The sequence below is a fragment of the Rhizorhapis sp. genome (genome assembly GCF_035276005.1).
Lineage (GTDB): Bacteria > Pseudomonadota > Alphaproteobacteria > Sphingomonadales > Sphingomonadaceae > Rhizorhapis.
This window is the reverse complement of sequence record NZ_DATEMB010000005.1, coordinates 56,304-105,553: the sequence shown is the minus strand read 5'-3', so window position 1 is coordinate 105,553 and position 49,250 is coordinate 56,304. Positions and strand designations below refer to the sequence as shown.

Genomic DNA, 49,250 nt, shown 5'->3' with positions numbered 1-49,250 from the left:
TCTCGTCCACTTAAAGCTATAGCGCTGTTCGGCGCATCAAATGAGATCAGCAGGTCGGCGGCGCGTTTCATTTCCAGCCACAGTCCGGACGTCGCCCTGAGACTGTTGGTACGAAGAAGTGAAGCACGCGCCGAGCTCCAGGAATTATTTCCGGATGCCGACATAAGAATGGCAGATTATTTCGATCGGGACTCCCTTGTAGCCGGTCTTGACGGGACAGATGCCGCCTTCGTCATCACGCCCGACTTCTTTGATGAAACTACGGCCATGACCAATGTCGTCCACGCGGCCAGGGCCACTGATATCCAGCACATGGTCCGCATAACGGGTGACCCGCCGGGCATGACCCTCAATCGTGTGCCCGACTTTATCAAACGCGCAGGAAACGTTCCGTCGATCCAGCATCTACATGCTCGCGCCGTGCTTGAAGCGAGCGGACTGCCGGTCACCTTTCTCAACAGCGCAGCCTATTATATGCAGACCATGGCGACGCCACTATTTGCTGACCCCGTAAAAAAAGATCGGGTTCTGGTGATGCCGTGCGACAAGAATATGACCTTCATCGACAAGACCGACATCGGAGAATGCGCTGCAACGCTGTTATTGTCTGACGATCGTCGCCATGTTGGCGCCTCCTACCATCTCAACAATGGCCATGATCTGTTGTGCTTCAAGCAGTTTGCCGCCTTGTTGGGCGACGTCCTGGGGCGCCATATCGACTTTGACGACAGCGAGGAGCGCTTTCTCGCATATCACGCGGAACCGCTAAAGGAACTGCTGAACATCCCGGATGCGGGAAAGCTGATCCTGGAAATGTTCAAGTTTGAAACGGCCAATGAACATGCCTGGAGGCGCTCGGACATTGTCGAGCATCTCCTGGGACGGCCCGCTAGGACATTGCGGGACTGGCTTGAGAACAATAAGCAACGGTTCGAAGCGCTCTAATGCCTCATCCCATCAGCGGAGGGTGCATGAAGGCCATTGTGAGCCGTTCAGCCGGGGGACCCCACGACCTCGTCTTTGCCGACATGCCCGCGCCGTCGGCTGGTCCGGGGCAGGTCGTGATCAAGGTCCATGCCTGTGGCGTCAACTATCCCGACGCCTTGATCATCGCCGACCAATATCAATACAGGCCGGAACGCCCCTTCTCGCCCGGTGCCGAGGTGGCGGGCGAAATCGTTGCCCTTGGGCCGGATGTCCAGCAACTGGCTGTTGGCGACCGCGTAATCGCGATGCTCAAATGGGGCGGCATGGCTGAGCAGGCAGTGGCCGAAGCGACGTATTGCATCAAGATGCCCCCCGCCATGCCTTATGAAGATGGTGCGGCATTCATCATCGGTTTCGGCACCTCCTATCATGCGCTGAAGCAGCGCGGCATGTTGAATCCGGGCGAAACGCTGCTGGTCCTCGGGGCGTCGGGGGGGGTGGGATTGGCGGCCGTGGAACTCGGAAAGGCCATGGGGGCAAGAGTCATCGCCGCAGTGTCCAGCGAGGAGAAGCTGCAGATCGCCCTCAACCATGGAGCGGATCGAGGCGTCGTCTATCCACGGAAGCTTGCCGATCCAAAGGGACTTTCTACGATGCTGAAAGAAGCCTGCGGTCCCGGCGGGGCTGACATCATCTATGACGCAGTCGGCGGCCAATATTCAGAAGCTGCATTGCGTGCCATGGCTTGGAAAGGCCGTTTTCTCGTAATCGGCTTCCCGGCCGGCGTTCCCCGGATAGCATTGAACTTGCCGTTGCTGAAGGGCTGCTCTGTCATAGGCGTGTTCTACGGAGCCTTTGCGGAGCGCGAACCTGAGGCAAGCGGACAGAACAATGAAGAGCTCATGGACATGTATCGTGCCGGACTTATCCGGCCGCAGATCCATGCCCGTTTCTCTCTCGATCAAGCTGGCGACGCGATCGCCATGATCATGTCGCGCACGGCGAGCGGCAAGATCGTGGTCGTCGTTTCGGAGATGTAGAGCCCGACCTGTCTTCGTGCGCTTGGCTGCGCGAGCGCATTATCGGCTGCACCAGTTGGCTAGCCGCAGCAAGCCTTCCTTTCCTATCGCTTCACGGAAACCCCACAATGTCGGGGAATGCGGTGCAGGAGGAGGTGTGGTGCAGCAACTGGCTTATTGCGGTCTAGGCGTCAGCGATGTCGAAGCGTGGTCGCGGTTCGGGGTGGAGGCATTGGGCCTCGGTCTCAGCGATGAGACAGGTGTCCGCCACTTGCGCATGGACGACCGGTCCTGGCGCTTTGCCTTGCATGAGGCGCCCGAGAACGACATCCTCTACGCAGGCTTCGAACTTGGCGGTGCCGGGCAGATATCGGCGCTTCGGGGGCGGCTCGACGCGGCAGGCATCCCCTGGACCCAAATGGAAGAGGCCGAATGCACGGATCGCCGGGTTGAGGAAGGCCTGTGGCTGCGCGATCCAGACGGCTTGCGCATCGAATTCGTTCGGGATCACGCCCGTGCGCCGAAACCTTTTCAGCCAGAACTCACCAATGGCTTTGTCACCGGCCTGCAGGGCTTTGGTCACATCGTTCTTTCGATCCGCAACCTTGAGCGAGGCCTTCGCTTCTACGAGACTTTGGGATTGGCGCTGAGCGACTTCATCACGGTCGCAGCCGGTCCCGGCGGCATGCTCAGGATCGCCTTCCTGCACTGCAATGAGCGGCACCATTCGCTCGCGATCGCTCCTCTGCCGGGCGGGAAACGGCTTAATCATCTCATGATTGAACTTCTTGAGGTCGACGACGTGCTTCGCGGCTATCAGCGGTGTTGCAGTATGGGATATCGCACTGGAGGCATCGGTCGGCACCCTAATGACCTCATGCTGTCCTTCTATGTCACCACCCCCGCCGGCTTCGACGTTGAATATGGCTGGGGCGGCAGGAGCATCACCGAAGACTGGTCTGTCGCCGAATATGACAAGATCAGTCTTTGGGGGCATGAGAGCGCCGGCTAAGCTGGCTTGTCCGCTCTGTGCACTCAGAAGCTTGCACTCTTCATTCATCTCTTTCCGTCGGGCGATAGGCGGTCGCCGCTGGCCCGCCTAATCCAAAGCCGGAAGCAATTCATCGGAATGGATTTCATGGCCACACAGACAAAAGCTTGCGCCACCCCGCAATTACAGTGGCCGAGCGCGGACGGCGTGAATGTACCCTATCGGCTATTCACCGATCAGCAGGTGTTTGAACGGGAACAGGAGCGCATCTATCGCGGGCGCACTTGGTCGTTTCTTGCGCTGGAAGCTGAAATTCCAGAGCCCGGCGACTATAAATCCACCTATATCGGGGACACCCCCATAGTCGTAGTGCGGGGCAAGGACGGAGAGGCATCCGCGTGGGTAAACCGGTGCATTCACCGGGGCGCCAAAGTTTGCAGGCACGCACGGGGCAATGTCCGTAACTTCACCTGCGTCTATCACCAGTGGCAATATGGCCTTGATGGCAAGCTGCTGGGCATACCGTTCCGCAAGGGCTTGAAGGGAATGGCGGGCATGCCGCCCAATTTCGACATGGGCGAGCACCGGCTGCAGCCAATACGTGTCGAAACCTATCGCGGACTGATGTTCGGCACGTTCCACCCGGACACCCGACCCCTGTTCGACTATCTGGGGGCGGAGATGCGGCCCTGGATCGACCGTGTCTTTTACAAGCCCATCGTGTTTCTGGGAACGCTTCGGCAGCGCATGAAGTCCAACTGGAAACTCTATTTCGAGAATGTGAAGGACCCCTATCACGGTCACTTGCTGCACCTGTTCCATAACAGCTTCAACATTGGGCGACCCAACATGGATGTGGCGAGCGCGCTGGACGCGAGTCATGGCCTCCACTCAGCGATCATTGCCGTCAAGAACGAGGGGAGCAAGGACACCTCCATCTACGAGGACAATGTCGTTTCCACCTTCAAGGATGACGCAAAACTACAGGACCCGGAAATCGTTCGCATGCGCGAAGAATATGCATTGCCGGTGACCAACCATATCCAGTCGATATTTCCTTCGCTGGTGATCCAACAAATCCACAATACCCTTGCCGCCCGCCAGATCATTCCCAAAGGCCCTGGCGAGTTTGAGTTGGTCTTTCACCTGTTCGGTTATGAAGACGATGATCTGGAGCTGCGCGACATGCGCCTCTTGCAGGCGAATTTGATCGGTCCAGCCGGTTATATTTCGATGGAGGACGGGGAAGCGACAGAATTGGTGCAAGCAGCGGTTTCGCCAGCAGGCGGCACCGACTCTTCAATGATGCTGATGGGCTACGGTGCACCGGAAGGTCATGCATCGCTGATCACCGAGGAACTTTTGCGGGCGTTCTGGCGAGGCTATCGCGCGATCATGGAGGATTGAAACGGTGACGGTGCTTTCCGAAAACTTCCTTGACCGGCTGCGTCTGGAAGAATTTTTTGCTGAATATGTTGCCTGTCTTGACGAGGTTCGCCTGGAGGATTGGCCGGAATTTTTCACCGACGACGGCCTATATGGACTGTGGGCCCGCGAAAATTCCGACGCGGGCCTTCCAGCACCTATGTTTCTTTGCCGCAACAAGCGCCAAATGAAGGATCGGGTTACCTCCTACCGCGAGGCAAATATCTATCCCGATCACTGGAACCGGCACCTACTGAGCGCGACGCGTATCACACAGTCCGACTCCAGCGAAATCGTCGCGCATAGCAACTACGCCGTCCTGCAAACGCGCCAGGACGGGGAGACCTTTATTTATCAGACGGGGCGATGCGCGGATCGCTTCGTAAGGAATAGAAGCGGCCTTCTCCTGAAGGAGCGCAAGATATTTTACGACACACTGGCCGTGCGAACCTTGTTCGTGCTGCCGGTCTGACGGGGTCGATACGAACGGTTATCAGTCAGCGTCCGGCACTGTTCAGATCAGAACCGCAATGGAGAATGGCATATGGGTCAAATTACCGAAGCTTCGAGCGAAAAATTTCTGCAATTGCCAAAATGGCGCATCCGATATCATGAGGCGGGAGAAGGCGATCCGGTCATCTTGCTGCATGGATCTGGCCCCGGCGCCAGCGCGTGGAGCAATTTCAGCCAGAATATTGAGGTGCTCGCCAGGAAATACCGCGTCATTGCTCTCGATTTTCCTGGTTGGGGCCGGTCGGACGAATTCGATCCGCAAACCGCTCACCGTTTTGCCGTAAATGCCGAAGTGGTTGTCGGTCTCATGAACGCGCTCGACATCAGCCGGGCGGCTCTGGTTGGAAATTCCATGGGCGGCATTGCCTCGCAAATGGTGACAGCGCTGCATCCCGGCCGGGTCACCCACTGCGTTACCATGGGTGCGCCCGCCCCGGGCGGCCCCCAACCCTTTTATCAGCCGAGCGGACTGACTGAAGGCCTTCGTATTCTCTTCGAAGCCTACCGGACTCCCAGCGAGGAAAATGTCAGACGGCTGGTGGAAATCATGGTGTTCGACAGTGCCTTCGCGAGCGACGCGCTGATCAGGCAGCGGACAGAAAATGCCCTCGCCAATCCCAATCATTTGAGCAATTTCCTTAAAGGGCTCGCGACCATGCATATCGATGCCGTGGGTCAGGATGAGATTGTTCACGCGCTGGAAAAATCTCCGGTGCCCGCGCTTATCATGCACGGCCGTGACGATCGCGTCGTTCCCGTCGAGCACAGCCTGCGCACCGCTGCCTTGATGCCCAATGCCTCTCTGCTGGTTTTCAACCGGTGCGGTCACTGGGCTCAGCTCGAGCACGCGGGGCGGTTCAATGCGCTGCTTGACGGATTTCTGTCGGACGCATCTGCTTGAGGGAAGCAGCCGGTTGCAGCATTGTCCGACTGGAACAGTGTGCAACTGAAGGAACAGGCCGTAGCGAACGGTGGAGATGAAGCATGATCTCTCGCAGCCGCCAATGGTTGCTCCGCAGCCGTCCACTGGGATTGCTCCGAATGGAGGATGTTGAACTGGCTAGCGGCGATCAGGATGTGCGTGCGTTGCGGCCAGGGGAGATCCGCGTCCGGAACCTTCTGTTCCTCTATTCTCCGACAATGCGGAACTGGATGGCGGGCCCCAGCAATAGCCTCTATCCATCCATATCCCTGGGAGCGCCCGTGCAGGCGCTCGCCGCCAGCCGGGTGATCGAATCCTCAGATCCCCGTTATCCGGTGGGCTCAAGACTGGTCCTCATGAGCAGTTGGAGCGAATATGACATTATTGACGTGGCACATGCGCGCCTCCCGCAACTGATAGCGGACGATATCACGGCAATTGAAGCCTTGGGTGTGTTCGGCCTCAACAGTTTGACCGCCTATTTCGGGCTCATGCATGTGGGGCAGCCCCGCCCCGGCGAGACGCTGGTGGTATCGGCGGCGGCGGGCTCGACTGGATCGGTTGCCGCGCAGATCGGCCGGATCAAAGGATGCAGGGTGATCGGCATCGCCCGCGGCAAGCAGAAATGCTCATGGCTGCTCGAAGAATGCGGCCTCGACGGGGCAATCGACTACCGGTCTGAAGATATAACGGCCGCTCTCAAGACCTATTGCCCTGATGGCATCGATATTTACTATGACAATGTCGGCGGTGCGATCCTGCAGGCGGCCGTCGACCAAATGGCGCGGTTCGGACGCATCGTGCTGTGCGGACAGATCGGGGGCTATAACGAAGACGGCCCAGTGCCGGGCTTCACCAATATGATGAGGTTGATCTACGGCAGCATTCGAATGCAGGGTTTTCTGTTCAGCGATTATCTGGCCGAGATACCGGCAGCCCTGCAGGACCTCATTCCATGGGTGCGTTCGGGGGAGATCATCACCCGGCAAGACATACGATCCGGTTTCGAGAATCTTCCGCTGAATTTCAACGCGCTGTTCGACGGGAGCAATCAAGGAACGCTGCTCGGCGTAATCCATGACGACGCCTATAGCTCAGCTTGAGCGAGTTCGGAGGATATTGGTTTGCTTGGAAGACCGGAGGCATTTGGCATGACTGAGTTGGTAATTTGCGATGTGAAAGAAAAGGTCTGCACCTTCACGCTGAACCGTCCCGACAAGCTGAATGCACTGAACGCCGAGAGTTTCCGGCAAATCGCTGCACAGCTCGACCATATCGACATGAGCGACATCAGGTGCGTCCTGCTCAAGGGCGCGGGCCGCAGTTTCTGCGCGGGGCACGATCTTGACGACCTTGCAAGCGGCGCTGAGGCGGGCCTGATCGAACGATTGGAAGCCGGCGTGATCGAAAGGCTGGCCACCCTCCCCGTCCCCTTTGTGGCGGCCGTGCAGGGTCATTGCTATACTGGCGGGCTTGAACTTGTTCTTGCAGCCGACATCATCATCGCGTCGGCCGATGCCAAGTTCGCCGACACTCATGCAAAGTGGGACCTCGTGCCGGTCTGGGGCCTGACGCAGCGGCTGCAACGGCGGGTTGGCCGCGCCAAGGCGATGGAGATGATGTTCACCTCGCGCACCTATAGCGGCGAAGAGGCGCTGGCGATGGGCCTTGCAAACATTTGCGTGCCCGCAGATGAGCTCGAGTCCGAAACGAAACGGCTCTGCCGCGATATTCTCGCAAATAGCCGCCGTTCGAACTGCGCGATGAAAAAGCTGATGGCTGACACCGACAATCTTCCACTCGCAGCGGGGCTTGCCTGGGAACTTTATCACAGCGAAGGCCACGGGCCTGAGATGCAAGCCCATATTGAAGCCGCCCGGGGCCAAAGCAGGCGCCGGTGATCGGAGGAAGCGATGCAGGGATATCATTTCGATCTTTCAGGGCGCACGGCGCTTGTGACAGGCGCTTCGTCAGGAATCGGCGAGAGCATGGCGAGGACTCTGGCCGCCGCGGGTGCGCGAGTGGTGCTGGCGGCACGCCGGATTGAACGGCTGGAAAGGCTGCAAGCGGCAATTATGGCTGAAGGCGGTCAGGCACTCGCCGTAGCCATGGACGTGTCGGACGAGGCATCAATCACAGAGGCGTTCGACGTTGCCGAGCAGGCCTTTGGCTCAGTCGACAGCGTAGTGGCGAATGCAGGCATTGCCCATCCCGGCTATGCTCTTGATCTGCCGGTGGAGGACTTTGATGCCACGATCGCGACCAATTTGCGCGGCGTGTTCCTGACGGCGCGGGAGGGGGCTCGGCGAATGATTGCAAAAAATGCCCGGATGCGCGGTCATGGCCGCATCCTGCTGATCTCGTCGATTACTGCCTATCATGTCACACAAGGCCAATCGGCCTATTCCGCGAGCAAGGCGGCCATTACCCAGATGGGCCGCGTAATGGCCAAGGAATGGGCGGTTGAGGGGGTAACCGTCAACGTCATTGCCCCAGGATATATGGTTACCGAGATGACCGGACCCATTTGGAGCCAGGAAGCAGGCAAGCAATTGCTGGCGAGTTTCCCACGCAAACGGATCATGAAGATCGACGCCCTTCACCCCCTGCTCCTCTATCTCTGTTCGGATGCAAGTGCTGAGGTGACCGGCTCCGTCTTTCCGATCGAGGACGGTCAAACGCTATGACTTGAGGGGAGCCTGCACGCTCAGGCGCAGCCCGCGCTTTCGCAAGCCAGCCGTGCCAGGGCGGGAAAGGCCTTGGCCCGCTCCTTGGCATGGGCCGAAGCGGCGGTGCCCCGGATCACCCTTCCCTTGATCCCGTGGAAGATCGCGGCCAGGCGGAAGAAGTTGAAGGCGATGTAGAACTCATAGTTCGGGATAGATGCCCGGCCAGTACGGCGGCAATAGGCGGCGATATAATCGGCCTCCGACGGAATTGCGAGCGCCGCGAGGTCCGCCTTGGCCAAACCTGCAACAATATCCGGCGGCATACGATACATGATGGCGTGATTGGCAAAATCAGCCAAGCGATGCCCTAGCGTGGATAATTCCCAGTCTAGGACCGCGACTACCTTGGGCTCGGTTGGATGGAAGATCATGTTGTCGCAACGAAAGTCGCCATGGACGATTGAGGTCTCGTCGTCTTCAGGCATATTGACAGGCAACCATTCGACCAGCCGGTCCATGTCCGGATCGCGGCCCGCATCGGTATCCTCCAGATACTGTTTCGACCAGCGGGCGATCTGGCGGGCAAAATAATTGCCGGGCTTTCCGAAGTCCCCAAGATTTATGGCTTCATAATCCACCTGATGAAGCCGTGCGATCGTTCCATTCATGGCGTCGAAATAGGCCGGCCGGTCCTCGCGCCGCACGTCCGGGAATGTGGCATCCCAGAAGTTGCGCCCCTCGACCATGTCCATGACATAGAACCACGTACCGATGACGGTCTCGTCGACGCAGAGGGCATGAACATGGGGAACCGGGAAACCGGTCCGCTCAAGGGCGGACAGCACCCTCGCCTCTCGCTCCACCGCATGTGCGCCCTTTAATATGCGTCCGGGCGGTTTGCGGCGCAGCACATAGCTGCGGCCCGGGGTCATCAGCTTGTAGGTCGGATTTGACTGGCCACCCTTGAACTGCTCGACCGTGAGCGGGCCTGAGTAGCCGGGGACATTCGCCTCCATCCAACGGTGGAGCGCCACTTCATCGAAAATAAGCGCTTCCCGCACCGGGGCGGTACCGGCATTGGTCATTGGCGGCACGGCTGTCATGAATTGGCTTCCCTCCAATCCCGCTTGATCTTCTTGGCGAGCGACCATTTGTGCACCTCCGTCGGGCCATCATAGATGCGGAACGCGCGGATCTCGCGAAAGACCTGCTCGACGATGGTGTCATCCGTGACACCAGTGCCCCCCATCACCTGCACGCAGCGGTCGGCCACCCGCATCAGCGCTTCCGAAACGGCGACTTTCGCCATCGAACTTTCGCTCGTTCCAAGAGAACCCGCGTCAAGCACATCGGCGCACCAATTAATGATCAATTCCGTTTGCTTCAGGTCGATCAGGTTATCGGCGAGCATGAAGCCGACGCCCTCATGATCGATCAGCGCCTTGCCGAAGGCCTGGCGGCGATTGGCATAATCCGTCGCAATCTCGTCGGCCCGGATACATGCGCCGAGCCAGCGCATGCAGTGCGAGAGCCGCGCGGGGCTGAGGCGGACCTGCGCATATTTGAAGCCCTCGCCGCTCTGTCCAAGCATCTGATCAGCGGGTACGCGCAGATTTTCGATGGTAATTACCGCGTGACCTCCGGGCATTGAGTTATCGATGGTATTTGGGACCCGATCGATATGGATTGCCGGATCGGGCAGGTCAACGAGGAACATGCACGCGCCGTCCTCCGACTTTGCCATCACGATCCCGATTTCCGCGCCTTGCGCACCGGTGATGAATGCCTTGCGCCCGTTGATCACCCAATGATTTCCGTCCGGAACAGCGGTTGTCTGCATCATCGAGGGATCTGATCCTGCACCATTCTCTGAGGCAGGTTCGGTCATGAAGAAGGCGGAACGAGCCCGACCCTCGACGAGTGGCTTCAGAAACCGCTCCTTGATCTCCGGGCTGCCCACCCGGCCCAGCAGGTACATGTTGCCCTCGTCGGGCGCATTGGTGTTGCAGGCCAGCGGGCCAAGGGACGACAGACCCGTCTTCTGCAGGACTAGCGCGGTTTCCCGCTGCGAAAGGTGACGGCCATCAGGCAGGATATGCGGGGTCAGCACACCTGCCGAACGAGCCTTTTCCTTCAGTTCCAAAACCAGTTCGTCGGTCGGCGCATGATGATGATCCCGCCTAGGATCCTTCTCATATGGCACGACAATGTCGCGAACGAATCTCTCCACCCGAGCGGCAATATCGGCCGTCAACTCAGCGCCAATTCCTGTCATCGCACTCCCAAACGCCCTTTCAAGACAGCCGTCGCCGCCGCGGACAAAATGCGCCGGTGGAGCCTGCTGCTGGTTGCCTTCAGTACCATCCGTGATATCCGGTACCTTGAACGTCCATAATCGGGCTCATCGCTCACCTGCCAGCGCCACAGCGCAAGGGTTGGAGCGTTCCTGCAATGTTGAAGGATTTCGAGCGACGCATCGCCCCCTTTCACTCCGGCAGCGGCAGCAGCGCCTAGCTCGCATGAAGCATAGTTGTGGACGGGCTTTGCCCAAACCGTTGCTTATAATCCTTCGAAAAGCGGCTGAGATGATCGTAGCCGACACCCAAGGCAATTCGCGTGACGTTGTTGCCGTCATCCCGCGCTTTTTTCAGCTCGTCATGCGCCGCGCTCAGCCGCACCTGACGCAGATAGTTCATGGGGGTCGTGCCGCGCCAACGCCGAAACCCGTAATAGAGTGATCTCGAGCTAACCCCGGCAATGGCGACGAGATCCTCGATTTCTATCCTGTTGCGGAGATTTGCGCGGATGAAGTCCTCCGCACGCTTTACATAATAAGGCGCGGCCGGGGTCGCTGGCAGATTAAGTTCATCGCTGTAATTATGGCGCAGGGCTCCGAGGAAAGCCACCAGCAGATTGCGTTCAAAGGCACGCACAATACGCCATTGGCCAAGCGCCGCATTCTGGATGAAATCACGCCAGACGGACTGTGTGACCGCACTCAGCGCCTGCGCTACCCCTCTGTCGTGAACAGCGAGATCGAAAACCAACGGCTCCCCGCATTCATGGCCAAGTTCTGCAGCAAGCACCCGCTCAAGCGTGCCACGGTCCACTTGCACCATGAGTTGAGAGCAATGACCGCGCCAACGCTTAAGGGCGCGTTGCCGGGGATTGAGGACGAGGAGTTCACCGGGAGAGGCGATGGCCTCCATGCCTTCGCTTTCCATCGCGCACACTCCGCTGAGCGGAAATTGAAACATGAAGTGATTGGTTTCGCTTGTCCTGTCGATCCAGAACTCACTCCCGCAAGTCAATCTGATCACGTCGAGGTGCGTCTGCTGAAGCGAGCATCGCCATACCGCCAGATCAACTTCAGGATTGGCCTTGAGCGGCCGGAGCGTGTGCAGGCTCCCTATCGAGACATAATGGGCGCTTTCTTCTAAGTCGCATGTCGCGAAGGTCGCCTCCCGCTGCGGGAGCGAGAAGCTCGCCGAATCCAGGGCCAATTCGCTCATTTGGATCCTCCTCACTGCTGCAAGATAGAGGCGCTTTATCGCCTTTCCCGCAGCGCCGTTTTTCGGCATCATGACTCCGGTTGCGCAGAAGGAGTAACTTAATTTTGCAAGGATTGCACCATTACTGCAATCTTCGCGAACCCATCCACTGCGGGCAGAAACAAGCGATAGGTGGACGACCTGGCCGGCAATACCGCTGGCGATGGCGCGGCAGGCCGCGACATTCCGAGCCGGCTTGAGCATTCTTTCAGGTCTTAACTTCCTTCCCGGCATCCCCCGCGTGGGCCCAAGCTTTATTGCGCTGTCGTGCGACAGGCTGCGCCGATGGTGTAGAGCTTGTCCTTGGAACATGTTTTTCATGCTCGACAATATTTGCCGAAAAAGATGAACCCAATTGGCAACAAAGGGGAGGATGAACAACGATGTTTTTCAAAAGAAAAATGGCGTGTGCGTTGCTTGCCGGATCGGCCCTAGGCTTCTTCAGCACACAGGCCGCTGCGCAGAACAGGGCAGCCGAGGAGGCATCGGCAAACACCAATATCGCCGACGACATCATCGTCACCGCCCAGAAGCGGACGGAGCGGCTGATGGATGTTCCGCTCTCGATCACGGCCGCTTCCGGCGAGCAGCTTGTGAAGCAGGGTGTGACCCAGACCGCTCAGTTGACGAAACTTGTGCCCGGCTTCACCTATCAGGAGTCGAACTACGGCACTCCCGTCTTCACGATCCGCGGCATCGGCTTCCAGGACGGTTCGTTCGGGGCTGGGCCCACGGTAACGACTTACATTGATCAGGTCCCGCTGCCATATCCAATCCTCACACGTGGCGCCGCGCTCGATCTCGAGCGGGTTGAGGTGCTCAAGGGGCCACAGGGAACACTGTTCGGGCAGAACTCGACTGGCGGCGCGATCAACTATATCGCTGCCAAACCGACGTCTGATCTCTCTGCCGGCATGACGCTGAGCTATGGACGGTTCAACGACGTGTCCGCCGAAGCCTTCGTCAGCGGACCGCTCAGCAGCACCTTGCGGGCGCGCGTCGCCGTTCGCAGCGAATTCGCCGACGGCTGGCAACGCAGCCTCACACGGCCGGGCGACCGTTTCGGAAAGAAGGAATTCTACAATGGCCGCCTGCTGCTCGACTGGACGCCCAACGATCGGTTGAGCTTCGTCCTGAACGTCAGCGGCTGGCAGGACAATTCCGAAGTGGCGGCGGGCCAGTTCCAGCAATTCGCGCCGCTCGTGCCCGCAAACCCGCTCACCCAGTTCATCTATGATGCCCTGTCCACGGCCCCGGTCGCGAACCGCAATGCGCGCGATGCTGACTGGACACCGGGCACAGGGCATCAGAATAACACATTCTACCTGGTATCGTTGCGCGGCGACTGGAATATCTCCGATCAGCTCACGCTGACGTCGGTCACGGCTTATTCGAAACTTGTGGCGCATTCGCCGTTCGACCCGGACGGGGTGGCCTTCAGCAACTTCGAAAACGTGGTGCGCGACGCCTTGCTCACCTCTTTCTCCCAGGAACTTCGTCTGGCGGGCACGACAGGGCCGTTGAAATGGATGCTGGGCGGCAACTATCAGCGCGACATAGCAAACCAATTCCCGACGGTCTTGGTCAATGACGCCACAAACGGCGTGCTGCCAACGCCGACGGGACCGGTCTTTCAGGATGCTTCGGCCTACATCTTCAATCAGCAGCCGACCTTCAAGTCCGTGTTCGGAAGCCTCGATTATGCTCTGACGAACCAGCTGACGGTTCAAGGGTCGATCCGCTACACCCACCAGGACCGCCATTTCGTGGGCTGTATCATGGACGCGCCGGCCGGGCCCAACGGCACGGGCACCGTGGGGCAGGGCTTCCTGGGTTTTTCGGAGCTGCTGTCAGGCAGCCCTTCGACGATCGGTCCGGATGGATGCCTGACTATGAATGACGTGACCTTCAAGCCAGAGAAGGTATTCAGGCGGTTGAAAGAGGACAATGTCGCCTGGCGTGGCAGCTTGAACTGGAAGCCCGACGATGCCAGCATGATCTACGCCAGCGTGACGAAGGGGTATAAAGCGGGCAACTTCGCGACAGTCCCTGGCGTCCTTTCTTCCGAATTCGAACCGATCAAGCAGGAATCGGTCTTGTCCTATGAGGTGGGTGCAAAGCATTCATTCAACCGCCGGGTAGATGTGTCTGCCGCCGCATATTATTACGATTACAGGGACAAGCAGCTCCTGGGCGTGGCCAATTACCCGGTCTTCGAGAACCTTCCGAAGCTGGTCAACATTCCGAAGTCCCGCATATGGGGCGCTGAACTGGAAGTGACGGCGCGACCGATCGACCGCCTGCGCATCCAGGGCGGGGTAAGCTATGTGAATTCACGGGTAAAGGAAGACCCTGCGATCCCGCTAGATCCTTATGGCAACCCGACGACATTTGTCGGGGAACCTTTCCCCAATACGCCCAAATGGCAGATCGTCGGAGACGCCGAATATGGCATCCCGCTTTCAGCGACGGCTCAAGCCTTCGTCGGTGGATCGGTAAGCTACCGCGGCAAGAGCAATGCGGCCTTTGGCGAGCGTTCGGAATTTGCCTTGCCGAGCTACACATTGATCGATTTGCGCGCGGGCGTGGAATGGGAAAAATGGCGGCTCCAAGTCTGGGGACGCAATATCACCAACAAATATTATTGGATAAACGTTTCTCATATCCTCGATACGGTCGCCAGAACTGCGGGCATGCCGGTCATCTACGGCGTCACCCTGGGATACCGCTTTTAAGGGGGGAGCCGGTGACATGACCATACGGATGGAAGGTTTTTCCGATAAGGTGGCCATCGTCACCGGCTCGAGCGAGGGAATAGGCTTTACCATCGCAAAAGCGCTCGTAGAAAATGGCGCCAAGGTATTGTTGGTCGCTCGCAGAGAGGAACCGCTCCGGCAGGCGGCGGAAATTCTGGGACCGGGAGCAAGTTGGCTTTCGGCGGACATTACCGGCAAAGACGCGCCATCGAAGATCGTCGACAAGGCGGTGTCGGTATATGGAGGCATCGATTTCCTGGTGAACAATAGCGGGATCAATCGGCTTGGCACCCTGGAAAGCACGACGCTTGCCGAGATGCGGCAAATGGCGGAATTGAACCTCTTCGCCCCCTGGCTGATGGCTCAGGCCGCCCTGCCCTACCTGGAGGCGCGGCCTGGTACGGCGATATTGAACGTGTCAACGGCAGGAAGCCGCAAGGCCACATTGGGAGAGGGCTTCTATGCTGCCACGAAGGCCGGGTTGAATTATTTGACGAGCCTTTGGGCAATGGAACTCGCGGATCGGGGCATTCGGGTGAATGCCATTGCGCCCGGAGGCACCGATACCCCTCAATTCAATAAGGCGGCCGAAGCAATCGAAGGCGCGCGCGAGATGGTGGCGAATGCACATCTCATCAAGCGGATTGCAGCGCCGCAAGAATTGATTGGGGCCGCCTTGCTGTTGCTGTCACCTGTCGCCGGAAGCTTCATGACCGGATCTATCATCGATGTCGATGGGGGATATCACGTCACATGACCAGACACCGGCGGGAGGACCGCGGTTCGCAAGCGCCGCGATAAAAAACTGAAATCCAATTCAAATTACCGGAGCCCAAAGATGCAAGCAGTACAGGCAGCAAACACACGGAGTCGGGCTGAGGGCGGGACTGACTGGGGCAGAAATCCATTGCTGGAGGGCCTGGACGACAGAGCCCTTGAGCTGGTCGCCGCCGCCGAAACGCTCGTGCCGCTGCTGGAGTCACGGGCTGAAGAAGTGGATCGTACCGGTCACGTGTCGCCGGATATGTTCAGGCGGCTCGCCGATGCAGGATTCATCCGGCTATTTGTTCCCAAACGTTATGGAGGTGAAGAGCAATCACTTCAGGCGCAGATGGCGGTTGGCGCTACGCTTGGGCGCGGATGCGGATCGACCGCGTGGATGACCCAGATCGTCTCGGGATCGTCCCTGATGCTCAGTTTATTCAGCGAACAGGCGCAAAAGGAAGCTTGGGGCAATAATCCAGATGCCGGCGCCTGTGCTTCGCAAAGCCGGGCCAGCAGGGTAGAGCGCCTCAACGGAGGATATCGGATCACTGGCAGTTGGAGTTACCTTTCGGGGGTGGAACATGCCGGTTGGGCGATGCTGCACTTCATGACGCCGCCACCGGCGCCGGTGGTGATGCTGGCCCTGGTCCCCGTAGCGGACGGCAGGCTTCAGCAGACATGGAACGTCGTCGGCATGCGGGGGACCGCGAGCAACACCTTGCATCTGGAAGACTATTTCGTTCCCGACCACCGTATTCTATCGATTGAAGAGGCACTAGCAGGAAATCCCGCAACGCCCTTCCGAAATGACCGGCTATCCAAGGTTACCTACGGCCCAGCGGTTGAAGTAGGCCTTCTTGCGTCTTCATTGGGGGTGACTCAGGCGGCGCTCGACTATGTGCTAAGCAAGGCACCTAAGCGGTCGATACAATATAGTATTTATAACACCCAGACCGAATCGCCGGGTTTTCAAGTCCAGGTGGCTGAAGCCGCCATCAAATTCACAACGGCGCGCCTCATCGCCGCGGAGACGGTCCGGGAAGTGGACTATGCGGCGGCCCGGGGTTACCAGGTCGACTATACCAACCGGACACGCATCAGGGCGGCGATCGGCCTCGCAAGCCGGCTGCTGCGGGACGCCGTTCACATTCTTACCCAGGCGCACGGGACATCGACTTTTGCCGAGGTCAATCCGCTGCAGCGGTTGTGGCGCGACGTGAACGTCGCCACCAGCCACGGCATGACCACCGAGATGTTCGGCTATGAACTCTATGGCAAAGCACTCGTGGGCAGCAGCGAACGTCTCGCGCCTTTGGTGTAGGCCACGGCCTTGCCTCGCATCAGGCAGGTGATCGCTCTGATGGCCCATACCGCTGGCTGTTGAGCGGCGTTGCGGCGAGCGTTCAGTTGTAGCGCTCAGATGTTAGCGGCTTTGCCAGCGGTCGTTTCTGATAGGATAAGGAGAACCGGCATGATTCCAGATCGCATTGAGGGTAAGTGGATCGACACCTTCGTCAAACTGTTTCAGGCAAGTGAAGTGCGTGCAGGCGAGTCAGTCGCGATCCTCTCTGAGACTTTGTCACGCCAGCAAAATGTGAAGCTCGCTGAGCTGGCACTGCAGCAACTCGGCGCCAATCCCTTCCATGTCGTCATCCCGACGCCGCGCCAGTCGGTTGATGTGGTGGTTCGCTCGACCGGTGCGACGGATGTGCTGCACGGGCAGAAGGCTGCGCTGCAGGCGCTCTCCAGCGCCGACTTCGTCGTCGATATGACGGTTGAGCTGCTGCTTCACGCGCCGGAACTTCCGCAAATCCTGGCGGGTGGCGCCCGCCTTCTATGCGTCAGCAATGAACATCCCGAGATATTTGAACGCATCCGATACGATCCCCGCTGGCAGGAGCGCGTCATTCTTGGCGTGCAGATGCTCGCGCAGGCATCGACCATGCGGGTCACGTCGGACGCCGGAACGGATCTCACGGTACGGATCGGCGACGCCCGCCCCATCGGCAGTTGGGGCAATGCAGCCCCGCCCCACAATGCCGGCTCTGCACCCGGAGCCCTGATCGCCTTCTATCCCAATGCAGGTACGGTGAACGGACGCGTCGTCCTCAACAGGGGAGACGTGAACCTAACCTTCAAACGGTACATCGAAAGCCCTATCGGGCTCACGATCAAGGATGATTACATCACTGACATCGAAGGAGATTCACTCGATGCCGAATTGATGCGTTCCTATTTCGCCGCCTGGGGTGACCGGGAAGCCTATGCGATCTCCCACCTTGGCTGGGGCATGACTCCGGGCGCTCGGTGGGACTCCTTGATCATGTACGACAAGGGCGATGTGAACGGGGCGGAACTGCGAGCTTTTGCAGGAAATTTCCTGCTGTCGACCGGTGCTAATGAAGCAGCAGGCCGTCACACGTTGGGCCATTTCGATATCCCAATGCGTGGATGCACCATCCGCCTCGATGACAAGCTGGTGGTAGATCGCGGCGACCTGCAAGCGCCCCTTGCGTACTGATCCAGTTGGGAGGAGCGGAGGATGACCATGGAAACTGGGACCAGCGACGTTGGTGTAGTCGAAGGCTATATGGGGTACAAGGTGTCCGAAATCTGGGACGCCCTGGATCCAAAGGTCACCATTCCCAATTGGAAAGATCTGGTCTCCGATTACGCGAAATATAATGAGGCGGCGCGAACAGCGAATCCGCCAAAGACATTTCGATACGCCGGTCATGACCGGGGTGAGCTGGACCTGTACAATCAGAATGTACCATCTGGCGCCCCAACCCTCATCTTCTTTCATGGCGGCGGCTTCAGCCTTCTCAGCAAGGAAGACATGGCCTTTCCGGCACCGGCCTTCAATGCGGAGGGAATTGCCTATATTTCGCCGGGCTATCCACTTGCTCCCGGCGCTTCCCTCGCCGAGCTTTTGTCTTCTACCCAACAGGCAGGCAAATGGATCTATGAGCATGCGCAGGAACTCGGCATAGACCGGGAACGGATCTATGTCGGTGGAGGGTCTGCAGGCGCTTATATCAGCGCCTATTTACTGACAACCGATTGGAGGCAGTTCGGCCTTCCGCGTTCCATTTTCAGGGGAGGAATACTCCTCAACGGCGTCTTCGATGCCAAACCCTTATATCTTTCCGAGGGCTGGAGCTATCTTGGCATCAAGGCAGATCAGGTTGAGGCGCTGGCTCCCTTGTCCCGCATCGGCAATCTCGTCGATCCAGTGCTGCTTGCCCGGGCCGAAGACGAGCCGCCACTGACGCATATCGGCAATGACCAATTTGCCAAGGCCGCGCGTTCCCGCGGTCTTCTGGTGGACAATCATGTCGGCCCCGGCAGCAATCACTTCACCCTGGTTCTGGACCTGGCCAATCCCCGATCGGACCTGTTCAGGATGATGACAGACATGATCCTCGAAAGGGCGAAGGGGCGATGAGGAGGGCTATGCCGAATCCCGCACCCCCGCTTCAATGGGCTGACATTTTGCAGCAGCCGGCGCGCATGTCCGTGGCTCGGCGGCCGCCGCATGGCCAAGAAAGATTTCAAGATGGACGAGAAAGCTAGCGATCGCAACGCTGCGGCGTCGAAGCCCGATCAGATAGTGACGCGCGCGCGCCTGCAGTCGCTATCATCTGTCCTGCGCCGTTCCGCGCGGCGCCATGGCAGCAAGACGGCCATAGTCTGCGGTGATGTCGAATGGAGCTACCAGCAGTTCGATCAGCTTGTAGACCGTCTCGCCTGTGGCCTGCGTGCGAAGGGCATTGCGGCTGGGGACCGCATCGCGATTCTGGCGCGAAACAGCCATGCATTCATCGCGCTGCGCTTCGCGATTGCGCGAGCGGACGCTGTTCTTGTGCCGATCAACTTCATGCTGAACCCGCCCGACGTCCGCTACATCCTCGAGCATTCCGGGGCGCGCTTCCTGTTCGTCGATAGCACGACTCTGGCCGTTGCGCAGGAAGCCGCGCCACCATCACTGGAGCGGATGCTGGGCATTCCCGGCGAGACCGACTCACCTCCAGAAGGGCTGCTTTCCTGGGAGATCCTGATGGGAGAGAAAGTGCCGGTTGCCGAGACGCGGGGCGGCGACGACCTGCTCCAAATCATTTACACCAGCGGCACCGAATCCCGGCCCAAGGGCGCCATGCTCTCGCACAATTCGGTGCTCTGGCAATATCAGAGTGTCATCATCGATTGCGAATGGACCGTGGACACGGTTGCCCTGCATTCAATGCCATTGTTCCATTGCGCCCAGCTCGACAATATGATTGGCCCAGCGCTTCAAGTCGGGGCGACGAACATCATCACAGGAACACCGGCGGCGGAGAATATCCATAGACTGCTTGCCCAGCATCAGGTCTCTTCCTTCTTCGCGCCGCCAACCATCTGGATCGCCCTGCTGCGAGCGCCGGGCCGTACTGCGGGCGTTCTGCCAAGCCTGGTGAAGGGCTATTATGGCGCGTCCATCATGCCGGTCGAAATCCTGCGCGAAATTCATGCCTGGTTGCCGGACCTGCGCCTCTGGAACCTCTATGGGCAGACGGAAATAGCACCATTGGCCACGGTCCTTTTCCCGGAGGAGCATGCGGATCACCTAGGATCGGCGGGGCGGCCGACCTTGAATGTCGAGACCCGCATAGTCGATGACGAGATGAATGACGTTGCCATCGGCGAGGTGGGCGAGATCGTGCATCGTTCACCGCAATTGCTGACCGGCTATTGGAATGCCCCTGAGCGGACCGCGGAAGCATTCGCAGGCGGATGGTTTCATAGCGGCGATCTCGCCCGAATGGACGCCGAGGGCTATATCACAGTCGTCGACCGCAAAAAGGACATGATCAAATCGGGGGGCGAAAATGTTTCTTCGCGTGAGGTCGAGGAGGCGCTTTACCTTCACCCGGCTGTTTCAGAGGTTGCCGTCATCGGGGTCCCCGATCCAAAATGGATTGAGGCCGTGACAGCAGTGGTGGTGCTGCGCGACGGGTTTGAGGTGACCGAAGCGGATATCCTGGAACACTGCGCATGCCGTCTATCGGCTTTCAAGGCGCCAAAGGCTGTGCACTTCAGGAATAGCCTGCCAAGAAATGCTAGCGGCAAGATTCTCAAACGCGAGTTGCGCGAAGCAATTATCTCTCAACCTAGCGAATGATCCGTGATTTTTTAAATGGATGCTTCGCATCTGCGGCGACAGCCCACCGCCGCGACAGCCATTATGCCCTTGCCGAATGCGCAACCTTTCATTCCCAGCAATCGCTTAGCGGCGCTCAGCCCTTGTCTTTCCTTCGCGGGGCGCTCGCCTGAGCAGCCCGAGCGGCTCGGAACCAATGATCAAGGGCGGCGGTTTCCCCTAAAGGCTTGGGGGCAAGTGACAGAAAGGAGCTGTCATGACCGTTCTTTCAGGCGCCGGATCCTATTGGATCGCCACTTCGCCCACAAGTTCTTATCCACAACTTACAGGCGAGATCAAAGCGGATGTGGCGATTGTCGGAGGCGGCATCGTCGGCGTTACCGCGGCCAGGCTGCTGAAGGATGCAGGATTGACCGTAGCTGTCCTGGAGGCCCGCAAGATCGGACAAGGCGTCACCGGTAAATCTACGGCGAAGGTAACGTCACAGCACGGCACCAAATATCAGCTTCTGGAGAAGAAATTCGGCGAAGCTGGCGCACGCATCTATGCGGAAGCGAATGAGGCGGGGATCAGGAAGATCAAGGCTCTTGCCGTCCAGCACGCCATCGACAGCGATCTGGAGGCAAAGCCAGCCTATATCTACACGACGCAGCGGGAGCATGTCGCCGAGATTGAAAAGGAAGCGGACGTCGCCCGCCGCCTTGGCCTGCCCGCCGCCCTCACCCACGATACCGGGCTGCCCTTTCCGACCCTCGCGGCGATGCGCTTTGACGATCAATCGCAATTCCACCCCTGCAAATATGTCGTGGGCCTTGCCGCCACATTGGCGGGCGAGGGCTGCTACGTCTTCGAAAACAGCCGCGTCATGGATTGGAGCCCGGATGCGGTCGCAACCAATGAAGGCCGTGTGAAAGCCAGGACGGTTATCATGGCAACGCACATGCCGCTTGGGCAGGTCGGCACCTTTTACGCCGAAGCCTATCCGCACATGCACCCGGTCATCGTCGGAAGGGTCGATCCGGGCCGCGCTCCCGACGGCATGTTCCTGAGCCTCGGCCAGCCTCACCATTCGATCCGCACCCACCGCCGGAATGGCGAACTCAATCTGATCCTTGGCGGCAACACATTCAAACCCGGCGATGTGGAGCAGGAGCGCTCCAGCTTCGAAGACCTGCAAAATTTCGCCGCCGAACAGTTCGGTGTTCGGGACATCGCCTATCGCTGGACCAATGAGGATTATACGCCAATGGACGGCGCACCGTTCATCGGCTGGTCCTCGAAGCGCAAACATTCCTATCTGGTCGCCACCGGCTTCGACGCCTGGGGGATCAGCACCGGGACAGCAGCGGCGATGATCCTCGCCGACATCATTGCCGGTCGCGAAAATCAGTGGCTGCAGCTTTTCGACGCCTCCCGCGTGAAACCGCTCGCCAGTGCGGCGCGGTTCACCAAAGGCAATCTCGGCGTCGCCAAGCATCTCGTCAGCGGCTATCTCTCCCGCAAGCTCAAATCCTTCGATGAGCTTGCCCCTGGCGAGGCGGCGATCATGGACATTGGCGGCGAAACCATCGCCGCCTATCGCGACGAAGGGAAAAGCCTGCACAGCGTTTCTGCCGCCTGCACCCATATGGGATGCATTTTGGGGTGGAACGAAGCTGATCGGACCTGGGACTGCCCCTGTCATGGTTCCCGCTTCAGCATGGATGGAGAAGTGCTCCACGGGCCAGCAGTCAAGTCGCTGGAGCGCAAGCAGGCCCATGAAGCGAAGGATATGCCGATCAGCCAGTCGGCCTCCTGAACACGCAGACCATCGCCCGTAGGGAACCGATCACCGCTCAAACGGTTTGGAATTGCAGCCAGGGACTTGAGGGAGGCGATGATGAGCCTTCGTGCATTCGCATATATTTTTGGTGTGGTCTTCCTGCTCGTAGGGATTGCCGGGTTCATACCCGCGCTGACACCCGCACATTCCCATCCGGATGTGAGCATGGAGGCTTTTCTGGGATTGGAACTGGGGTTGTTCCCGGTCAATCTGCTGCACAATCTCGTGCATCTGCTGTTTGGATTGTGGGCGCTGATAGCTGCATCCAGCATTTCCGCCTCGCGCGTCTATTTCCGGTCTGTTGCTGTCATCTATGCGGTGCTGGCCGTTTTGGGTCTGATCGGCGAAGCCAATTTGCACACCTTGTTCGGGCTTGTCCCCCTTTACGGCAATGATGTGTGGCTGCACGCCATCATAGCGGTCGCGGCCGGTATTCTGGGTTTCCTGTACCGGGGACATGCAGCCCCGACGATTCAAGCGGGCCAATTTGAAATCTGAGCTCAGCCGAGCTCAAGAAGGTCGAACAGAACGCCGCGCGCACGGCGGCAAGCGGCCCATGTTTCAGCCATTCCCAGATCATCGGGCTTGATGCGGGCGGGCCAATATCGCTCGACCAGTCTTTCGAGCGCATCGCATTTCCGTTCGTCGACCATATAGCGCTGATCGATCACGGGCAGCACCGCCTTATCGACCGCAATCCGCAGCCGCAGGCAGGCGGGCCCGCCGCCGTTGCGCATCGATTCCCGCACATCAAGCACATGGATTTGCCGGATGGACGAGTTTCCCGGCAGGCTGTCGAGCCAGCCGGACACCGCCTTGTTCTCCCGGCATTCCGCAGGAACAATCAGCGCCATTCCTCCCTCCGGCAGGGAAAGGAGCTGAGAGTTGAACAGATAGGAACCGATGGCATCCGCCAATGAAACCCGATCGGCGGGCACCTCAATGATGCTCGCATCGGGCAGTTTTGCCAGAATGAAATCATAAAGAGCCGCCGGATCGGCGAAAGCCTCAGCATGAGCGAAAAGCACCCTTTCATTGGCGACGGCAACAACGTCATTATGGAAGGCGCCTGCCTGAATGGCGGCATCGCTCTGCCGGGCGAAATATGTCCTATCAGGATCAAGCCCATGCCTACGCGCCACGGCCTCTGATGCGCGGCGATGCTGGCGTGCGGGAAAGCCGCCTGGCCGCTGTTCGCCATAGACGAAGATTTCCACGCCCGGCTCCCCGTGCTGCGCGGCCATGCGCATGAAATTGGCGGCTCCCTCGTCGCCGAAGCAGCCCGGCACTGGTGCATGAACAGCGAAATAGCGCTCGTCGGCAAAGATCTGGCGCAACTGCCGCTCTGTTTCGGGCCACTCGATGCTGCGATGAACCATCGTCGAAAGATTGGCGGCTGACAAATGGCAACGTCCGTCGGCAGTGTCGGGCGCCGGGGATACCGTCGCCGCATTGGCCGTCCACATCGCAGAAGCCGACATGGCATTTCGCAACAGCGCAGGGTCCTCCCGCCAGGCGGCGGCGCAAAGCGCGTCGTCATCGCCGGTAAAGCCAAGCGAGCGGAGCCACCCCACTTCGGGGCGGTCGTGCGGGAGCAAGATTCCCTGATGCAGCCCCAGGCCGATCAGGTGCCGCATCTTGGCAATCCCTTGCAGCGCCGCCGCCCGTGGCGCGGACTCGGTGCCCGCATTGGTGGCCGACGCAACGTTGCCCAGCGAAAGCCCGGCATAGTTGTGGGAGGGTCCGATCAGCCCATCGAAGTTGATCTCTACGAACATGCAAGCATCTCCGCCAATGGGCTCCATCATAGGCACTTGCGCGGCAGTTGCCACCATTGCCTCGCAGGCCTTGGCGCGCCCGCGCTGCCCTTATACAGTCGGCGGCATGACAGCGGCACAAGCATTGATTGAGGAATGGCGGCTCCACCTCGCCCAGGACCGGCGGCGTTCGGGACATACTGTTCGCGCCTATGTGGCAACCGCTGAACGGCTGATGGACTTCCTTCAGGGCTATCGCGGCGGCGCAGTGACGCGAAAGCTGCTGGCATCGCTTGGCCCGGCTGACCTGCGCGCCTTTCTCGCGGAACGGCGGACGGAGGGGCTCGGCAATGTGTCGGCGGCGCGGGAATTGTCAGCAGTTCGTACCTTCCTGCGCTTTGCGGGTGGCTCAGAGGCGCATGTTCCAGCCGTCAAGGGACCGCGCGTCAAGCGTGGTGTCCCAAGGCCGGTCTCGCCGGACGAAGCCGTCGCCCTCGCCGAAGATGTCTCAGAGCAACGCAGTGAAGGCTGGATCGGCGCCCGCGACTGGGCAGTGCTGCTCCTGCTTTACGGGGCGGGGCTTCGCATCAGCGAGGCGCTGGGCCTCACCGGTGAAATATTGCCCCTGGGCGAGACAATTCGCGTGACGGGCAAGCGCGGCAAGACCCGGATCGTCCCGCTTCTGCCCCAAGTGCGAGAGGCGATGGAAGGCTATCTGTCGGTCTGCCCCTGGAAGCCGATCAAGAACGAGCCCGTTTTCCGCGGAGCTCGCGGGGGTCCGCTGTCACCCGCCCTTATCCGCCGGGCGGTGCAGGGCGCCCGGTGCCGGCTCGGCCTGTCAGAGCGAACCACACCGCATGCCTTGCGACACAGCTTCGCCACCCATCTGCTCGGACGGGGGGCGGATCTCCGATCGCTGCAGGAATTGCTCGGCCATGCGAGCCTCAGTTCAACACAAATCTATACACAGGTCGATGCAGCACATCTGCTCGACGTGTACAGGAACGCCCATCCGAGGGCCTGAGGGGCTAATATTGCACGAGTAGCCGTCGTCCCTGCGCAGGCAGGGATCCCGCTTTTTTACAAGGCTGAAGAAGAAAAGATGGTCCCTGGCTGCGCAGGGACGACGAAACTAATCTACCGGAAACCCTTAGCGGAAAACCGTGCCCCATCAGCCTCGGCGCTCCTCCAGCCGCCGCTCGATGGCATCCCAGATCATGCCGCCAGTGTCCGTCCCATTGAACTTGTCAATCGCCACAATGCCCGTCGGCGACGTCACATTGATCTCGGTCAGCCATTTGCCGCCAATCACGTCGATCCCGACAAAGAGCAGCCCCCGTTTCTTGAGCTCCGGCTTTAACGCCTCGCAGATCTCTATCTCGCTCGCGGTCAATTCCGTTTTCTCCGCATAGCCCCCTGCGGCAAGGTTTGAACGAATCTCACCTTTGCCGGGCATACGATTGATCGCGCCTGCAATTTCGCCATCGACCAGGACGATCCGCTTGTCGCCACCCGCGACTTCCCTGATGAAGGCCTGCACCATGAAGGGCTCCACCCACACCTGCCCGAACAATTCGGTGAGCGCCGCCAGATTGGCGCCATCCGCACCGACGCGAAAGACGGCGCTTCCCGCATTGCCATGGAGCGGCTTTACCACGATTTCGCCATGCTCTGCCTGAAAGGCGCGCACTTCCTCCAGGCTTCGCGTGATCAGTGTCGGCGGCATGAATCGCGCATAATCTAGCACGAACACTTTTTCCGGCGCGTTGCGGACGGCGACCGGGTTATTCACCACCAGCGTCTCGTCCATGATCCGTTCGAGGAGGTGTGTCGCGGTGATATATCCAAGATCAAAGGGCGGGTCCTGCCGCATCAGGATGACATCGGCATCGCGGCCAAGGTCCAGCCTGACCGGCTCGCCGAAGCTGAAATGTTCGCCTTCCACCGCTTGCACTGTAACAGGATAGGTTTTCGCCCATACCCGGCCGGCCTGGTAATTCAGGTCGGGCGCCAGATAGTGAAAGAGCTGATATCCCCGCCGCTGCGCAGCCAGCATCAGATGGAAGGTCGAATCCCCACCGATCTTGATAGCGTGCATCGGGTCCATCTGGACAGCGACTTTAAGCGTCATTCCTTCAATTCCTTTCGGCTTTCCCGCGGACTAACCGCCGTGCCAGACATTGACCAGATGGCGCGGCAGGCGGCCGGGCGCAAGAAGCATTACATCGATGCGCACATCATCCCCCTTCCGCACATAGCGGGAGGCAAGCATCCGCGCAGCGGCGGCCACCCGCGACAGGCGGTATTCGTCGATGGCAAAATCAAGTTCCGCCGCCGTGGCACGCGCCTTCACCTCGATAAAGGCCACCATCCTGCCTCGGCGGGCGATGAGGTCCACTTCGCCAAGCCGCGTGCGCACCCGGCGGGCAAGAATGCGCCAGCCCTTCAGGCGTAGCCACCAGGCGCAAAGGGTTTCGGCCTTTCGCCCCCGCGCTTCAGCCTGCTGACGTTTCATTCACCCACATTCCCGCCATCAACGCCGTCGTCCCTGCGAAAGCAGGGACCCCGCTTTTCTTCAGCCGCTTGGGATCTGGATGCCTGCCGCCGCAGGGGAACGGCTTGGTGTCATTCATCTTTCAACTCCAGCGCCCGCGCATAAAGGGCCCGCCGGTCAAGTCCCAGCTTCTTCGCCACTTCGCCTGCCGCTTTGGACACCGGCAACCGCGCCATCGCCTCGCGCAACGCCGCGTCCCTGTCTTCCTCGTTGGGCGGCGGCGCTTCACCAGGCGGCCCTACGACGACCACAATCTCCCCCTTGGGCGGCGCCTCCGCATAGCGCACCGCAAGTTCGGACAGGCGGCCGCTCACCGTCTCCTCAAAGGCTTTGCTGATCTCACGCACCACGGCCGTGTCCCGATCTCCCAAGCGCCCCGCCATGGCGGCAAGACTGGCCGACAGCCGCGGACCGCTTTCATAGAATACCAGTGTCGCACGAATGTTCGCGATCTCCTCCAACGCATCCGCCCGCGCCTTTTCCTTGGAAGGCAGAAAGCCAACAAACAGGAAGCGGTCGGTCGGCAGGCCCGACAGCGTCAGCGCGGCGATGGCGGCACTCGGTCCTGGCAGGCTCGTCACATATCGGCCCGCAGCCCGGGCATCCCGCACCAGCTTGTAACCCGGATCCGAAATCAACGGCGTTCCCGCATCGGAAAGAAGGGCGACCACCTCCCCCGCCATGCGGTCGACCAACTGGGCGCGAAGCTGTTCGCTGCTATGGTCATGATAGGGGATCATCGGCCGGGCGGACCCAGCATGGCGCAGCAATTTCGCGCTCACCCGTGTATCTTCCACGGCGACCACATCCGCCTGCCGTAGCAGTTCGGCCGCTCTGGGTGTCAGATCAGACAAGTTGCCGATCGGCCCCGCGACGATATAAAGACCGGGTTCAAATTTACTAACCATAGGATTCTCAATGGCAGAGACGGGTGTTGAACGGCAAGCGGACTTGTGGTCCGCCGGCGGTAAATTCATGCGGCTTGCGACCCTGGCAGGCGCGCTGCTGATCGCGGGCTGTCAATCGCTGATCCCCAAGGGCGAAGCACCGCCTCCAACGGCTCCTACCCCCACCGAACCCGGAGTGGTGAGCCCCGGCCTTCCCACCGACACCACTCGCCACCGGGTGGCGCTGCTGGTGCCGATGACAGGCGCAAACGCCAATGTCGGGCGGTCCATTGCCAATGCCACGACGCTCGCCCTGCTCGACACCAAGACGCAGAATGTGCGCATCACCACTTATGACACCAGCGCCGGTTCGGCTGCCGCTGCTCAGCGCGCTCTGGCCGAAGGAAACAAGCTGATTCTTGGACCGCTGCTTGCGGAAAATGTGCGTGAAGTGGCTCCCGTCGCACGCAGGGCGGGCATTCCCATCATCAGCTTTTCCAATGATGTGAGCGTCGCTGGAAACGGCGTGTTCCTCATGGGCTACAACCCGGCTGAATCGATCGACCGCGTTATTGGCTATGCCAAGGCGAAGGGGATGAGCCGTTTTGCCGGCCTCGTCCCCCGCGGCACCTATGGCGAGCGTGCCTCCACGGCCCTTCTGCGGGGCGTGGAGGCCGCTGGCGGCACCGTCGTATCGATGCAGGCCTTTGACCGGAGCGCCGGTTCCATCACCGCTGCCATCAAGAAGCTGCCCCAGGATGGCAGCTATGATGCCGTCCTCATCGCCGACAGCGGCCGCGTCGCCATTCAGGCCGCGCCGGTGATCCGCAGCAATGGCGGCGGCAAGGCAAGGATTCTCGGCACTGAACTCTGGAACACCGAAAGCAATCTCGCAGGCGCTCCGGCATTGCGCGGAGCCTGGTTCGCCAGCGTCCCGGACAGCCTCTACCGCCAGCTCGCGGCCAAATATCGCGCCCGCTACGGCGAAACGCCCTTCCGCTTGGCTGCGCTTGGCTATGACGCAGTGCTGCTCACGGTCCGTACTGCTCAGGATTGGCGGTTCGGCACGCCCTTCCCTTCGCGCAAGCTGATCGATGAGGGCGGTTTCTCCGGCATTGATGGGGCATTCCGCTTCAATCGCAACGGCATCGCCGAACGCTCGCTGGAGGTGCAGCAGATCAACGCCGGCAGCTTCGCCGTTGTCGACCCCGCACCCAAGAGCTTCACGCCATGATGGACCCGCGCCGCTTGCCGCCTTGCAGTCGGCGCGCCCTTATCCCATATGGCCGCTCATGAGCGGAAACGAACGAAGCGGCCTGCCCCAATGGCATGGCACAACCATCCTGTCGGTCCGGAAAAATGGCAAGGTCGTCGTTGCTGGCGATGGCCAGGTTTCGATGGGCCAGACCGTCATGAAGCCCAATGCGAAAAAGGTCCGCCGCCTGCATGACGGGTCTGTCATTGGCGGTTTTGCGGGCGCAACAGCTGATGCCTTCACCCTTTTCGAGCGGCTTGAGGCGAAGCTCGAACGTCACGGCGGCCAGTTGATGCGGGCCGCGGTCGAGCTGGCCAAGGACTGGCGCACCGACAAATATCTCCGCAACCTGGAAGCCATGATGGCGGTCGCGGACAAGGACATCACCCTCATCATCACTGGCAATGGCGACGTGCTGGAGCCAGTGGACGGCATCGCCGCAATCGGCTCGGGCGGCAATTTCGCTCTCGCTGCGGCCCGGGCGCTGGTGGCTTATGAAAATGACGCAGAGACGCTCGCCCGCAAGGCCATGGCCGTCGCGGCCGACATCTGTGTCTACACCAATGATCAGCTTACGATCGAAACGCTGGAGAGCTCTGTCTGATCTTTCTGCGCCGTTCGTGTCTAACAAAGTCGAGACACGTTGATGCGGCCTAAAGGTCCCTCGAACTCGCTCGGCACAAGCGGAACTAAAATATGAACGACGCCCTCACACCCAAGGCCATAGTCGCAGCACTCAACGAGCATATCATCGGTCAGCAGGAGGCCAAGCGTGCTGTCGCCGTGGCGCTGCGCAACCGCTGGCGCCGGCAGCACTTGCCGGACGCGCTCCGTGACGAGGTGACGCCCAAGAACATCCTGATGATCGGCCCTACCGGCTGCGGCAAGACCGAGATTTCCCGCCGCCTGGCCAAACTCGCGGACGCACCCTTCGTAAAGGTCGAGGCAACCAAGTTCACAGAGGTCGGCTATGTCGGCCGCGACGTGGAACAGATCGTTCGCGACCTGGTCGAGGAAGCCGTCCGCTTGGAGCGGGACCGGCGGCGCGAAGCCGTCCGTGAAGCTGCTTCAGACGCCGCCATGCAGCGCCTTCTCGACGCCCTGACCGGCAAGGAAGCCAGCGAGGCAACCCGCCTTTCCTTCCGCCGCCGCATCGAAGACAATGTCATGAATGACGTCGAGGTCGAGGTGGAGGTTGAGGACAGCCCGACCATGCCCATGGAAATCCCGGGCCTGGGTGGTCAGGTGGGCATGATCAACCTCTCCGACATGATGAGCAAGGCGTTTGGCCAAGCCCACAAGAAGCGCCGCAAGATGCGCGTCGCCGACGCCTGGGACAAGCTGGTCGAGGAAGAACAGGACAAACGCCTTGACCAGGACGATGTCGCCCGCACCGCCATCAATGACGCGGAGCAGAATGGCATCGTTTTTCTGGATGAGATCGACAAGATCGCGGTCAGCGATGTGCGCGGCGGCTCTGTAAGCCGCGAAGGCGTCCAGCGCGACTTGCTGCCCCTTATCGAGGGGACGACGGTTTCAACCAAATATGGCCCGCTCAAGACCGACCATATCCTCTTCATCGCCTCGGGCGCTTTCCATGTGGCAAAGCCGAGCGACCTGCTGCCCGAGCTGCAAGGCCGCCTGCCTATCCGCGTGGAGCTGAAGGCGCTCACCCAAGAGGATTTCGTCGCGATCCTCAGCGAAACCAAGGCGAGCCTTCCGGAACAATATAAGGCGCTGCTCGGCACGGAAGAGGTCACCATCGACATGCGCGAAGACGCCATCCGCGCTGTCGCCCGCATCGCCGCCGAGGTGAACGGCCAGGTCGAAAATATCGGCGCGCGCCGGCTTCAGACCGTCATGGAAAAGCTGCTGGAAGACATCAGCTTCGATGCCGAGGAGCACAAGGGCGAAACCTTCATCGTCGACGCCGCCTATGTGGACCGCCAACTGGCGGCGGTGGCGCGGAACACCGATCTCAGCAAATATGTGCTGTAGGGTGATGCCAGCGGAATAGCGCTGTCATCCAACACCCGTCCGCGCTGAGCCACATCTCTCGTCATCCCCGCGAAGGCGGGGATCCACCTCCCAACGTCAAATCTCTCTGACGGCGTGGAGGTGGATTGCCGGCTTCGCGGAAATGACGAAATTCCCCGAAGCCCCTATCGCGTCAGCTTCTTATACGCCAACCGCGTGGGGCGGTCCGCAGCATCGCCAAGGCGCCGCCGCTTGTCTTCCTCATAGGCTTCGAAGTTCCCCTCGAACCACTCGACATGGCTGTCGCCCTCGAACGCCAGGATGTGCGTGGCCAGGCGATCGAGGAAGAAGCGGTCGTGGCTGATCACCACGGCACAGCCCGCGAAATTCTCCAGCGCGTCTTCCAATGCGCGCAGCGTTTCAACGTCAAGGTCGTTGGTGGGCTCGTCGAGAAGGAGAACATTGCCACCCTCCTTCAGCAGCTTCGCCATATGAACGCGGTTGCGTTCACCGCCTGAAAGTTGGCCGACCTTTTTTTGCTGATCGACGCCCTTGAAGTTGAATGCCCCCACATAGGCGCGGGTCTGGATTTCGTGCTTGCCGATGGTCATCAGGTCGTGACCGCCGGAGATTTCTTCCCAGACATTGTGGTTCGGATCGAGATGATCGCGGCTCTGGTCGACATAGCCGAGCCTGACCGTGTCGCCGATCTCAATCGTACCGCCATCGGGCTTTTCCTGGCCGGTGATCAGCTTGAACAGCGTCGATTTACCCGCGCCATTGTGCCCGATCACGCCGACGATGCCACCTGGAGGCAGCATGAAATCCAGATTCTCGAACAGCAGCTTGTCGCCAAATGCCTTGGTAAGTCCCTTGGCTTCGATCACCTTGCCGCCAAGGCGCTCAGGCGTCTGGATGACGATCTGGGCCTTGCCGGGAGCGCGGGCATTCTGCTTTTCGACCAGCTCGTCAAAGGCGCGGATACGCGCCTTGCTCTTGGTCTGGCGGGCTTTGGGGGACTGGCGAATCCACTCCAGTTCCTCCTTGATCGCCTTCTGGCGGCCAGCTTCCTCCCGCTCTTCCTGCTCCATGCGCTTGGCCTTGGCCTCGATCCAGGCGGAATAATTGCCTTCAAAGGGAATACCCCGGCCGCGATCGAGTTCGAGCACCCAGCCAACCACATTGTCGAGGAAATAGCGGTCGTGGGTGACCAGGATGACATTGCCGGTATAGTTGATGAGGTGATTTTCCAGCCACTGGACGCTTTCGGCGTCAAGATGGTTGGTCGGTTCGTCGAGCAGCAGGATGTCCGGCTTTTCCAGCAGCAGCCGGCACAGCGCGACGCGGCGCTTTTCACCGCCGGACAGCGACTTCACATCGGCATCCCCCGGCGGACAGCGCAGCGCCTCCATGGCGATTTCAAGCTGGTTATCGAGCGTCCAGCCATCGACTGCATCGATCTTTTCCTGAAGCTCGCCCATTTCGGTCATCAGCGCGTCGAAATCGGCATCTTCTGGCGGATCGGCCATCAGCATGCTGATCTCGTTGAAGCGGTCCATCATGTCGGCGACCGGGCGGACGCCGTCCATGACATTGCCCTTCACATCCTTGCTGGGGTCAAGCTCCGGCTCCTGCGCCAGATAACCCACCTTGATGCCCTCAGCGGCCCAGGCCTCGCCCTGATATTCCTTGTCGTAACCGGCCATGATCTTCATCAAGGTCGACTTGCCCGCACCGTTGACGCCGATGATGGCGATCTTGGTTCCAGGCAGGAACTGCAGGTGAATATTGTTGAAAACGGGCTTCTGCGCGCCAGGGAAGGTCTTGGTCAGGCCCTTCATGACAAAGCTGTATTGCACGGCCATTTTAAGCGGTCACTCCATTGATCCGGTAAGGGTGCGAGGATTTGCGAGCCGAACTAGACGAGCCCGAGCACATTGGCAAACCCGCTTTTGACGGTTAAGCCTCATCCCCATGAAAAACATATGGTTAAAGGCAATCGCGCCTTTCGCGATCACCCTGCCCTCCATCGCCTTTGCGCAGCCGGTGCATGATCCGGCGGTGCTTCGCGACGCTGCTCTGCAAGATAGGATTGCCTGGGACATTGTCGAGGGGCTGACCACAGAAGTTGGGCCGCGCCTCGCCGGGACAGAGGCCGAAGCAAGGGCGCGGCAATGGGCGGTCGCGAAATTGAAGGCAATGGGCTTTTCCAATGTCCGCATCGAAGAATACCCAATGCCCGTCTGGGTGCGCGGCGAGGAAACCGCCAGCGTCATTGCTCCCTTTCCGCAGAAGCTGGTCCTGACGGCCCTTGGCAACAGCGCATCAACAGGAGAACAGGGGCTGGAGGCGGAGATTGTCTATTTTCCGGCTCTCGAGGCGTTGAAAGCAGCCAGCGACGGCAGTCTTAAAGGCAAGATCGCGTTCGTCGATCATGCCATGAAGCGCACGCAGGATGGCTCCAGCTATGGGACTTTTGGCCTGGCGCGCTTCTCCGGTCCCAATATCGCCGCGAAAAAGGGAGCAGCCGCGATCCTGATCCGCTCGATTGGGACCGATAGCCACCGCAACCCGCATACCGGCGTCACGGACTTCGAGAAAGGTGTTGCTCCGATTCCCGCCGCGGCTCTCTCCAATCCTGATGCCGACAATCTTGTCCGCATGGTGAAGCATGGACAGCCAGTGCATGTGCGACTGAAACTGACACCACGACTGCTTGAAAGCGGGACTTCGGGCAATGTCATCGCTGAAGTTCCAGGTAGCGATCCCTCCGCTGGCGTCATTGTGGTGGCAGGACACCTTGATAGCTGGGACCTTGGCACAGGCGCGGTGGACGACGGCGCAGGCGTCGCCATCGTTGCCGCAGCGGCCAAGCGCATCATGGACGCAGGTCCGCCGCGGCGCACAATCCGGGTCCTTTGGGCTGGCGCTGAAGAGGTCGGGGCCTATGGTGGCGAGGCTTATTTGAAGGCGCACGGACAGGAAAACCATGCGCTTGCGATGGAGTCGGATTTCGGCGCCGACCGGATCTGGCGGATCGATTTCAAGCTGCCAAGGGCCGCTTCCCGCCTGATGGACGATCTGGCCGCAGCGCTCGGACCCCTCGGAATAGGCCGGGGCAAAGGCGAGGCGCATGGCGGGGCCGACATCGAGCCCCTCATCAAAAAGGGCGCATCAGTGATTGATCTGAAACAGGACGGGACACGCTATTTCGACCTGCATCACACGCCCGACGACACCCTGGACAAGGTCGATCCTGCACAGCTTGCTCAAAATGTTGCGGCATGGACAGCCGTGCTTGCGATCACCGCCAATGCTCCTGCGAAGCTGGGAAATGAATAGCTTTCCGGCCCTCCTCCGGCATTTCGTCTCTTGGCGGAAACCTTTCGCCGGTGCGAAAAACTATTGACGTTACGCGTGCGGTCGTTAATGCGGAGCGCTCGCGACGGGCGAAATGCTTCGAAGCGATTTATTGCTATGGGAGCCTTATAACATGAACAAATTTGCTGTAGTTTTCGCCGCAGCTGGTCTGATGGCCCTCGCCGCTTGCGGAGAGAAGCCCGCTGAAGAGACCACGAACGCTTCGAACGAAGTCGTTGAGAACGTCGTCGAAAATGCTGCTGTTCCGATGGAAAACGCCGCTGAAAACGCGACCAGCAACGCCGTTGAAAACGCCGCCGAATAATCGCGCGTTCCTGACGGAAAAAATCAGAGGCGGCCGATTTCCGGCCGCCTCTTTTTTTGTGCGGTGGAAAAGTGAGGTAAATCTCCTCCCCATCCCAGGGAGGGGGACCGCGACGCGAAGCAGCGTGGTGGATGGGGCTCACCTCTTGATGCTGCACCAGGAGGATATCGGCCTCAACCATGCTTCGCATGGTCGCCCTCCCGGTGCCGGGGAGGATTTCTCAGGCAACCAGATCAACGCTCCTCAGTATCAACGTTGTCAAGTTGACCTTCCAACATGCCATTGAGCCCGGGCCCATCCTGTGCAACAGAGGCCCAATCATGGAAAAATCACCCCTCGCTCCCGCTTCCTTTCCTGATCTTCCCTCGATCGCAGGCGTCACCCTGCGCGTGGCCCGCGCCAGGTACAAGACCTGGGATCGTTGCGATCTCACCTATGTCGAGTTCGATGAGGGAACCACTGTTGCAGGCGTCACTACCCGCAGCAAATGTCCTTCACCGGAAGTGGAATGGTGCCGTGACGCGCTCCCGCTGGGCCGCGCCCGTGCTCTGGTGGTGAATGCCGGCAACAGCAATGCTTTCACCGGAAATCGCGGCCGGGCAGCGGTAGAAGCCATAGCCGCGCGCGTGGCGGGTCATGTCGGATGCAAGCCCTCGGACATCTTCATCTCCTCGACCGGCGTCATCGGCGTCCCCTTGCCGATCGACAAGGCAGAGGAGGGATTGTCCGCAGCATTTGCCGCTCATCCCTGCGGCTGGGAGGAAGCAGCGGCCACTATCATGACCACCGACACCTTCCCCAAGGCGGCAACTGCAAAAGCCGTGATCGGTGACCGCACAGTGAATCTCGTTGGGATCATCAAGGGCTCGGGCATGATCGCGCCTGACATGGCTACGATGCTCGGCTATATTTTCACTGACGCTGCGGTGGATGCAGGCTTTCTCCAGCAGATGCTGTCCTCTGCAAACCGCTCAAGCTTCTCCTGCATCACTGTCGACAGCGACACCTCCACATCGGACACGGTGCTGGCCTTCGCGACCGGTCAAGCGGGCAACGCCCCCCTCACCTCCTTCGAAGATGCGGGTGCGGACGCTTTTAATGCCGCCCTCTCCGATATCTGCCGCCAACTCGCCCATCTGGTCGTCCGCGATGGCGAAGGCGCATCGAAATTCATAGAGATCGGCGTGAATGGCGCACAAAGCAATGAAAGTGCTCATAAAATTGCACTTTCCATAGCCAATTCGCCGCTGGTGAAGACTGCCATTGCTGGCGAGGACGCCAATTGGGGCCGGATCGTCATGGCGGTGGGCAAAGCGGGGGAACCGGCCGAACGTGACAAGCTGTCCATCCGCTTTGGCGGCGTGCAAGTGGCAAGGGATGGCCTCGCGGTCGAAGGCTATGACGAAGCCCCGGTTGCAGCGCATCTGAAGGGCCAGGAAATCGGCATTGAAGTTGATCTTGGGCTGGGAGAAGGCCGCGCGACGGTTTGGACCTGCGATTTCACCCATGGTTACATCTCGATCAATGCCGACTACCGGAGCTGAGCTTTAGATGCACGAACTCTACGCCCCCGTCGCCGATCTGATGCGGCAAGTCGCGGCTGACATTGTCATGCCCCGATTTCAAAATCTCGCCGATCACCATGTCGAGGAAAAGGGACCGGACGATTTCGTCACCATAGCCGACAAGGAAAGCGAAATCCGGTTGAGCGAGGGCCTAGCCCAAATCCTTCCCGAAGCCGCGATTATCGGCGAGGAGGCCTGCGCGGCCGATCCGAATATATTGGCCGCAGCGGGAAATGGTCTCAACTGGATCATCGATCCCATTGATGGAACAGGTAATTTTGCCGCTGGACGGCCTCCATTCGGGATCATGGTCGCCTTAACCGACAATGGCCAGATCATCGCCGGATGGATATTGGACCCGGTCCGCCATCGCCTGTGCCACGGCGCTTTGGGAAAGGGCGCTTTTATCAACGAAGTGGCCGTGACGGCTCGCCCAAGCGGCGCGGCGCGGCCCATAGCCGCGCTCGCCACTTATTTCATGACTCCCGAGCAGCGGGCCGAGATGAAGTCGCGGTCCGAAGGCAGGTTCCAGACGGTCGAGATTCCCCGCTGCGCCGCCGAGCAATATCCGCGCATCGTCTTGGGAGAGAATGACCTTACGATATTTGAGCGCAGCCTGCCCTGGGATCATGCGGCAGGCGCCATCTTCCTCAACGAGGCGGGCGGAAGGCTGAGCCGCACCGACGGCTCGCCCTATATAGTGGGAGACGACCGCCGGGGGCTGCTCGGCGCGGCCTCACCCCAGCTATGGGATGAAGCCGCTAAGGTCTTGTTTGGATAAGAGAACTTAAAGCTCGCCTTCAAGCCATCCCTTGAGCTGGCTCTTGGGCGCGGCGCCAACCTTGGTGGCTGCAGGCTGGCCGTTTTTGAACAGGATCATCGTTGGGATGCCGCGAACGCCATATTTGGCCGGCGCATCGGGATGATCGTCGATATTCAACTTCGCGATCATCACCTTGTCGCCGAGTTCGTCGGAAATCTCCTCCAGGGCCGGGCCGATCATCTTGCAGGGACCGCACCATTCCGCCCAGAAATCCACCAGCACGGGCTTGTCAGAGGCCAGCACGTCGGTGGCAAAGCTGCTGTCGGAAATCGCCTTGGTCGCCATATGAATTCTCCTTCTGTGAAGCGCTATCTAGGACGCCGGCAGGCTACCCTCAACTCCCGTCATGGAAATTCTTGCTGCGCCCCCGGAAAGCCCGGCTTGTGCAAGCGCAAAAGATCGGGCGGCAGCGGGACCATCTTTGGCCCGGCCGTATAGAGAAGCGCCGCCTCAATTCTACGTCCGGGGAAAATCACCTCCAAGGCAGCCGAATAAGCTGCCATTTGCCGCAGATGCGGCCGCGGCACATCGTCAGGGCCTTCAGGAACGAACCTCCCTGTCTTGAAGTCAACGACGCGAACCAGGCTCCCGGTCACCAGCAACCGGTCCACCGTGCCTGCAATCACCTCCTCACCCACGACCGCTGCAATGGGCGCCTCGGCCAGCGTTTCCGTTGAAAACAGATCGGCAAAAGCAGGATCCTCAATGATCGACATAGTGCTTTCTATGATTTCGGCCCGGACAGGAGCGTCCTTCACTCGCTGAACCTTCAGCAGCCATTGATCGGCAGCTCCACGGCGTTCCGCAGGTGCGGTGGCGGGAAGGCGCTCATAGAGCGCGTGCAGGCATTTGCCGCGATCCGCCGCTGCGCGCATGGCTGCCGAGGGCGGCGGATGGGGCAGGCTGTCCTCTTCTTGCGCAGAGGGTGTCAGAGGCCGTGGCGGACGTGCCTCCACCGGCGCCTGCTCCCTCAGCCAGGACGGCAGATCGCGCTGGGGCTCGGCAATCGCGGCTGCCGCCATCTGCTCCCTGCGAGGACTAAGGACCTCGGAACCGCGATAGACGCGCTGCGCGCCCCAACGCACCGATGCCTCCTCTGCCGTCCCCAGACGCTCCATCGCCAGCTTTACCTTCGCATACCAGCTCAGTTCCGGCGGCAGCCCCCGCGCTTTCGGGCCAAGCGCCCCCCCAATGATCAGCTTCTCCTCTGCCCTGGTCAGCGCCACATAAAGCAGCCGCCAATGCTCCTCCAATTCCGCCTGCTCTGCCCGGGCGGCGGCTTCTTCGATCACTTCCACCTTTTCACCGCGCCGGGGCGGGAGTACCGGAAGCTTTGGCTGGCCCTCGTGCAAGGACCAGTCGAAACCCCGCCGGTTCCCCATCGCCGTCGGGTCGACGGTCGCATCAGCGAGGATAACCATTGGGGCCTGCAGACCTTTGGCTCCGTGCACGGTCAGCACGCGCACGGCGTCTCCCGAAGCGGACGCATCGCGCACAATCTCTACATCGCCCCGATCGAACCAGTCGACGAAAGTCTGCAACGAAGGATGCGCGTCGCTCTCGAATATCAAGGCCGCATTCAGCAATTCCTCGACCGGATCACGGGCCTCCGCCCCTAGCCGCTCCAACAGTTTTCTGCGGCCATCGAGCGGACCTGAAAGAATATTCTCCAGATAACGATAGGGCGTTGTGAAATCCGCCTGCCCAAGCAATGCGTAGAGCGGCTCCAAAAGATTGGACTGGCCCAAGGTGCGGCGCAAATGGCTCCACAAGCCAACCCCCTTGTCCCGCCGTACCCGCTCCAACAACTCATCCTGGGTCCAACCGATGAGCGGCGAAACCAGCAGATTGGCGAGGTTCAGATCGTCTTCGGGTTGAAGCGCGAACCGAAGCGCTGCCAGCAAATCACGCACCGCCAGGGGCGCGTTGAGGCGCAGGCGGTCGATCCCCGCTACAGGCACCCTTTCCTCATACAAGCGCGCCACGATCAGCCGGGCCAGATCGCTCCGTTTCCGAACAAGGATCATCACGTCGCCCGGACGCAACGGGCGGCCCTTGCTTTCCAGCATCAAGCCCTGGTCGAGCCACTCGCCGATCTGAGCTGCGGTGCGGGCGGCATGCTCCCGCACGGCATCGCTCAGCCAGTCTTCCTCTCCTTCGTCCTCGCTGTCCTGATCTGCCAGCGACGCCGCTGATACGGGATTCCAGAGAATGACCTCGCCGGGATGGGGAACGGCGCTCTGATGCGGGTCAGCGCCCTCGCTGAGCCCCAGGCATTCGCTCCCCAATTCCTCAACGACGGCGTCGACCAGATCAAGCACCGGGGGGGTGGAACGAAAGGACTGAACGAGCGACAATCGATGAAAAGGCTGGTCGGCGTCTTCGGATTTCCGGGAAAAGAACATTTCCGCAGCGCGAAACGCCTCTGGGCTGGTGCCCTGGAAACCGAAGATCGCCTGCTTGAAGTCGCCTACGGTAAAGATGGTGCGGACCTTCTCGCCCTTTGCCCCTTCGCCTGAAAAGAAATCGGAAGCAAGCGCCGCAACTATTTGCCATTGCGATATATTTGTGTCCTGCGCCTCGTCGACCAATATATGGTCCGTGGTCTGGTCCAGCTTGTAACGGATCCAATCCGCCATGCTGTTTTCGTTGAGCAGGCTCACGGTCGTGCGGATCAGATCATCGAAGTCCACCGCCCCTGCAATCCGCTTCGCTTCGGCATAAGCATGCGCATAGGCCCGGCCCGCGGACAGCGCCTGAGCGAAAAGATCCGCCCAGGCAATCCTGCTGCGAAGCTTCAGCAGGCCATTGCAACATTCGGCAAGCCGCGCCGCAATAGCCTCATAGTCGGCCTCGGCCTGGATCAGCTTGGGCGAATATTTGCGCGGCTCCCCCTTGGCCGTCCAAAAGACGGACAGCAGTTCCGCCAGCGTCGCGGCCCTTTCCTCCCCTGTCGCGCTGCACCAGCGCGCAATCAGGTCGCAATGCTCAAGCGCCGTCTTGGTCGCCCAGGCCCTGTTGGCGGTGGCGATCCGCTGGAGGCCCGCGATGTCGAACAACTCATCGGCACAGGCGGAAGCGATCGCAGCCTCGACATCTCCTTGCGGAAGGTCCAGCTTCCCCCGCAGCCATGGGCCGATTTGCTGCGGCAATGACCTCATGGCATCAGGCGCAGCCGCGCATTTCGCCAAGAAATTCGCGGCTCCCTCCTCGCCCAGACGCAGGCTCAGCGCCTGCATGTCGGTCATCAGCGCCACATCCCCGGCCGCCTCTGCGCGGACGAGAAGGTCGGCAAGCGCGGCGCGAGCCATGCTCTTCTGCTCTCGCTCGTCAAGCGGGTGGAAACCGGGGAGCAGTCCTGCCTCGATCGGAAAAGAAGACAAGAGAGTCTGGCAGAAGCTATGGATCGTCTGAATGCGCAACCCGCCGCCACTCGCGTCAAGCACGCTCGCAAACAGCGTGCGGGCATGGTCCCGCGCGGCGGGCCCGGACTCTTCTCCCAGTGCCTCCAGATCGTTGAAGAGGCTCATATCGTCCATCTGCACCCAGGCGGCCAGCCGGTTATGGATGCGTTCCGCCATCTCCGCCGCGCCAGCCTTGGTAAAGGTCAGGCAGAGGATATTTTCCGGGCTGACATCCTTGCGCAACAGCAGCCGGAACACGCGGGCGGTCAGGACATGGGTCTTACCCGTCCCAGCCGATGCGCTCAGCCAGACATGATCCTCGGGGTGCGATGCCAGGCTCTGACTGCCCTTCAAGGGTTGGAGGGGGCCCGTCATGCCCCGCGTCCTTGCGATCCCCGGCCATACCATTCCTCCAGCCGCATAAGCTGGTCATAATCGCCATAGGTGGGAATTTCGGGATGGAGCTTAGCAGTGAATGGCACATTTCCCGTCAGCCATTTCTCCACTGCGTCAATGAAATGCCGTGCAGCCTGTTGCGTGAACTCGCCGGTCACGACCTTCCCATAGCTGCCCTTCGGATCAACCGGACTCTGGCAATAGCCAAAGCCATCCGATTTCGTGTCGCGGCCCATCGACCAATATTCAAAGGCTGAGGCAATCCGTCCGCTTTCCAGCCCATCAAACTCGCCTTGCTCGGCAATCAGCCCCAGCAATCCCAATTGCATGGAAAAGCCCGCCGCCACTTGCTTGCCGCTTGGCGGCTTGCCCGTCTTGTAATCGACAATTGCCAACGTCCCGTCCGGCAGCAGGTCGATCCGGTCGGCCTTGCCGGAGAGATTGACGTCCGCGATTTTCAATCGGCCCCATTTTTCGGCCAGCAAGGGCCTACGCCCCTGCGCAAGATTTTCCGTCACCTGCCTCGCGATCCACTCGACCGCCTTCATGAGCCGTGGCTGCCAAAGAGCCCGCATCAGGGGGTGCGCGTCCGCCGCCGCCAGCATGTCCATGGCCCGGGCATGCAGCTTTGCGGGGTCCCAGCCGTCTTCCTGTGCCCATTTCTCCAGAATGTCATGCACCGCGGTTCCGCGCCAAGCTGCGCTGGGCTCCGCATCGACCGGATCGAGCGCTGCCAGACCAAGCATCTTCCGTGCGTAGAAGCTGTAGGGATCGGCCTTCAGACGATCCACGTCGGTAACTGCAATCTCTCTCGGCCGAATTGCCGAGGGTGGACAAGGCGCGGGCTGAGTTGCCGGGAAATGCCCTTCCGGCTGGTCGATGGCCAATGCGAGGTCACGATATTCGGCGGCTTCGCGCCATTGCTGCCCAGCCATGGCCTTGAGCCTTAACCAGAAGCGTGAGGCAATCGCCGGAGCGCTGGCATCCCTCCGCGCCCGCGTGATCAGCACCTGCGGCGCGCCCAGGGCATTTGCCAGGTCATGCGCTGAAAGGCCAATACGCCGCTCCAGACCGGGCAGACCCAGTTCCTGCCGAATACGTGGAGCAAGCCAGGGATCGGGCGCCGGAAGCGCGGGCCATGTCCCTTCGTTCAACCCGCCGAGGATCATCAGGTCCGCCTGCTGCAACCGGGCCTCAAGCAGGCCCAATATCGCGATGCGCGGATGCCCGCCCTGCGGCGGCCGAACTGCGGTAGCGGACAGTATCTGTTGCAGCAGGAACAATAAGGCACGCGGGTCGGTTTCTCGCGGCCCTTCCTCGGCGGCCGCCTCCATCTCGGCGAAGGTGGAGGCAGCTTGATGGCCTTGATGCCCGGCCCAGACCCGTTCGCCTGACAATGTCCCCGCCGCCTCGCGAAGCGCAGCCAGTTGGATCGGCAGGGCACTCGATGCACTGAATGCGCGCTCCAGTGGCGCCAGAATGGAACTGACGTCATTCCACCAAGCGAGCAGCGTGGCGTTCTGGACCTTGGCCTTCTGGATATGCTGGCCAATGCCCTCAATACCTGCAGCCGGTCTCGGTCCCCTCAGGGCCAGATCGAGGCGTCTTACCTGTTCGAGCCAGGGCAGGCGCCCTTCCCCGGCATTGACCAGAGGATGTTTGAGCAATGCGAGGAGCGGGACAGGCGCAAATCTTTCGGCGGCGGCCTCGGCAATCGCGATCAGCAAAGTACCGGGAGGCAGTTCGCTGAGGGGCCGGCCGGCGCTGTCGTCCGCCTCCACCCCCCAGCGCTTCAGATGGGCCGAGACACGCGTTGCAAGTGCCCGGTCGGGAGTGACGAGCGCCGCCGTCTTGCCGGGCGTTTCCAATGCCTCGCGCAGAGCGATGGCAATGGCCTGAGCTTCGTCAGCGGGCGTCGCCACTTCAAGCGCCCGCACGCCCGCGAGATTGCGCTCAGCCGTCTCCAGATCCCGCCACTTGATCGTCAGCCTGGGTGGCAGAAGAGCGTTGGAGATATTCCTGCTGCGGACGGCTCGAGCATCATGCCCGCCGCCCCAGCGCCACATCGCCACTTCGTCCCGATGGATTCCCATCCGGTCGAGCAGCAGCTTCAATGCAAATTGCGGGTGCGTCTCAATCGGGCGTTTTCGAAAGCCCGAAACGGGATCCGCGTCGAACGGACCGATACTGTCCCATTCTTCCGCCGTCATGTGGAGGTCGAGATCGGGGAGGACAACGGCGCCGCGCTCCATGCGCGCGACGCGGTACAAAAGCTCGGCCACGGCCGGCGCAGGCGTTGCAATGCCGGCCGCCACCACAAAGCCGGGGGGCGGCTCATTGCGCCAACGCGCCGCAATATGGGAAAGCAGCCGGTTTCGTCTTTCCGCCGCATCGACCAGTCCGCGGAGCGCCAATTCCCTGGGCCACCTATCAAGAAGAATATTCAACAGCTCCAATGACCTGTGCCAATGTTCTGACAAGTCGACTGAAATATTGAGGTCCTTCAATTTCTCAGGTCCCAACCTCTCCACCAGAAGCTGGTCCAGCGTCTGCGCCAGGGCCATGCCCAGCCGCATAGCCTCTCCCGCATCGACGGGGCGCCCAGCGGCGGCGCGGACGTCTTGCACCAGGCAGGCCAGGATCATTTGGCGTTCCATGGGCGGGATGGCGGGCGGAATGTCCGCGTCCGCTCCTATGGGATCAAGCGCGCTGCCGAGCTTTTCGCCCAGTTCGAGATCGCCAACGGGGACCAGCCGGGGTAGCAGCAAGCCTGTTTCTGCCCGTCGTACGAAGGCCTCGCTGATGGACCGGGCGGCACGATTGGTGGGCACGAGGATGATGCCCCGTGCAAGCCCCATCTGGTCCTTTCCATGCTGCGCGATCAGGCCCGCTGCCAAGGCGTCGGCAAAGGCCCGGTGGGCCGGAATGGTGAAGACGGAAGGTTTTTCGGCGCTAGCCACCGGCGATGATGGCTTCGGCCTTAGGGATTGCGCCGGGCGAGCCTATGTCGAACCACAGCCCTTCATGCGACACACCGTAAAGGCGGCCTTCCTCTATGGCCCGATTCCAGAAATGATTTGTGGAAAAGGCCTCACCCGGAGGATCGCGCAGCAGCCGTGGCGATACAAGTTGGACCCCGGTGAACACGAAGGGCGCCAGCCTGCCTGACCGGCGGCGCGTAATCCTTCCCAGTTCGTCCATGTGAAAATCGCCGGGCCCCTTGTGGCAATTCGCCCGTGCATGCGGCACGAGCAGCAGCAGAGCGTCCATTTTCTCATCGTTCCAATGACTGCCCAGCATCTCGATCGTGTCCTCGGGACCGTCGATCCAGATATTGTCGCTATTGGCGCAGATGAACGGCTCTTCCCCCAGCACGGGAAGCGCCTTGACGAGGCCGCCACCAGTTTCCAGCAGCTTGTCCCGTTCGTCGGAGATCACAATGTCCATGGAGCTTTTCCGAGCGCGGACGTGCGCTATGAGCGCGTCGGGAAGATAATGGACATTCACCACCGTCTTCTGAATCCCGCCCGCCTCAAGACGATCCAGCGCATGATCCAGCAATGGCTTGCCAGCCACCTTCACGAGCGGTTTTGGCCGCGTGGCCGTCAGCGGCCGCATGCGCTTGCCAAGTCCCGCCGCCATGAGCATCGCGGTTTTCACGGGCATTCCGTTCTTCATGCTTCCTGATGCTCCGCCAACGCATAATGGCGCTTTGCCGCCGGCACATTGCTCGCAAACCAGGCGGCGACCGGCGCCAGAGCCGGATGTTTGAGATCCCGTTCGAGCAGGTCCCACATGCGGGGTAGGAAAGACAGGTAACGGGGCTTTCCGTCGCGTTTCCACAGTCTGGTGAAGATACCGATGATCTTTGCGTTCCGCTGAGCGCCAAGAACCGCATAGGCGGCGTCGAAATGGCCGTTGGGCCTGGCGAGGCGCTTGTAGAGGGCGATCATCTCCGCCTCGAGCTCTGGCGGAACATCGCGGCGCGCATCCTGCAAGAGCGAGACCAGGTCATAGGCCGGATGGCCCACCAATGCGTCCTGAAAATCGAGCAGACCCAGCCCATGAGAGGCCTCATGATCGGGAACCAGCATGATATTTTCGGCATGATAGTCGCGCAGGACCGTCACCTTGGGCGCATCATCCTCTTCGGCGACCGGCAGGATCTGATCCCAGGCGGTGCGATAGGCGGCCGCGTCGACCTCCAGCCCTGCCGCCGGGCAATACCATTCGGTCAGCAGCCCTGCCTCGCGCTGATATTCGGAACGGTCATAGGGCCGCAATTCAGCGGCCGGGCGCGTATGCAGATCGGCAAGGAGGGAAACGGCGCGCTCATAAACGCTATGCTCCTCATGCGGGGCTGCCTCCAGATACTCCCGCACCCGGATGTCACCGAAATCCTCCAGCAACACCAGACCATGATCAAGGTCCCGCGCATAGATTTGCGGTGCTGCGAAGCCCTGCCCCAGCAGGTGATCCGCTACCTTCAGGAAAGGGCGCGGATCCTCATGCGGCGGGGGTGCGTCCATCAGCACGGCACGCCGCTCGGCCTCATCATCGATGATGCGGAAATAACGGCGGAAAGACGCATCTCCCGCAAGCGGAAGAATACGCGCATCGGCCCAGCCGGCGGTATCAAGAAAGGCAGGCGCGGCGGCGGGCGGGATCATTTCAATGGCCATCGCTCTTTCCATGCAGCAGGCACCGTTGCTGTCAAGCGCCTCGATCCATCAGGCAGCGCTTCGATCGTCAGAACGAGGCTGTGGGGCCACAGCGAGCCGCCCATCCGTTCTGGCCATTCGATGAGAAGAAGACTGTCCTGCAGCAGTTCGCCAAGCGCGAGTTCCCCTATCTCTGCCGCATCCTCCAGCCGGTAGAGGTCGACATGAGTCACCGGGTATCGAACCAGCGGCGGGTCATAGGGCTGCACGATCGCAAAGCTCGGGCTGGGGGCTTCCTCCTCCAGTCCCAAGGCAGCGAGCAACCCTCGGGCCAGCGTAGTCTTTCCGGCCCCCAGCCCTCCTTCCAGCGCGATCGCATCGCCGGGTCTCGCCACCTGCGCCAACCGTGCCCCGAGCGCCAGCATCTCCGCTTCAGTCCCGATGATCATCCGCGCGGCAACTCCATGGTGATGGCCGTTCCCTCGCCAAGTTCCGACACCAGGTTCAGCGTGCCGCCATGCGCCTCCACCAATTGCCGCGCGAGTGGAAGGCCAAAGCCCAGCGACTCTCCTTTCTTCGCCTGTTCAGCCCGTTTGAATCGATCGAACGCCAGCGCCTGCGCCTTGACGTCCATGCCCGGACCATTGTCCGAGACAACGATCCGGGCGGACTGGCGGTCACCTTCCCCATGAAGCAGAACGCGTCCGCCGGCATGGGTATATCGAATTGCGTTGGCCAGGAGATGGTCTATGGCTTCGCCGAGCCGCTGGCTGTCGCCCGATACCACGCCAAGGCTCTTGTCGGCCTGGATCGCAAGCTCGATCTCCTTGGCCTCTGCGTCACTCCGGTAATGTCCGGCCCGTTCCTGGATCAGATCGCCAAGGTCCACGGGCCGCATGTGCAACGGCAGGGCTCCGGCTTCGCCTTGCGTCAGGTCAAGGACATTGTCGATCAGGCTGGAGAGGCGGGCCACGCTTTCCATGATGGCGCCGACATATTCCCTGGCCTGGTCTGGAAGTTCCCCGGCATAGCCAGCCTCCAGCATTTCCGTGAAGCCCGCAATGGATGTGAGCGGCGTACGCAGTTCGTAGCTCATGTTCGACACGAAAGCAGTCTTGATCTGGTCGGCCTCTTCCAGCGCAGTGTTGCGGTCCCTCAAGGCCTGCTCGATCCGGCGGCTGTCGGTCACGTCCAGCATGGTGAAAAGCGCGTTGCCGTCGGGCAACGGAATGGCCGCGAACTCGAAATGCTGCCCATCCGCGAAGGCAACCCGCCCGCCCCGCTGCTTGCGTTCCACCGTGGCGGAGCGAACCAGTTCACGGACGACCGCAATTTGATCGGGTTTCAGCAACTTGTGAGCAACCCTTTCCATTAACTGATCGACGCGCGGATGTTCAGCAAGGACCTTTTCCTCAAAGCCCCAGATCTTCTTGAAACGGTTGTTCCACAGGTGCAGCCGCCCATCGGAGGCAAAGACGCCAATGGCTTCGAACAGATTGTCGAAAGTGGCTGCGCGCACTCGCAGCAAGGTGTCCCGGGCGCTGGAAAGCTGAACCTGCTCCGTCCGGTCTTCAAAGATCAGCAACAGCCCACCGTCGGGCAAGGGCTGGGCAAATACCCGCAAATGCATGCCGTCGGGCAGAAGCCAATTTTCCTCGACGGACTGGGTCGAAAGGAACCAGTCCCGCCGCTCCGCCCGCCAGGCCGGGAAGTCACGGCTGCCCGGAAGCCGCCCCGCCTCGCGCATGGCGTCGAGAACCCGATCGAACTCAGGAGCATCGGCCAGGTTTTCGGTGCGAAGGCCGAACAGACGCTGGAAGGGCTGGTTGGAGAAGCGCAGCGTCCGGTCCGCTGCGAATTGCGCCACTCCTGCGGACAGGCGGTCCAGCATGTCGCGCTGCGCCTCTGCCAGCCGCTTATATTCGCTACGCGCCTGCTCCAGTTCATGCATGTCGATGGCATAGCCCGCGACCCCGGCTTCCCCCAGCGGCACGTCAACGACTCGCATCATCCGCCGCTCGCCGTCGATCGTGGCGGGCACCAGCCTTGCATAGGACACGCCGGATTCGAGCGCCGTGGCGGCGGCCGCTATCGGTGAGAGGCCATCGATAGGCTCAACAAGTTCCAGGCCGTTCAGAATGACTTCCTGCGCATCCTTCGCATCCACCGATTGCACATAGGCAGAGTTGACGAGGGACAAGCGAAGATCGGGACTGCGGTGCCACATCGGCATGGGGGCCGCTTCAATGACACCCGCCAGCGATTCCAGGGCACGGGCGAGCCTGTCCTTCTCTTCCGTGAGAGCCACTATTTCGATCTGGCTGTCGGTTGCATCAAACAGCCACAGGATTACGGCTCCCGGACCCGAAACGCCAGCACCGGCGGGAGCCCCCTTCACCAGCAATGCCCTTGAGGACCCCTGCGCGCTGACTGGCCGCGTGAAGCTCTTCCCGGCCTTTTGCGCCGCACTGATGTCACGGGCCAGCGTTTGGCCATCCTCCGGCTTCAATCCGCCTTCGGCTTCAGTGAGTTGGGATATGAACTTGGGAACGCTCTCCAGCCCTAGCCAGCCCGCCAGACGGTCCGGCGCATCGAGCCGCCCGTCGGCCCGCACCATGACCGGCAACGCGGGCGCCGATTCCAGCAGCGTCGCCAGCCGGTCCGCCTGTTCTGCCGCAAAGGCTGCCCGGCGGCGCATTGACAGGCCAGCGTAAATAGCCGCGCCCGCACCAATCAGCCAAAGAGCCGCAATCGCCCCCAGGACGGCCATGGTCGTGGAGGACAGGGCTAGCATCCGGTATTCAGCCCCTGGCGGTTGCAATAATTACCGGATGTCTTGCCCATGCAGGGGCAGTAGCCCAAAGAGCGCGGCGGGTGAAGCCGCGATGAGACATCCTATGCGGATAGGATCAATCTTTGATGCAGTAACTCGTCATCCCCGCTTTCGCGGGAATGACGAAGGCGGAAATCAGTAGCGGTAATGGTCAGGCTTGAACGGCCCTTCAGTGGGGACGCCGATATAGTCGGCCTGCTTCTGGCTGAGCTTGGTGAGCTTCACGCCCAGCTTTTCGAGGTGCAGCGCCGCCACCTTCTCGTCCAGATGCTTGGGCAGCACATAGACCTGATTCTGATATTGATCATTTTTGGTGAAAAGCTCGATCTGCGCCAGCACCTGGTTGGTGAAGCTTGAGGACATCACAAAGCTTGGATGACCGGTGGCGCAGCCGAGGTTCACCAGGCGTCCCTTGGCGAGGACAATGATCTGCTTGCCGTCCGAGAACTCGACCAAGTCCACCTGCGGCTTGATCTCCGTCCATTTGTAATTGGCAAGCCCGCTGATCTGGATCTCGCTGTCGAAATGGCCGATATTGCAGACAATCGCCATCGGCTTCATCGCCCGCATATGGTCGACCGTAATGACGTCCTCATTGCCGGTGGCGGTCACGAAGATATCGGCCCGCTGGACCGCTTCCTCCATGGTCACCACTTCATAGCCCTCCATGGCAGCCTGAAGCGCGCAAATCGGATCGATCTCCGTCACCAGCACGCGCGCGCCGCCATTGCGAAGCGAGGCGGCCGATCCTTTGCCGACATCGCCAAAGCCCGCAACAACGGCAACCTTGCCGGCCAGCATGACGTCGGTGGCGCGGCGGATGGCGTCGACCAGCGATTCCTTGCAGCCATAAAGATTGTCAAACTTGCTCTTGGTGACGCTGTCATTGACGTTGATCGCCGGGAAGGGAAGCTTGCCCTTCTTGCTGAGGTCGTAGAGGCGGTGGACGCCGG

The 49,250-nt window shown here is 60.5% G+C and carries 41 protein-coding genes (1 of these 41 only partly in view); 25 read left to right on the top strand and 16 right to left on the bottom strand.

What is annotated here, in order from left to right:
• The 9 genes from VJS46_RS01515 to VJS46_RS01475 all read left to right on the top strand — a co-directional run.
• Positions 1-945 (top strand): NmrA family NAD(P)-binding protein (locus tag VJS46_RS01515; protein ID WP_324057573.1); only part of this gene is annotated, 945 nt, incomplete at its 5' end.
• Positions 946-971: 26 nt separating this feature from the next.
• Positions 972-1,967 carry an NADPH:quinone oxidoreductase family protein gene (locus tag VJS46_RS01510; protein ID WP_324057572.1) on the top strand — a complete coding sequence of 332 codons (996 nt, stop codon included), beginning with the start codon at positions 972-974 and terminating at the stop codon, positions 1,965-1,967.
• Positions 1,968-2,106: 139 nt separating this feature from the next.
• Entirely contained in the window at positions 2,107-2,958 is an 852-nt protein-coding gene (locus VJS46_RS01505) for a VOC family protein (RefSeq protein WP_324057571.1), read from the top strand.
• A 126-nt stretch (positions 2,959-3,084) separates the two neighbouring features.
• Positions 3,085-4,344, top strand: a complete 1,260-nt coding sequence (locus VJS46_RS01500) for a Rieske 2Fe-2S domain-containing protein (RefSeq protein WP_324057570.1) — start codon at positions 3,085-3,087, stop codon at positions 4,342-4,344.
• 4 nt (positions 4,345-4,348) lie between these two features.
• The gene (locus VJS46_RS01495; protein WP_324057569.1) at positions 4,349-4,834 is read left to right on the top strand and encodes an aromatic-ring-hydroxylating dioxygenase subunit beta; all 486 of its coding nucleotides are present in this window, start codon (positions 4,349-4,351) and stop codon (positions 4,832-4,834) included.
• A 72-nt stretch (positions 4,835-4,906) separates the two neighbouring features.
• Positions 4,907-5,776, top strand: a complete 870-nt coding sequence (locus VJS46_RS01490; RefSeq protein ID WP_324057568.1) for an alpha/beta hydrolase — start codon at positions 4,907-4,909, stop codon at positions 5,774-5,776.
• A gap of 83 nt (positions 5,777-5,859) precedes the next feature.
• Entirely contained in the window at positions 5,860-6,900 is a 1,041-nt protein-coding gene (locus VJS46_RS01485) for an NADP-dependent oxidoreductase (RefSeq protein WP_324057567.1), read from the top strand.
• Between the two features lie 48 nt (positions 6,901-6,948).
• Positions 6,949-7,698: an enoyl-CoA hydratase/isomerase family protein gene (locus tag VJS46_RS01480; RefSeq protein WP_324057566.1), complete on the top strand. Its 750-nt coding sequence runs from the start codon at positions 6,949-6,951 to the stop codon at positions 7,696-7,698.
• 12 nt (positions 7,699-7,710) lie between these two features.
• Entirely contained in the window at positions 7,711-8,484 is a 774-nt protein-coding gene (locus tag VJS46_RS01475) for an SDR family NAD(P)-dependent oxidoreductase (RefSeq protein WP_324057565.1), read from the top strand.
• Between the two features lie 20 nt (positions 8,485-8,504).
• On the opposite strand, the gene VJS46_RS01470 is transcribed toward VJS46_RS01475, so the two are convergent.
• From VJS46_RS01470 to VJS46_RS01460, 3 genes are all read right to left on the bottom strand, one after another.
• Positions 8,505-9,569 (bottom strand): phosphotransferase, encoded by a 1,065-nt coding sequence (locus VJS46_RS01470; protein WP_324057564.1) that lies wholly within the window; start codon positions 9,567-9,569, stop codon positions 8,505-8,507.
• The gene (locus tag VJS46_RS01465; RefSeq protein WP_324057563.1) at positions 9,566-10,741 is read right to left on the bottom strand and encodes an acyl-CoA dehydrogenase family protein; all 1,176 of its coding nucleotides are present in this window, start codon (positions 10,739-10,741) and stop codon (positions 9,566-9,568) included. The genes VJS46_RS01470 and VJS46_RS01465 overlap by 4 nt, the downstream gene beginning before the upstream one ends.
• A 235-nt stretch (positions 10,742-10,976) precedes the next feature.
• A complete protein-coding gene (locus tag VJS46_RS01460; RefSeq protein ID WP_324057562.1) occupies positions 10,977-12,338 on the bottom strand; it encodes an AraC family transcriptional regulator in 1,362 nt (453 codons plus the stop codon).
• A gap of 62 nt (positions 12,339-12,400) precedes the next feature.
• Between VJS46_RS01460 and VJS46_RS01455 the strand changes: the two genes are divergently transcribed.
• The 8 genes from VJS46_RS01455 to VJS46_RS01420 all read left to right on the top strand — a co-directional run bounded on the left by VJS46_RS01455 (position 12,401) and on the right by VJS46_RS01420 (position 22,998).
• Positions 12,401-14,752: a TonB-dependent receptor gene (locus VJS46_RS01455; protein ID WP_324057561.1), complete on the top strand. Its 2,352-nt coding sequence runs from the start codon at positions 12,401-12,403 to the stop codon at positions 14,750-14,752.
• A 16-nt stretch (positions 14,753-14,768) separates the two neighbouring features.
• Positions 14,769-15,530, top strand: a complete 762-nt coding sequence (locus VJS46_RS01450) for an SDR family oxidoreductase (protein WP_324057560.1) — start codon at positions 14,769-14,771, stop codon at positions 15,528-15,530.
• 150 nt (positions 15,531-15,680) lie between these two features.
• The gene (locus VJS46_RS01445) at positions 15,681-16,859 is read left to right on the top strand and encodes an acyl-CoA dehydrogenase family protein (RefSeq protein WP_324057559.1); all 1,179 of its coding nucleotides are present in this window, start codon (positions 15,681-15,683) and stop codon (positions 16,857-16,859) included.
• 150 nt (positions 16,860-17,009) lie between these two features.
• Positions 17,010-18,059, top strand: a complete 1,050-nt coding sequence (locus VJS46_RS01440; RefSeq protein ID WP_324057558.1) for a hypothetical protein — start codon at positions 17,010-17,012, stop codon at positions 18,057-18,059.
• A gap of 21 nt (positions 18,060-18,080) precedes the next feature.
• Positions 18,081-18,986 (top strand): alpha/beta hydrolase, encoded by a 906-nt coding sequence (locus tag VJS46_RS01435; RefSeq protein ID WP_324057557.1) that lies wholly within the window; start codon positions 18,081-18,083, stop codon positions 18,984-18,986.
• A gap of 90 nt (positions 18,987-19,076) precedes the next feature.
• Positions 19,077-20,699, top strand: a complete 1,623-nt coding sequence (locus VJS46_RS01430) for a fatty acyl-CoA synthetase (protein WP_324057556.1) — start codon at positions 19,077-19,079, stop codon at positions 20,697-20,699.
• 235 nt (positions 20,700-20,934) lie between these two features.
• Positions 20,935-22,476, top strand: a complete 1,542-nt coding sequence (locus tag VJS46_RS01425) for an FAD-dependent oxidoreductase (RefSeq protein WP_324057555.1) — start codon at positions 20,935-20,937, stop codon at positions 22,474-22,476.
• An 81-nt stretch (positions 22,477-22,557) separates the two neighbouring features.
• On the top strand, positions 22,558-22,998 hold the full coding sequence (locus tag VJS46_RS01420) for a DUF4383 domain-containing protein (RefSeq protein ID WP_324057554.1): 441 nt from the start codon (positions 22,558-22,560) through the stop codon (positions 22,996-22,998).
• Between the two features lie 2 nt (positions 22,999-23,000).
• On the opposite strand, the gene VJS46_RS01415 is transcribed toward VJS46_RS01420, so the two are convergent.
• A complete protein-coding gene (locus VJS46_RS01415) occupies positions 23,001-24,278 on the bottom strand; it encodes an N-succinylarginine dihydrolase (RefSeq protein ID WP_324057553.1) in 1,278 nt (425 codons plus the stop codon).
• 106 nt (positions 24,279-24,384) lie between these two features.
• Between VJS46_RS01415 and VJS46_RS01410 the strand changes: the two genes are divergently transcribed.
• Complete coding sequence (locus VJS46_RS01410; protein ID WP_324057552.1) at positions 24,385-25,281, top strand: tyrosine recombinase XerC; 897 nt, start codon at positions 24,385-24,387, stop codon at positions 25,279-25,281.
• 147 nt (positions 25,282-25,428) lie between these two features.
• On the opposite strand, the gene gshB is transcribed toward VJS46_RS01410, so the two are convergent.
• The 3 genes from gshB to rsmI all read right to left on the bottom strand — a co-directional run bounded on the left by gshB (position 25,429) and on the right by rsmI (position 27,719).
• A complete protein-coding gene (gene gshB / locus VJS46_RS01405) occupies positions 25,429-26,388 on the bottom strand; it encodes a glutathione synthase (RefSeq protein ID WP_324057551.1) in 960 nt (319 codons plus the stop codon).
• A 30-nt stretch (positions 26,389-26,418) separates the two neighbouring features.
• Positions 26,419-26,772, bottom strand: a complete 354-nt coding sequence (locus VJS46_RS01400; RefSeq protein WP_324057550.1) for a YraN family protein — start codon at positions 26,770-26,772, stop codon at positions 26,419-26,421.
• A gap of 110 nt (positions 26,773-26,882) precedes the next feature.
• A complete protein-coding gene (gene rsmI / locus VJS46_RS01395; RefSeq protein ID WP_324057549.1) occupies positions 26,883-27,719 on the bottom strand; it encodes a 16S rRNA (cytidine(1402)-2'-O)-methyltransferase in 837 nt (278 codons plus the stop codon).
• Positions 27,720-27,729: 10 nt separating this feature from the next.
• On the opposite strand from rsmI, the gene VJS46_RS01390 reads away from it, so the two are divergent.
• The 3 genes from VJS46_RS01390 to hslU all read left to right on the top strand — a co-directional run bounded on the left by VJS46_RS01390 (position 27,730) and on the right by hslU (position 30,951).
• Positions 27,730-28,932: a penicillin-binding protein activator gene (locus tag VJS46_RS01390; RefSeq protein ID WP_324057548.1), complete on the top strand. Its 1,203-nt coding sequence runs from the start codon at positions 27,730-27,732 to the stop codon at positions 28,930-28,932.
• Positions 28,933-28,990: 58 nt separating this feature from the next.
• Complete coding sequence (hslV, locus tag VJS46_RS01385) at positions 28,991-29,557, top strand: ATP-dependent protease subunit HslV (protein ID WP_324057547.1); 567 nt, start codon at positions 28,991-28,993, stop codon at positions 29,555-29,557.
• Positions 29,558-29,649: 92 nt separating this feature from the next.
• Positions 29,650-30,951, top strand: a complete 1,302-nt coding sequence (hslU, locus tag VJS46_RS01380) for an ATP-dependent protease ATPase subunit HslU (protein WP_324057546.1) — start codon at positions 29,650-29,652, stop codon at positions 30,949-30,951.
• A gap of 164 nt (positions 30,952-31,115) precedes the next feature.
• On the opposite strand, the gene ettA is transcribed toward hslU, so the two are convergent.
• Positions 31,116-32,795, bottom strand: coding sequence for an energy-dependent translational throttle protein EttA (gene ettA / locus VJS46_RS01375; RefSeq protein WP_324057545.1), 1,680 nt, complete (start codon positions 32,793-32,795; stop codon positions 31,116-31,118).
• Between the two features lie 109 nt (positions 32,796-32,904).
• Between ettA and VJS46_RS01370 the strand changes: the two genes are divergently transcribed.
• The 4 genes from VJS46_RS01370 (at position 32,905) to VJS46_RS01355 (ending at position 36,961) form a co-directional block, all read left to right on the top strand.
• On the top strand, positions 32,905-34,272 hold the full coding sequence (locus VJS46_RS01370; protein WP_324057544.1) for a M20/M25/M40 family metallo-hydrolase: 1,368 nt from the start codon (positions 32,905-32,907) through the stop codon (positions 34,270-34,272).
• 151 nt (positions 34,273-34,423) lie between these two features.
• The gene (locus tag VJS46_RS01365) at positions 34,424-34,615 is read left to right on the top strand and encodes a hypothetical protein (protein ID WP_324057543.1); all 192 of its coding nucleotides are present in this window, start codon (positions 34,424-34,426) and stop codon (positions 34,613-34,615) included.
• 320 nt (positions 34,616-34,935) lie between these two features.
• Positions 34,936-36,159 carry a bifunctional glutamate N-acetyltransferase/amino-acid acetyltransferase ArgJ gene (argJ, locus tag VJS46_RS01360; protein WP_324057542.1) on the top strand — a complete coding sequence of 408 codons (1,224 nt, stop codon included), beginning with the start codon at positions 34,936-34,938 and terminating at the stop codon, positions 36,157-36,159.
• Positions 36,160-36,166: 7 nt separating this feature from the next.
• On the top strand, positions 36,167-36,961 hold the full coding sequence (locus VJS46_RS01355; RefSeq protein ID WP_324057541.1) for an inositol monophosphatase family protein: 795 nt from the start codon (positions 36,167-36,169) through the stop codon (positions 36,959-36,961).
• A gap of 6 nt (positions 36,962-36,967) precedes the next feature.
• Here VJS46_RS01355 and trxA read toward each other — a convergent pair whose 3' ends face one another.
• The 8 genes from trxA to ahcY form a co-directional block, all read right to left on the bottom strand.
• Positions 36,968-37,288 carry a thioredoxin TrxA gene (trxA, locus tag VJS46_RS01350; protein ID WP_324057540.1) on the bottom strand — a complete coding sequence of 107 codons (321 nt, stop codon included), beginning with the start codon at positions 37,286-37,288 and terminating at the stop codon, positions 36,968-36,970.
• Positions 37,289-37,347: 59 nt separating this feature from the next.
• On the bottom strand, positions 37,348-40,782 hold the full coding sequence (gene addA / locus VJS46_RS01345; protein WP_324057539.1) for a double-strand break repair helicase AddA: 3,435 nt from the start codon (positions 40,780-40,782) through the stop codon (positions 37,348-37,350).
• Positions 40,779-43,763, bottom strand: coding sequence for a double-strand break repair protein AddB (gene addB, locus VJS46_RS01340; RefSeq protein ID WP_324057538.1), 2,985 nt, complete (start codon positions 43,761-43,763; stop codon positions 40,779-40,781). The genes addA and addB overlap by 4 nt, the downstream gene beginning before the upstream one ends.
• Entirely contained in the window at positions 43,756-44,469 is a 714-nt protein-coding gene (locus VJS46_RS01335; protein ID WP_324057537.1) for a nucleotidyltransferase family protein, read from the bottom strand. The genes addB and VJS46_RS01335 overlap by 8 nt, the downstream gene beginning before the upstream one ends.
• A gap of 8 nt (positions 44,470-44,477) precedes the next feature.
• A complete protein-coding gene (locus tag VJS46_RS01330) occupies positions 44,478-45,473 on the bottom strand; it encodes an aminoglycoside phosphotransferase family protein (protein WP_324057577.1) in 996 nt (331 codons plus the stop codon).
• Positions 45,470-45,913, bottom strand: coding sequence for a tRNA (adenosine(37)-N6)-threonylcarbamoyltransferase complex ATPase subunit type 1 TsaE (tsaE, locus tag VJS46_RS01325; RefSeq protein ID WP_324057536.1), 444 nt, complete (start codon positions 45,911-45,913; stop codon positions 45,470-45,472). The genes VJS46_RS01330 and tsaE overlap by 4 nt, the downstream gene beginning before the upstream one ends.
• Positions 45,910-48,258: a sensor histidine kinase gene (locus VJS46_RS01320; RefSeq protein WP_324057535.1), complete on the bottom strand. Its 2,349-nt coding sequence runs from the start codon at positions 48,256-48,258 to the stop codon at positions 45,910-45,912. Before VJS46_RS01320 ends, tsaE begins: the two co-directional genes overlap by 4 nt.
• A 174-nt stretch (positions 48,259-48,432) precedes the next feature.
• Positions 48,433-49,250: the 3' portion of an adenosylhomocysteinase gene (ahcY, locus tag VJS46_RS01315; protein ID WP_324057534.1), read on the bottom strand. Its footprint extends 595 nt past the window's final position; only the last 818 of its 1,413 coding nucleotides appear in the window; its start codon lies beyond the right edge, outside the window; the stop codon is at positions 48,433-48,435.

What these genes read in the sequence shown, in the direction of transcription:
- addA (WP_324057539.1), bottom strand. Translation starts at nt 40,782, where the DNA reads ATGACGGGCCCCCTCCAACCCTTGAAGGGCAGTCAGAGCCTGGCATCG.
- VJS46_RS01355 (WP_324057541.1), top strand. Translation starts at nt 36,167, where the DNA reads ATGCACGAACTCTACGCCCCCGTCGCCGATCTGATGCGGCAAGTCGCG.
- VJS46_RS01460 (WP_324057562.1), bottom strand. Translation starts at nt 12,338, where the DNA reads ATGAAAAACATGTTCCAAGGACAAGCTCTACACCATCGGCGCAGCCTG.
- rsmI (WP_324057549.1), bottom strand. Translation starts at nt 27,719, where the DNA reads ATGGTTAGTAAATTTGAACCCGGTCTTTATATCGTCGCGGGGCCGATC.
- ettA (WP_324057545.1), bottom strand. Translation starts at nt 32,795, where the DNA reads ATGGCCGTGCAATACAGCTTTGTCATGAAGGGCCTGACCAAGACCTTC.
- VJS46_RS01470 (WP_324057564.1), bottom strand. Translation starts at nt 9,569, where the DNA reads ATGACAGCCGTGCCGCCAATGACCAATGCCGGTACCGCCCCGGTGCGG.
- VJS46_RS01485 (WP_324057567.1), top strand. Translation starts at nt 5,860, where the DNA reads ATGATCTCTCGCAGCCGCCAATGGTTGCTCCGCAGCCGTCCACTGGGA.
- VJS46_RS01450 (WP_324057560.1), top strand. Translation starts at nt 14,769, where the DNA reads ATGACCATACGGATGGAAGGTTTTTCCGATAAGGTGGCCATCGTCACC.
- VJS46_RS01510 (WP_324057572.1), top strand. Translation starts at nt 972, where the DNA reads ATGAAGGCCATTGTGAGCCGTTCAGCCGGGGGACCCCACGACCTCGTC.
- VJS46_RS01320 (WP_324057535.1), bottom strand. Translation starts at nt 48,258, where the DNA reads ATGCTAGCCCTGTCCTCCACGACCATGGCCGTCCTGGGGGCGATTGCG.
- VJS46_RS01430 (WP_324057556.1), top strand. Translation starts at nt 19,077, where the DNA reads ATGGCCAAGAAAGATTTCAAGATGGACGAGAAAGCTAGCGATCGCAAC.
- gshB (WP_324057551.1), bottom strand. Translation starts at nt 26,388, where the DNA reads ATGACGCTTAAAGTCGCTGTCCAGATGGACCCGATGCACGCTATCAAG.
- hslU (WP_324057546.1), top strand. Translation starts at nt 29,650, where the DNA reads ATGAACGACGCCCTCACACCCAAGGCCATAGTCGCAGCACTCAACGAG.
- VJS46_RS01330 (WP_324057577.1), bottom strand. Translation starts at nt 45,473, where the DNA reads ATGATCCCGCCCGCCGCCGCGCCTGCCTTTCTTGATACCGCCGGCTGG.
- VJS46_RS01410 (WP_324057552.1), top strand. Translation starts at nt 24,385, where the DNA reads ATGACAGCGGCACAAGCATTGATTGAGGAATGGCGGCTCCACCTCGCC.
- trxA (WP_324057540.1), bottom strand. Translation starts at nt 37,288, where the DNA reads ATGGCGACCAAGGCGATTTCCGACAGCAGCTTTGCCACCGACGTGCTG.
- VJS46_RS01480 (WP_324057566.1), top strand. Translation starts at nt 6,949, where the DNA reads ATGACTGAGTTGGTAATTTGCGATGTGAAAGAAAAGGTCTGCACCTTC.
- VJS46_RS01500 (WP_324057570.1), top strand. Translation starts at nt 3,085, where the DNA reads ATGGCCACACAGACAAAAGCTTGCGCCACCCCGCAATTACAGTGGCCG.
- VJS46_RS01475 (WP_324057565.1), top strand. Translation starts at nt 7,711, where the DNA reads ATGCAGGGATATCATTTCGATCTTTCAGGGCGCACGGCGCTTGTGACA.
- hslV (WP_324057547.1), top strand. Translation starts at nt 28,991, where the DNA reads ATGAGCGGAAACGAACGAAGCGGCCTGCCCCAATGGCATGGCACAACC.
- VJS46_RS01420 (WP_324057554.1), top strand. Translation starts at nt 22,558, where the DNA reads ATGAGCCTTCGTGCATTCGCATATATTTTTGGTGTGGTCTTCCTGCTC.
- VJS46_RS01415 (WP_324057553.1), bottom strand. Translation starts at nt 24,278, where the DNA reads ATGTTCGTAGAGATCAACTTCGATGGGCTGATCGGACCCTCCCACAAC.
- VJS46_RS01425 (WP_324057555.1), top strand. Translation starts at nt 20,935, where the DNA reads ATGACCGTTCTTTCAGGCGCCGGATCCTATTGGATCGCCACTTCGCCC.
- VJS46_RS01335 (WP_324057537.1), bottom strand. Translation starts at nt 44,469, where the DNA reads ATGCCCGTGAAAACCGCGATGCTCATGGCGGCGGGACTTGGCAAGCGC.
- VJS46_RS01465 (WP_324057563.1), bottom strand. Translation starts at nt 10,741, where the DNA reads ATGACAGGAATTGGCGCTGAGTTGACGGCCGATATTGCCGCTCGGGTG.
- VJS46_RS01440 (WP_324057558.1), top strand. Translation starts at nt 17,010, where the DNA reads ATGATTCCAGATCGCATTGAGGGTAAGTGGATCGACACCTTCGTCAAA.
- VJS46_RS01455 (WP_324057561.1), top strand. Translation starts at nt 12,401, where the DNA reads ATGTTTTTCAAAAGAAAAATGGCGTGTGCGTTGCTTGCCGGATCGGCC.
- argJ (WP_324057542.1), top strand. Translation starts at nt 34,936, where the DNA reads ATGGAAAAATCACCCCTCGCTCCCGCTTCCTTTCCTGATCTTCCCTCG.
- VJS46_RS01435 (WP_324057557.1), top strand. Translation starts at nt 18,081, where the DNA reads ATGACCATGGAAACTGGGACCAGCGACGTTGGTGTAGTCGAAGGCTAT.
- VJS46_RS01390 (WP_324057548.1), top strand. Translation starts at nt 27,730, where the DNA reads ATGGCAGAGACGGGTGTTGAACGGCAAGCGGACTTGTGGTCCGCCGGC.
- VJS46_RS01365 (WP_324057543.1), top strand. Translation starts at nt 34,424, where the DNA reads ATGAACAAATTTGCTGTAGTTTTCGCCGCAGCTGGTCTGATGGCCCTC.
- VJS46_RS01490 (WP_324057568.1), top strand. Translation starts at nt 4,907, where the DNA reads ATGGGTCAAATTACCGAAGCTTCGAGCGAAAAATTTCTGCAATTGCCA.
- tsaE (WP_324057536.1), bottom strand. Translation starts at nt 45,913, where the DNA reads ATGATCATCGGGACTGAAGCGGAGATGCTGGCGCTCGGGGCACGGTTG.
- VJS46_RS01370 (WP_324057544.1), top strand. Translation starts at nt 32,905, where the DNA reads ATGAAAAACATATGGTTAAAGGCAATCGCGCCTTTCGCGATCACCCTG.
- VJS46_RS01400 (WP_324057550.1), bottom strand. Translation starts at nt 26,772, where the DNA reads ATGAAACGTCAGCAGGCTGAAGCGCGGGGGCGAAAGGCCGAAACCCTT.